The sequence below is a fragment of the Oceanobacillus polygoni genome (assembly GCF_008304605.1).
GTDB lineage: Bacteria > Bacillota > Bacilli > Bacillales > Amphibacillaceae > Oceanobacillus > Oceanobacillus polygoni.
Map to the genome: position 1 here is coordinate 1 of NZ_PIJY01000005.1, position 55,645 is coordinate 55,645.

Genomic DNA, 55,645 nt, shown 5'->3' on the forward strand with positions numbered 1-55,645 from the left:
CAACGAAAAATGGTTCCAATCATCAAAAACCGATGATTGGAACCATTTTTCAGTTCATTTGGCTAGTTATGTCCCAGCCCCTCCTTCATTTTATTTATTAGGATGAAAAAAGGAACATTCTTTTATTAGAGAATCTATGTCAGGAAATTGGACACTGGAAATGATGAACTTCTTGACATAGATTCCAATTTAATCAGATAAATCCACTATACGATTAATTTCAGGCATTATAGCTTCCAGTTCCAGTTCAAATAGTTCAATTTTGTTTTCTTTAATCATAAAAAATCCTCCTTTTACTAAATTAATTCTTTACATGTACATATAAAAGTTTTGCTTACAAAGAGATAAAACTCCGAATCGTATGATAAAAAATATATATGTTCTCTATCCACAAAAACCCCAATCGTCATCCTATTTTCCTACTAAAAATATTCCCTACCAAAATTCAACGAAAAAACAAAATTCCCTACCAAAAATTTTTCTTGGTAGGGTTTTTGGTAGGGAACTATATTATTTTATATGGTTTTCATCCATTTTTAGCAAGGTTAAATCCTTATAAATCGGTGTTCTCTCTTCAAGTTAAGTTGTATTCTTATTCCCACTCAATCGTAGCAGGTGGCTTACTCGTAACATCATACACAACACGATTAATATGCTGCACATCATTCACAATACGTGTTGAGATTTTCTCCAGCACATCCCATGGGATACGTGCCCAGTCAGATGTCATTCCATCAATCGATGTAACGGCACGAATTCCGATTGTGTAGTCATATGTCCGTGCGTCACCCATGACACCGACACTTCTGATGTTCGGTAATACTGTGAAATACTGCCAAATATCGCGATCTAATCCTGCATTTGCAATTTCTTCACGTAAAATTGCATCGGATTCGCGAACGATTTCTAGTTTTTCTTCTGTTACTTCACCTAGTACACGAATCGCTAAACCTGGACCTGGGAATGGTTGACGCCATACGATATGCTCAGGGATACCAAGCTGTGTTCCTAATTCACGTACTTCATCTTTGAATAATGTGTTTAGTGGTTCAATTAATTCAAATTGCATGTCCTCAGGCAGTCCGCCAACATTATGGTGTGACTTAATAGTTTGTGCTGTTTCAGTACCACTTTCAATCACGTCCGTATAGAGGGTACCTTGTGCAAGGAAATCCATATCCTTTAATTTTGCCGCTTCATCGTCGAATACATAGATAAATTCATTTCCAATGATTTTACGTTTTTTCTCTGGATCATCAACACCAGCTAGCTTTGATAGGAAACGATCTTTTGCATCTACTTTAATGATGTTCATATGGAAATCGTCAGCAAAGACTTTCATCACATCGTCTGCCTCATTTTTCCGTAATAGACCATGGTCAACAAAGATACAAGTCAGTTGGTCTCCAATTGCTTTATGAATCAATGCTGCAACAACAGAGGAATCGACCCCACCACTTAATGCACATAGTACGTTACGGTCGCCAACTTTTTTCTGGATTGCTTCGACTTCCATATCAATAAAGTTTTCAATCGTCCAATCTCCCGTACAATTACACACGTCAAATACAAATTGATTTAACAGGTCGTTTCCGTACTCTGAATGGCGAACCTCTGGATGGAACTGTACACCATATAATTTATTTTCAGGATCACTCATTGCTGCAATTGGCGTTGACGGGCTTGTTGCATCAATTTGGAATGTAGGAGGAACCTCTGTTACCTTGTCTCCATGACTCATCCATACCGTTTGCTTTGTAGGTGTATCCTTGAAAAGGACTGGATCATGGTTTAAATCAATAAGTGCTTTTCCATATTCACGGTTTTTTGCTTTCTCTACTTTCCCATTATAATGAAGTGCCATAAGCTGCATGCCATAGCAAATTCCTAAAACTGGGATGTCTAAGTCAAATATTGCTTCATCACAACGGAAGCTATTTTCATCATAAACACTGTGTGGTCCACCAGATAAAATGATTCCCTTTGGATTGATTGCTTTAATTTCTTCTGCTGTTAGCTTATGTGAATGTAGTTCACTATACACACCAAACTCCCTGATCCTACGTGTAATCAGCTGATTGTATTGACTGCCAAAGTCAAGCACCAATATCATTTCGTTGTTTTCCATTGATTCCGCTCCTATCTGCTGTAAGGTGTCTCCTTTGAAATGAGGTACAAATAGTTTCTCTAGTAAGTGTTTGCTTAACTTTTGCTAAGGATACATGATAGAAATGGAATACGGCAGGCAACTCACCCTAACACGAGTACATTTCTCCACTTATTATCTCACTAAAAAAACCTGCATTTCTACTTTTCGCACGCTATATAAACACTCATATAGCTACAAAAAGACAGAAATCCAGGTTCATGATATAAACTACATCATCTAGATTCTGCCTTCATAGTCAGAGCATTTACGGTGCTCCGGTAGAAACTTTTGACCCATATTGTCAAGGATATACGAACGCATTTTATTTCAATTTTTAGAGGTTGCACTTTAGGTTGTCCTTTTGAGCCCTCACTTTTGCATGTATTTATTCTACTAATCAACCCACACCAGGTCAACCCATTATACGTTTAATTAAATTTTTCCATAATTGAGTTAGTTCATTTAGTTGTGATTCATTTAGCTCGTTTTTATACAACAACCGCTCATAGTATCTTGTTAGCTGCCCCATCTCATCCGTAGAATAGTGGATATCAATACGGTTAGCAAATTCACGTAATGTCTGATCAGGGTCTTTTGTATACCCATGATGCCGCAATAATTTCATTAAATGATGGTAGGCTTCTTGGAATGACTTAGCATCCTGTCCTTTTTTCATCTTCACTGCCAGTGCCTTTGTTTGCCAACGGAATCTTGTTTTATAGATACCGATTCCGATAATCACGATTAAGGCAACCAAAATTGCTGCATACCACCAGTTAAATGTAAATTGATTTGCATCGGCTTGGACAGATTCTTGCTCCGCAGTTTCATCCGTTGTTACATCTGATTCCGGTTGTTCTGGAAGATCATTCCTTTCTGGCGCTTCCAATGCATCATCCTCTGTTTGCGATAAGTCTGTATTACTAGCATTATCAACATCCACATGAAAATCAGATAAATTAGAGAAACCTTGTGTCGGCTCAAACGGAACCCATCCCGTTTCTGGGAAGTACACTTCTACCCACGAATGGGCATTTCCATTTGTCACTTCGTACAGTTCTGTTGCATTTTCTCCTCCAATTAATTGTCCACTTGTAAATCCCTTCACCCATCTTGTCGGAATATCGATAGCACGCAGCAAAACAACCATCGAAGTTGAGAAGTTATCACAATACCCTATCCTGGAATCAAATAAAAATTGGTCCACATAATCTTGATCTCCTCTTGGCACCGGGACATCTGTTGTACGGTATTCAAAATCATTGCTGGCGAAATATCGCTCCACTGCTTTTACCTTTTCATACCTTGTCTCATGTGGTTCGGTTATTTCTTCGGCTAAATCACTTACCCGTTCAGGTAATGTATCCGGTAATTGCGTATAGCGTTTTAATAGTTCATCACTGTATGGCTCACTGCTTTCGCGCAGCTCATTTAGCTCATAGGACGGATGGTCATACGTTAATTGATAAGAAGTTAAGTTAGCAACTTCTCCACTTCTTCTAGCCTCTATTGCATCTGATTGCTGGTCGAGAAAGACTGCTTCCTCCCCTTCCAGTCCCTCTACTTGACTGATTCCATAAGGATAGACAAGCTTATTAATCGATTCATTTTCTTGAAATTCAACCAAAGCATCTCGACTCTCTGTCTCTACGTCCGAAGAAAATGTCTCTAAACCGATCGAACCATTTGGCTGTAGTTCATACTCTGAGTCAGAAGAAAGCACCCAGCCTTTCCCTGTATATTCATCTTTCGTTTCAATTCGCCAGTAATGTCTTTCTGGTGTCCTTGCATAAAACACAGGTGTATCATCTTGAATAAATGACCCACCTAGTCTAGAGTCATCCTCCCCATAGCCTACCTTCTGTACAGCTCCACCTCCATTACCGCTAACGTTTTCAGCAGCGCTTTGAATAAACGGTACAGGATCTGGCCAAATAGGTTCTGCCTTCGGTGCAGCAAACCCAATTAGGCTGGAGATAAACACAACGACAATTAGTGGCATGAGCCATACCGGTGATTTCTTTATCCATGCAAAATGAATAGACTCTTGACTCAATTCTTTCATTAGGTTAGCTATACCAAGTGCAATAAACGAAATAATAAAGGTTCTTACAATTGAAACAGCACCATCGTATACCGTAAATGTATCAAGAATCGTGATATAAATGAATGTCAGCAAGACAAATAGAAAAATTCGTTTCATCTGGACGAACCAATAGTGCAATAAATAACTCATTAGCCAAATTAATAATAAGAATAGAAAGCTACGGAACAACGGTGTTAAATAATACCATTGCTGTGAGAACAATGCCTGTATGTTGAAGACAAATTCGACTTGTACCTGCTCTATCCACATAGCACTTACGATTGGTACATTAAAATAGAGACCATTTAGAATGAAAAGCAAGCCAAATCCTTTTAATAAAAAACCAAGCCACCATTTCAGTTGCAATGCTGAAATAATAAAACAAAACATCGTATAAATAATAAAAATTAAAATATTATTTGTATCCGATATATCTTTTAATGGATAGAGCCATTCGAGGAACATAAAGAATCCACAAAAATAAAGAATCGTGGCATATAAGATCGCTGCTTTATTTTGCTGTTTGTTCATCTTATATTCACCTCAATCGGATTATGAACCAATTGTTGTTCTGTCATGATTTGCACACCAATATCTGCATAACGAAGCTGCTGAACAGCATGATTTTCCGCTTCTGAAATAAAATCAGATGCTTGAATGAATATTACAGCAACACGCTTCGTTCTCCGCTTCACTTGTAGCATTGATTGTTTAAAAAAGTCATCCATTCTTGTTGTGATAACAATTGCCATTTGTCCTGCCTTAATTTGCTTCATTTCTTCCTTCACACTTATAGAAAACGACCGCTCTCCATTTGGCTGAATTCGTGCTAAAAAGTGATTGATACGCGCTTGAACCCCAGCATTTTGTTCAGATGGGAAATAGACCGCTTCCGCCCCAATGGAGAGTAATCCTGCCTGATTATCCTGTTTTCGAAAAGCATTCATTAAAGAAAGACTAACCTCTACAGCTGCTTCAAAAGCTAATGCATTCATACCTTCATAATGACAGCTATCTAAAATTAGTAGAATATCCGTACTTTTTTCTTGTTCAAACTCCTTTGTCATCACGTTATTTCGTCTAGCAGTTTGTTTCCAATCAATTCGAGAAAATCGATCTCCTGGCACATATTCACGAACGCCGATTGCGACATTGGTATTCATTAAATGATGTGAACTGGAAGAAACAGAGCCCTGTTCAAAATTTTGATATTGCTCTTGCATCGTGATAGGACGAATGGTCGGGTAAGCAATCAGTTCATTCGATACATTGAATAAATGCTCTCGTTTTACAAAGCCAAATATATCACTAAGCTTCACACGAATTCCCCTTAGCTGATGCTCCCCTCGTGGAACTTGTTCAATTGTATAGGGTAATGCTAAGCTTCGTTTAAATCCGGGAAAAACAACCTTTTTAATTTTCCGTTCTACATATCGTTTCTCAGGGTGATCCATATGACGATATTTCTCTGTACGACTGTCAGCTTTCATTAAGCTCACTGGAAAAACTTCCTCAACTATACAATAATAGATCGGAAAGGGGATATTCCGATTTATCCTTAGCATGACATCTATCTTGTCGCCAGCTTGGATAATAGGTCGCGTTACCTCCCTTGTTACATTCCATTTCTTCATCGGATAAAATAAGAACATAAGGAGGTAAACGAAAATTGGAAGAAAACTAAAAAAGAGAAACCAACTGACAAATCCCCCTTGAAACATTGCATAGGAGAATAGTACGACAAAAAGTGTAGCAATTATCGCAGCATTGCCAAATACCCTGAACCGGCCTCTCATTAATGAAATTCCTTTCGAATCGGGATATGCGTGGTTTTTACAATGGCTGTGATCGTATCCTCATTGGTAACCCCTTCATACCTAGCCTCTGATGTTAAAATAATCCGATGCGATAAAACAAATGGTGCAAGGTATTTTACATCATCCGGCAATACATAGTCTCTTCCATATATGTAAGCATAGGCCTTGGCTGCTTTCATTAAGGCAATTGACCCTCTTGGACTTACTCCGAGATAGATAGCATCATTTTCTCTTGTACGTGTTACAAGATTAATAATGTATTGCTGTACATTGCGATCGATATAAACGTCCTTTACCTCTTCTTGAATTTCTACTAACTGATCTCTATCGATTACTGCCTCTATTGACTCAATTGGGTGATTACTAGATGTTCGGTCAAGCATTTCAAGTTCTTCACTAAAGGTAGGGTAACCCATTTTCAATTTCAGGATAAATCGGTCTAGCTGTGCTTCTGGTAATGGATAGGTGCCTTCATATTCAATTGGATTTTGAGTTGCCATAACAAAGAAAGGTTGCTTAAGAGGTTTCGTTTTTCCATCAATGGTCACGTTTTGTTCTTCCATTGCTTCGAGAAGTGATGATTGTGTCTTTGGTGAAGTACGATTTATTTCATCTGCGAGAATAATATTTCCAAAGATTGGTCCATCGCGAAATTCAAATGCTAGTTCTTTCGGATTATAAATTGAAACACCAGTTACATCTGATGGTAATAAATCTGGAGTAAACTGAATTCTTTTGAATTCACAGTCTAGTGACTTAGCAAGTGTACGAACCAGCATTGTTTTTCCAACACCAGGAACGTCCTCCAATAACACATGACCCTGTGCTAACAAAGCAACTAAACTTAGTGTTGCAACATCCTCTTTACCAATCATTACTTTATTTATATTATTGATTACACGTTCAATTCTTTCATTATATATACTCGTTCCATGTATCAAGCTATATTCCCTCCTTTAATAAGACTATTTAAATAATTCATCTACTTCAACTATATCAAGAAAATAAGGTGAAGTAAAAGTAGAAGCTAATCATCTATATGAACAACCTCTATATAACTAACATTACCAGAAAAGGATATATATATACTAGATTTATCGAAAACATATAAAGCACCACTTCGATTAAAATTAAGTGGTGCTTTTGTAGGTGAATTGACAATTGTTACACGATTAAATTTTAAATCTACTTCCTTTTACTCAGGCGCTCTTCGAAATATGGATTTCCCTTCATTCCCACCCATAAGTCCGATTGCTCAAGTTGAACTGCTAATTGTAATAGACGGTGTTCTTCACCTTTTGGCGCCATTACTTGCACCCCTAATGGAAGACCCTCACTTGATAGATATACAGGCACAGACATCGCTGGCTGACCAGTCAAATTAGCTAATTGTGTAAACGGTGTATAGGTTAGGCTAGGTAAAAACATCTCATAGATAAGGTTTTGTTGTTTTTCTTTGTTTGCTTCACTTACTTGTAATCGCAGTTTTTCCTGGCTTGCTTTTGAATGGGTTAGCTCGCCCACCTTTGGCGCAGTACTTGCAGCAGCTGGCGTAATATAAAAATCGTATACTTGATGGAACGATGCCATCTGCGCTGCGGCTACATCCCATGATGCAAGACTTGCAGAAAAATCAGCCGCAGAGAGGGATTTCCCTGCTTCACTGAGCACCCAGGTTTCTATTTCGACGTCATCAGCAGTAATTGCTCGACTAATTGCTTTTTCCAGTTCTTGAACAGTAAGGCTCATTTCACCACTGTTCATCATATAGTAATCCTTCATTAACTGGACACCATCCACACCGTTATCCTTTTCTTCTACATCATGGCCCTGCGCTTCCAGCCACTTTACCGTGTTTTCCACTGCAAACTTTGCATCCGCACTAACAGGGGTGCCAACAGGTGATTTTGTCGTATAGGCGATCCGTAGTGTTCTGCCTGAGTCTTCCAGCATCTTTTGTTGATAGCTTCCAGGATATAGTGGTGTCTGGAATGCTGCCTCTGGCTGTACAACTTGAAGTAAATCCAACATACTAGCACTATCTCGGACACTTCTGCTTAAAACAAAATCAATCGATGCACCATGCCACTGTCTGCCAACTCCAGGTCCAACTGGAGTTCTTCCTCGTGTAGGCTTTAGTCCAAATAGCCCAGAAAACGAAGCTGGAATTCGTATGGAGCCACCACCATCACTCGCCCCTGCAAGTGGTACAACACCTGAAGCAATTGCTGCTGCAGCCCCGCCACTAGAACCGCCGGGCGAATAATTGGTATTCCATGGATTTCTTGTGGGACCGTAAATTTCAGGTTCTGTAATGTTTTTTAATCCGAACTCTGGTGTATTCGTATGGCCCATGAAATGAAAACCAGCATCGCGAAGCTTTTTCACAAAATAAGAATCATGTTTTGAGCGGTTCCCTTTGAGCAGTTTATTACCTGCTGTCATCAGCTCTCCTTCTACACTTTGAGAGATATTTTTCAACAAAATAGGAACACCGTTAAACGGAACATCTTCTATCGATATGCGCTCTGCTTCTTCTAAGGCCTTTTCCATTCTTGAATGTGCGACAATATTCAAGATAGGGTGAACCTCGTTTAATCGTTCGAAGGCAACCGTCATCAATTCTTTTGCGGTAACCTCTTTCTTTTGAATCAACTGCGCCATTTCCACGGCATCTAATTTTAAGTATGTTTCCAAATTCATATATACACTCCTCATAGAAGCATTTTAACCCTAGTCTACCATACCTGTAGATTGGTTCCAGTACTATGATTCGGAAGCATCTTTTTGTTTAATCGTTTTCTTTGTTTGTTCTTTCTCTTGCCATGGTTCAAATGAAAAGGGGATACCTAGCATTTCACTTGTTAATTTATCATAAGAAACAAGGTCTTCTAACGTTACTTCCTCTAGCGAACGCTTTCCCATTGCTCTTAGACCTACCTTCATTTCCTCTATACTTGCTGTTAAAAATTTTGTTGCTGATTGTGCGCCGTCTTCCCTATTAAATTTATTTTTAAATTTCCCTTCATTCCATACGACCTGTGTAGGCGGTTCAAATGGAAGAGCATCGAGCGTTTGACTATGTGCTACTGCAAAAAGAATCGCCGATCCTAAATAAACGGCATCTGCTCCAAGTGCGATCGTTTTTAAAAACTCTGATGGTGTAAATAGACCACCAGATATGATGAGGCTAATCTCCTTTCTTTTGTTACGTTTTTTCAAATGATTGTCCGCGCGTACAACTGCATGCAGGGTCGGTATTCCAAAATCATCTGATAAAACAGGAGGTGCTCCGTGAGTTGCAGCTTGTCCCCCGTCTACTGCGATATAATCAACCCCTATTTCTATTAATTGGTCGATGTCCTGCTCTATTTTCCCACCAGCACCTAACTTGGCACCAATTGGCACTCCACCCGTCAGTTTTCTTAATTCGTCTACTAAATCTTTTATATCCTTTAACGTTTGATTATCAAAAAAATGCTCATAGATTACTGCTACTTCATCTTCCTTTAATCCCATTACGCTCCTTGCGCGTCCTGTTAAATTTTCCGGTGAAATTCTCCCGCCTACTCCGACAAGCGCTCCTTGGCCGAACTTGATTTCAATCATATCGGCACGCTTTAATAGGTTCTCATCCTTTGACCACTCCGTTTTGGAAAACTGTAAAATATACTTATCAGCTGCATCTAACTCCTCTGGTAAAACCCCACCTTCACCAGAATTAATCGCCGTACCTGTCTGCTTTGCTGCATCTGCTAATGCAAGTCGAACTTCTTCACTTAAAGCAATACCGTAAGCCATGCCACTAATTAGTAACGGAATTTCAATTTCGAGTGGCTTTTTAGCGTTTGGACCGATGGTAACTTTTATATCAACATCTTCATCACCATCAATCGGAAATGAAGCCACCTGTGCTGGTATAAATGTTACCGTATCCATATGTGGCCAGCTTTTTGACGACCCTAATGGACGGTGTAAGACATCCCCGGTTTCTGCACGTAAATTGTTCTCAAGGACATTTTGTATTCCCATATGTTTAATACCTGGAATCAATTCGATTAAATTCTCTTGATAGCTATCTGTAAAAATGATCTTCCCCATTTTCTTTGTCATCCGCTTTAGCAGACCTCTCCAGCCAAACAGAAACACTAATAAGATACCAAGCAGTAAAACAAGTAATATAAGATTAATTACAGAAAGGATCATCATTATCACTCACTACCTTACGTTATACTGTTTTAATACGTGTTCAAAAAGAAGGGGAAAATTGGTACCGGACTTTTTGAACAGCCTCTTTAAAAATCAATAATTGAAATACTACACGATGATAATAAGAATAGATTTAAAACCAATCCACTCATCCTATTTGGAGGTACCCTCTCCTTCGTCCTTCTTCCAGGGTGGATCGGCATATTTATGCAACTTCTGATTAATCTTATAAATGAGATATGGTATTAAAAAAGACAATACAGTACAAAGAAGAATCAACTTTTCAGGTAATCTTCCTATTAGATTTTCCCACATATAATCGTCACTCACTTCCTTGATCCTTGACCCGATCAGTAGCACCTGTTGTTCGAACAATAGCATCTGCTTTTACTTTTATCGTGCTATTTGCAAAAATATTATCACCTTGATCCCAGTTTTCCTTTATTTCATTCCACGTATCATAATGTTTTCTTTTTAAAATTTCACTAAAACCAAAAAAGTCTAATTTTATATCCTCTTGTGCTTTTTGAATGGTATTGTTTGCGATCCGTTCGATTTTTTCATTTATTTTTTGTTCTATTTCCGAAAGATAATCTTTATCTAATAGGCTTCTCTGACCAAACATCTCAGCAATATTGCCTTCTGTATCAATTGTTATATCTATAGTAATATTATCTGGATCTTCTGTATTAATTTCTATATTACTTTTTAACTTTTTCAACTCATATACCATTAACTTATTATCCACTTCAATTTTGATATATCCACCAATACTTTTACCTTTTACAAAGTTTAAACCTGCTGCTTCCTCACCATTGATTAGTCCAACGACTCTATTACTGTCTCCATTAAAGACGGCTCCACCGTTGAAAAATACTTTATCATCAGAAGAAGAAACTTTAGGGATAACATAATTTTGTGACTCCAATAAATACTCATGTATCTCCCCCATTCGGACAGGTTCAATTAATCCTGCTGATTTGGAGGTATTTTCCATCACATTTGTAATATACATGATAGGGAGATTTTCAGTTTCAGGCTTTATCTCAAGTATGCTTTGAGCTTCCTCCTCGGAGATAATTACCCTTATTTCTCTCCGCATTTCCGGATCACGGAGAAATAAGTCCATTATCCCCCCAAATAAGTCAGGCTGGCGCGCAACATCCGCAGAGACGACAATTAATTTTAAATGCTCAAAATAAGGTGCACGACCCACCGTGGTTGACATTGTACGGATGATTTCAAAAAAACTTTCACCTGTTGCGGATAAATTGGTGAACGCTTCTTGTTCACTACCAGCTCCTGTAGGTAGACCTATTCCCGCTGGCACGACGAATTGATTGGTCATTTTCAGCATAGGATTGTCTTTTACGTCTTCATCTTCAGCTAAGTCAATAGCGGTACCAATCACAAAGCCGCGCTCTTCTATATCCGTTTCATCCCAGCACCCTGAAAGCAAAAAAATCATGCAACATAAAAGGATAAGAAGTCGATTATTCATCCCGCTTCACTCCCCTGACTTTTGCGATAACAAACAACAGAACCAGAACAAATACACTATAAAATAACATAGATTTGCTCATCACCGCTCCAAATGAATTTACCTCAACTATCTCTTGAGGAAACATACTGATGATATATACTACTGGAGCTAAAATAAAAAGTATCTTTACCTTCTTCATATTTTTAAAGATAGAGTTAATAGCTAGAACTGCTACATCTAAAGCCATCGATGCAGTATTGAAAATAGCCATAATCCAAATGACAAAAAATATGGATTCGAAACGTTCAAGGAATCCCCCTGGAATATCGACCACTTTCGCCAGTTCAACAGTTGGATAAAGCAGATTCGCTGTTACTTCTCTACCAAACACCCCAATACACAGTATAAACAGCATGATATATAAGACGACTGGTATACACATGCCAAGTGCAGCCATTTTCGGTGCCTTCTCTGGTTTATCTACTAATGCAATATAGAACCATAAAATACTAAACCCGAGGTATGAAGTAACAATTGTATTTAATCCCTTTACGTAATCATTAAAGCCCGTTTTAAATACCGGTAATAAATTCCCGAGATCAAACCAACCTAAATTAAATACAAAAACAGAAAGCGCAATAAAGAGAATAATTGGCAGAAACATCACATTTAGACGAAACAAACCTGCCCTTGACCCTGAAACCGCATAAAGAACGACAAGGAGAAATGCAAGTGAGATGACTTCTAGTGGTGTACGATCAAATAAATATTGCTTAGATATATCTGCAATTTGACGAACTTGAAATGCAGTTATCAATAAGAATAGAACGGCAAATAGAAAAGTCAAAACAATTGCCACAGGTTTAGTTGTTATGCTGGATGCATAGGTAAGAAATGTTTGATTAGCAAAACCCGAAGCAAATTTAGCTACCATCCATGTTATAAGTACTACAATAAGACCACCGATTAATAAAGGAACCCAGCCATCTGCAGCTATTGTAACTGAAGCCAGATCTTTAGGCATAGAAAGAATTCCTACACCTATCACCATGGATGGTACAGCAATCAAGATTTCCTTCTCACTGATTTTTTCATCTGCATATTTGAAACTTTTCACTGTCAGGAGTCTCCTTTATTCACCGACTTTTTATCCTGTGTTTGCATATAAATAGGACGACTTTTTATTGTAGTAATTGGTGCACGTAATATAAGATCCTTCCAGTCACTTAAAAAGTTTGGTGCAAAAGGAGTAGTGTAAGGAACACCAAAGCTTTTCAAATTCACAAGATGGACATTGAGCATAATATAACTAAGGATTATCCCATACAGTCCGAATGTAGCAGCAGCAAACATCATACCAAATAAAAGAATTCGAAACGAAATTGCAACACTGTAGGATGGTAGTGAAAATGATGCAATGGCATTTAGCGCGATAACAATTACCATGGCAGGACTTACTAATCCAGCAGAGACCGCAGCTTCTCCGATTACCAGACCGCCAACAATGCCAATTGTTTGTCCGATTGGTGTTGGTAATCTTGTTCCAGCTTCACGCAAAAGCTCCATTGTTAACCCCATTAACAACGCTTCAACAAAGGCAGGGAAAGGAACACCCTCTCTTGAAGCAGCAATAGAAAAGGCCAAATCTGACGGGATCATTCCTGGATGAAAAGAAACGAGTGCAATATATAATGCAGGCAAAAACATGGCAATAAAAGCAGCAAGATAACGTAAAGCTCGAAGCAAGGTTCCAATTGTCCAGCGTTCATAATAATCCTCAGGAGATTGCAATGTATTTCCCAAGGTTGATGGTGCTATTAATACAAATGGTGTACCATCCAATAGAATCGCAACTTTTCCATCAAAAAGTGCTGAAGAAACTTTATCTGGTCTTTCTGTATTTAATACTTGTGGAAAAGGGGATAAAAAACTATCTTCAATCCATTCTTCGATATAGCCTGATTCTGGTGCATCATCCATATCAATCGTCTCTAACCGCCGATTAACTTCTTTTACTATATCTGGATTTATAATCCCCTCTATATACGATAGAACAAGGTCTTTTTTAGATCGCCTTCCTATCTGATATGTCTTAAAACGCAAATTAGGATCTTTAATATACCGGCGAATCATAACCGTATTTGTACGTAAATCCTCAATAAATCCTTCTCTCGATCCTCTAATAACCGTTTCGGTAGTCGGTTCTTCTATTGATCGGGTTTCCCATCTACCGGTATCCATTATGATTACTTTACTGACACCATTTAAATAAAATATTGTACTGCCGCTTAGAATTCCGTTGGAAATATCGTCTAATGTAGTCCCTTCTTTAATACTTGTCACAGACAGGATTTCCTGATAAATTTCCTCAAACAACTCAGATTCTGCTTCAGGCAACGAATCTCTGCCTGTAATTAGCTGCACATTTTTCATTATATTGTTATGTACTAAATTACTATCGACCATCCCGTCAATATAAGCAATTGCACACTTATGTTTAGAGCCTTTGATTGTAAACTCTCGAATAACAAGGTCGTTTGGTTCGCCCAGTATTTCCTTTAGATTATCCAGATTCTTCTCAATATTTTTTACAATCTTCACAGAAAAGTTTTCTTCTTTATTCTTCGTTTCCTGTTTTTCTTTTTTTCTAAAAAAATACCGACTTACCATTTAATCCCCTCAAGTCATTTAAATAGTCACTCCTTCTCTTTTTCCCAAATCAGTATTTTTCTATACATCTGGGGATATCAGGCAAGAGGATTAGATCCTACTAAAAAAGGGAATAGACACTATACAGCATAAAAAGGGAGTGTTTTTGTGAAAGCAATAATCTTAAATTGTTCTCTAAAATCATCTGATGAAGTTTCCAATACAGATGCATTGTTACAAAAATTCATCGATGTCTTTAACCAAAAGCAAGTAGAAACAGAAACCATTCGAGTGGCTGATTATAACATAGCATTTGGTGTTGAAGGAGACATGGGTGATGGTGATGAATGGCCAGTAATAGCAGATAAAATAAAAGAAGCAGATATTCTGCTCGTCGGTACACCTCTATGGATTGGTGAAAAAAGCAGTGTGGCTAAAATGGTCATGGAACGAATTAGTGGATCGGGTTCAGAAACGAACGATAAAGGCCAACCAATCTACTACAATAAAGTAGCTGGAGCCGTGGTAACAGGAAATGAAGATGGTGCCAAACATGCAGCTAGAGATATTCTCTTTAGCCTAGGGCACTTTGGTTTCTCCTTCCCACCTAATCCCCTTTCTTATTGGGTCGGTGAAGCAGGTCCTGGAGCATCCTATATTGAGGCAGAGGGACAAAAGAATGAATTCACCCAAAAAAATACACAAATTGCGAGCCATAACCTTGTACACCTAGCAAGGATTCTAGCGGATAATCCGATTCCTGCAGAAGGCAATGTTAGTGAGTAAAGGAAGGCAATAAATTCAAGAACAAAAGCGCAAGCTTCCTGTTAGCGACGTACTCTCACTAGTCGCCGGGCGCTGGAACTAGACGTGGCTGTTCATGAACAAAGGCATTCGCCAGAAAAATTGGCGGATGCCTTTGTTACTAATTGGAGGTTATTTTTTCCTTACAACTACATTTTTACTCCCCGAATATAGTCCACTTGCAGAAAGCCCCAATATCAGTCCGATTATTATACCGCTTTTCAGATCGCCAGGGCTCACATAAAAGATACCTCCAGCTAAACCAAATATGAGAGACGCAACAGGCAGCCACCTCTTAGGTAGTCCAGCAGTTTTTAAAATCTCTACTAGACCAACAATAAGAGCGATCAAAGCAACATCATAGACTTCAAACATCGGTAACACCTCCTTACCATAGCTTATGAATGCCTTGTCCTCCCAGTAACGGCAGGATAGCCAATTTTTGAAGAGGTATGTGGAATCTATCGTAAAAAGATAAAAAACCTACCGAATTCGGTAGGTTTTCAATTCTTGTTAAGAATATGGCTTAATGATAAATGCATTTTGTGTCATTTCAGCATACATACAAAGCTCTGTATCTGTATCAATTTCCAGTATTCTTCTAAATTCAGCTGGTATATTAACCATTCCTCTTGAAGATATAAAGCGTTGGTTCTCGTTATTTCCATTCGTTCCATGAAGTATCCATATTTCGTTTTTTCGCATTCGTATTTCTACGCACTCCCCATCCTGAAATCCTAATGCAGCTCGCCACTTTTTTGGTAGATTTATCATTCCTAATTTATTAATAGACTTATAATTCACAAGGAAATACATGTCACTCTCCTCCTACATGTGTATTCCTATTGGGTTCATAGACTAGAATTTGATTTTTTATTAACGCAAGCTTAAGATTTATTTTCCATATTCAAAATCTTAAACAAGTTGAGCTATCGATTATGAAAGACTTTATCCTGTTAGTAGTACTATCTTAACAAATTACCTCTTCTGATTAAACCTGAATGAAGAATCCCTGCCTTCACATAATAAGGATAAAATTATGTTGGGATAGGTGACGAATTTGTATCAAGATATTTTAAAAAACACAAAGCACCGGGAGATCCCGCTCCCAAATGAATTTTGGATTTTGACACAGCAGTGGCATCATTTGCTTTTCATTCACCTGCCATTCCCTAAAGACACAATCAAAGCCCACCTTCCAGAAGGGTTGGAATTAGATACATACAATGGGATGGCATGGATTAGTATTATTCCATTTAAGGTAACTGGAATGCGAATGCGCAATATGCCAGCCGTTCCTTATCTGAGCGCATATTTAGAATTAAATGTTCGGACATATGTAAAGCGAGAAGGAATACCAGGCGTTTACTTTTTTAGCTTGGATGCTGATAAACTTCTCCCTGTTTTTGGTGCTAGAATTATTACATTACCGTATTTTCACGCAAAAATGAACATGAAAAGGAAGAAAGACCTTTTTTATTTTGAATCCAATCGAAGAGATCAACCGGAAGCTATTTTCAAGGGAACATACCAGCCAATTTCCAAGCCCTATTATCCAGAAAAACACAGTCTTAGTAACTGGCTGCTCGAACGCTATGTCTTATGGACTTATAAATATGGGGCGCTTTTTAGGGGGGATATTCATCATACACCATGGGAAGTTCATGACGCAGAAGTGATAATTGAAAAGGATAATATGTTACCCTTCCCTTTTGATAGTATTGGTGAAATTCAACTCTCTCATTATGCTTCGTACAAGCGTGTTTTGATTTGGCCAATTCGGAAGGTTAAATAGATACATACAGGGGAAAAACGATTAGAGAAAACTAAGGAATTCGCAAGCCTCTAGGCGAATTCCTTCAGGGAAGTTTTATACTTTTCTATCTACGAAAAAGCAAGAGAACACTTCCCTTGCTTCTTCATCTTATACTGCTTATATAAACTTATGCCCACAGTTCGGACAGAAGTTGGTTCCGGCTGTTTTTTGTCCGCAATTCGGACAGAAATTAGGCAATTGCTTATTGCTTGAGTCGTGTTGATTAGACGAATTTGATTGGTTATTCTGATTCGAATTATTGCTTTGATTTGACTGTTGTTGATGAGTCTGCTGTTGTTGACCGGACTGCTGCCCTGTATTCTGATTCATGTTTTGCATCATCTGATTTGCCATATTCATTCCCATCATCATTCCAGCCATATCGGAGGCTGTACCTGAACCAGAAACTTTGCCAGAAGCCATTCCATCTGTCATTTTAATTTGCTGATACTTAGCTACATCGCCAACCATACCATGAGATGCACTCTTCGTAATCATGTCCTGCACTTCTTTTGGATAGTTAAAGCTCATTATATTAAAGCCAGTAATTTTCATGCCATTATCCATAATTTGCATGTCTAGATCTTCTTTAATACCTTGAGAAATTTCAAATGCATTAGCCTGAAGGTTGAAGATATCCTTTCCTTCTCGCGTTATCCATTTCATCAGAAGCTGGTCAAGGATTGCCGTAATTCTTATTTTGATATCTTCAACTAGATAGCTTTGCTTCACACCAGCAATTTTATCGATCAAAGCCATATAATCATTTACTTTAAAGTTAAACGTCCCATTTGCTCGAATTGGCAGACCGCCTGGAAGTGTAGGGGTTGGAATATTAATCGCATTCTTCGTTCCCCATTTAACGGTGAATTCCTTCGTATTAACGAATAGCACTTCCACACGCATACCACTATTGAAGCCAAATTTAAACCCCTTTAACGTTGATAGAAAAGGGATAATTTGAGATTCGATATCATAATCCCCATCGTCTTCAAAAATCCCTTCAATTCTACCATTATTTAAAAAGATAGCATCCTGACCAGGGCGAATAATGAGTTTACTGCCCTTTTTTATTTCACGGTTGCTCCATTTCCAAAAAATCATATCATCCCTAAATTCTTCCCATTCCACTACATCTGAAAGTTGACTTCTAAAAAAAGACATTTGATCATTCCTTTCTTTAAACGCTAAAAAAATAACTTAAAAACTGCGGCCACCACCACTAAATGAACTACCACCACCGGTAATTCCTCCGCCACCGCCTCTTCCACCTCTACTTTTATTATTGGAAGGCTTTCGACGTTTCGTAACGGTTTTATTTACAAACATATCCCTTTTACTGTTTACTCTTGTATTGTTCTCGTTAAAATACGTACGGGCAGTAACTGTGACGCGCCCTCCTGAATTATAAACCATGATACCAACAATAATACCACCAACAGCTAGAGCAACCACGAGTTGAAACCATGTTTTTAACAATAAACTCTCTGGATTTACTCCAGGCCTATATTCCATATAATCACTAGACGTACTTATTGCTTGTTGGAATGCCTGATAAAAATTCTTATCTGAAAGATGGGGAGTAACCTTATCAAGTACTAGCTCGATTCTTTCATTATCTAAGTACTCCTCACCCTTCTTGAACCCTGCCAGATAAACTTCTCTTTTGGATGGATCCATGCTTACAGTTAACAAAATCGTATTCCCTTTAGGTTGGTCATAGCCGAAAGCATGTTCATCATAAAAATCACCCATATACGTTTTGATACTTTTTCCACCTGTATCATTCGTAGTATGAATAATAAAATCGGTTTCTTGTTTATCACCAAATTCTTTTATGCTATCTTCCAATTCCATGACTTGTTCTTCTGATAAAAGTTCAGCTGAATCATAAATATATTGTTTTGAACTTGCTTCCACTGCTGGTATTGAAAATATGAAAATAAATAAACTCGTAAATAATATTGATAATGTAAGAAAGCGTCTACTCACCAAAGTACACCTCCAACAGCAAAGGAGATAATCTTCAAGGCTACAAATGTAGCTGCAGCAATTCCACCAAACCAGCTAGCTACTTTCCCCAGACTAATTGGTGGTTTCCCAACTATCTTTCCTGTCTGACCATTCATCGCAAAGGTATGTTCTTGCTTATCAAAATCATAATAAACCATCCAAACAGGTAAAAGAACATAATGTGCTTTTGTTTTTTTCGTACGGATGTTTTTACTTTTATAATTTACCGAAGAATATCCACTAATGGTTGAACGAATATAGGAGTCTATGTAGGGCTGCACTTTTGTTTTTACCCGAGAAAACAATTCTTCATCACTAAAATTATATTTTTCTGCAATGTACCCAGCAAGATATGGGGTCTTGAAATCTTTAAACTTCTGATAATCATATGGTTCTAATTTATCCATTAACGTATCATCCAACTTTTCGGAAGCGTCTACAGGGACTTTTACATAGCTTAAATCAATATCACGGTACACATCATAAAATTTCTTCTCCGTATAGATGTAATTTCCTCGTGTATACGTTCTTACTCTCGTTCCGACGGCTTTTACATCTGCTTTACTATCTAAATCATACAACCAAAATGGGACATATAGTCCGGTAATTCCCTTTACTCGATCCGCAGTCATAAACCCTTTAGGTGTCAAACGACCATTTCGACACCATTTACGGAAGGCTGCCATTGCTTCTTCCTTACTGATTGTGAAGGGAATAACCTTTGCTGGAGCCAAATCACCTGAAAGTCGATCTCCTAGAACGACACCCGCTCCACAGAAACTGCAATTGGTTGCAGTTGTGTCTGCTTCTGTAATGATAACTGCTCCACAGTTATTACAATTGTACTGCTTCGCTTCATCTTCAGAAAATGTTGTGGTGATAAATTCCTCAGAGAAGTCTTCAATATTATCTTTTCTTCCACAGCTTACACAGGATAACATTCCCGATGCAGCATCAAACTCCATATCAGCGCCGCAGTTCGGACATTTATAATGAATAACCAATGCTATCCCCTCCTTCCATGTATAGGAAGGCTACAGTTTGTACTGTAGCCTGCAAATTATTGTTCTTCAGTTTTTACTTGTTCTTTTTCGCTTTGTAGTTGCTCTTCACTTTGGACTGGTTCTTCGTCTTTTAATTGTGCTTTCAGTGCTTCCAGTTCATCATCCACATTCAGCTGTGCCTTTAATGCAGAAAGTTCACTCTCAACTTGTGCATCCGAATCATATTTAGCAGTTAAATCATTGATATCTTCACCAGTTCCTTTATTCAGCTCTGCCATTGCATTTGCTTCATCAAGTGACTGATTGATTTTTGCTTCCATTCGATCAAAGGCTGACATCGAGCGATTTGCCCCACCCATCGAAGTAGCAAATTCATTTACTTTCTTCTGCGATCTCGCAACTGCTGCTTTTCCTTTTAAAATATTCTTTCTTGCTTCAAGTTCGCCAATATCGGAAACAAGCTTGTCATGCATTTGTCTCATCTGCTGTGCATTTGTAGAAGCTAGCTCGTGGGAGGTTCTCAAATCTGCTTCTTTTGCTGTGAGCTCTGCTTTCTTTCCAAGGAATTTCCTTGCATCATCTTCATTTCCTGCTTCTAATGCTTTAACAGCGTATTTCTGCATATTTACGATGTCTGACTGACACTCCTCAAGCTCACGTTGCGCCCGCTTTTCAGCTGCCATGATGGATGCAGTCTCAGATTTTACTTTTCCTAAATCTCGATTCAAATCTCGTAAGTACTGGTCAATCATCTTCTCTGGATTCTCTGCCTTATCCAACAATGCATTGATGTTGCTTGACATAATGTCTCTGAACCTTCTTAAAATCTCCATTCCACATTCTCCTCCATTTTTTATATTAATTTTATTATCTAACAATCTTTCAGACTTATAAAGCGATATCTCGAAAAATAAACGCTTTATTAATATACGAGTGTTTTGGATAAAAGTTTCATGTTTAGGGGAAATTTCGAGAAAAACGATTGAGGGAATTTTGATGGAGATGATTCTGAAGTTAAAAATTGAGCTAGTTACGAATCTTGAACTAGCTCAATATACAATGTAAAAGAGAAAGTTTACTATTCCTTTGAAAACAGGGTCTCCAAGCCAAGGTAAAAAGCTTATTACTGAAACATTGGAAGTGTTATTACCATGACTAACAAGAAGATAATCATTAAATAGTTAACCGAATAGAGAAAATTCCAATGTGCCCATTTCAAATCATCTTTCACAAAAAATCCAGCGATGGCCAGTACTAACCAACCGATATTAAGAAGCATTGCAATCACAACAAATACCGTTCCTAAAGTTGTTAAAAAAAGCGGAAGCGGTAATAATGCAGCAATATAAATGAACATCTGTCTTTTTGTCATCGTAAAACCATAAACAACTGGCAGCATAGGAACTCCAGCTGCCCGATATTCTTCACATTTTTTCATGGCGATCGCAAATGTATGCGGTATTTGCCAAATGAATAGTAAAAGAAACAACGTTAATGGAACGATATGTATTGCATTATCGACTGCAGCCCAGCCAATTAATGGTGTAACCGCCCCTGAAACACTGCCGATTACCGTGTTTAAGGTGTACCTGCGTTTAGACCACATCGTATATAGGTATACATACGTAAACCAACCAATAAAGGCATACAGCGTTGTCTCCAGATTGATAAACACGAGCATGATAAATCCGAATACGGTCGTTACACTCCCAATCGTTAACACTTGTTTTAATGTAAAACTTCCCGTAACAGTCGGTCGTTTTTTTGTACGATCCATAACAGAATCAATATCCGCGTCATACCAATTATTTAATATTAATGCGCCCGCCATAACAAGTGTGGAACCGAAGCTCACAAGCACGAAATCCAGCCCCTGAAAACCTCTACCTGTAAAATGTAATGCTAAAACATATCCTGCAAGAACAGGCAAAAAGTTTGCAACTAATACATTAAATTTAACCAATAATTTCAGATCCTCAAAAAGAGAATTTTTAACAGCATGCGACTCTAACTTTTCCTTCATCAAATCACCTCTTACCATATTGCCACTTTTTAGGTTTTGCCGTCCGTCCATTGAATTTACTGGATACTTCCTTTAAACTGATTACAGCGGAAGACTTATTAGATTGATATCACTATCTATCATATAACAACTAATTTCATGTGAACAGCGTTAAAAATATCCTAAAGTCAGGTGACTAAAATGACAAACTTTACACATTTTAATGAACATGGACGAGCAAAAATGGTAGATATCTCTGCCAAAAACGAATCTGCTCGTAAAGCAATTGCACGATCCAGTGTGCAGATGAAACAAGAAGTTTATGAGAATATTACCGAACAAAAGAATAAAAAAGGGGATGTCCTATCGGTTGCACAAGTCGCTGGCATCATGGCTGCCAAACAAACCTCAGCCCTCATACCAATGTGCCATCCAATTCCAATCAGTGGCGTTGATTTATCCTTTGAATGGAATGCACTTGAGGACAATATGTATGAACTTATTATTGATGCAGAAGTAAAAACAGTTGGCGCCACAGGAGTAGAGATGGAGGCATTAACTGCAGCATCCGTAACTGCACTAACTGTCTATGATATGTGTAAAGCAGTCGATAAAGGCATGATTATTGGACAAACCTATTTACTCGAAAAAAGTGGTGGAAAAAGCGGTGATTTTAAAAGGGCTGAGTCTTAGAATCGGCGGTCCTGCCGCTTTTAAGATTCCACTCATTATTATAGTTATTCCTAATCCCCTATTTATAACCTAATAAGGAACGCTCCCTTCAAATGGTTTCATATTTAACATTTCCTGTTAGCTCAAGATCATATCCGTTTAATTGTTCTAGCTGGGAGCGATATTCTTGAGAAGTAACGGCTTCTTTAATTACATTAATCAGGTTTACGTTTTCGTTTGTTTTTAAAATGACAATATCGTATTGTTCCTTAATGAGTGAGATAAAATCCACATTGACCATTTTAGCAACGTTTTCGATGCCTATTCCTGCATCAGCCTGTCCACTAGCCACAGCAGAAGCTACGGAAAAATGGCTTGTCAGTTCATCTTCATACCCCTTTAGTGAATTGGTAGGGATACCATTTATTCTTAGTTGTTCATCTAGTAAAGTCCTTGCTCCAGAACCCTTTTCACGGTTGATAATCTTCACCTTAGACTGAGCTAAATCATTCCATCCTTTTAAGTTCAAAGGGTTTCCTTGTTTCACATAAATTCCTGCCGTTCTGCACACTAAATTCATCAATATAAATGGCTGGCTCACCAATATGCGTTTTACATAAGGAAGATTATATTCTTCTGTATCCCCATCATAAAGGTGAACACTAACAATATCACATTCCCCATTATACATGGCTACAAGACTGTTTAAGCTGCCATTATAGGATCTTAAAGGAGTATGCGATGTATGTTTTTCAATATATTTACTTAACATATCCAAAACGACATCCTGACCACTGATCACTACTTGTCTACTATGTTGTGTCTCCTTATTCTCACCTGACAAATGGTTATCTTCTTTTTGAACGGTGCCTATTCTATTTTTGGATTTATAGATTTCCAGATCCTGTTGGTCTACTCTCATTTGCCTGCCAACTCTATAAGCGACAAGCTCCTCTTTTTTGATTAAGTCATAAACTGTCAATTTCGATATCTTTAGTAATTGGGAAACCTCTTCAATCGTATAGGATGAGTTGTTGTACATTCGATCACTCCTCGTTTATTACCCTATAATGACATTGTATTATAATTAGAGAAATTTAACAGCTACCTATTTATTGCAGATATTTTTAATAGATGTGAATAATGTCACTTATAATTATAATAAGTTATAGTAAGATATAATTAGTTATAATTAATGATATTTGAAAGGATGAGGTAGAAACATGAAAAAACGTTTTAAGTTCATCAGTATTCTCTTATTTTTACTTCTTATTGTAGCGGCATGTTCTAATAATCAGGACACTGAGCAGAGTTCAGAATCCTCAACCGAAAACAAGGAAAATGTGGAATTAACCATTTCAGCAGCGGCCAGTTTGAGCGATGCCATGGATGTTATCAAAGAGTCTTATCTTGAAGAACATCCTGAAGTAACATTGACATTTAATTTTGGAGCTTCTGGTTCTTTGCAGCAACAAATCTCTCAAGGAGCACCTGCTGATCTATTTTTCTCAGCTGCAGAAGATAAGTTTGATTTATTGGTTGAGGATGGAACGATTGGAGAGGAGGACGGATTGGATCTTCTTGGGAATGAACTCGTCTTAGTTGTGCCAAAAGAGGATCAATCGATTACCAATTTCGAAAATCTAGTAGACAATGAATTAGATAAAATTTCAATCGGAACGCCTGAAACAGTTCCAGCGGGAAAATATGCAAAGGAATCACTTGAAAATATGGGCATTTGGAATGATGTTGAGTCAAAAATAGTTTATGCAAAGGATGTCCGTCAAGTATTATCTTATGTAGAAACAGGCAATGTTGAAGCAGGAATTGTCTACAAAACAGATGCCATGGTTTCAGATCAAGTAGAAATTGTTGCATCCGCTGATCCTAGCACACATACTCCTATTATTTATCCTGTCGGAATTATTCAGGAATCTAAACAATACGAGGCAGCAAAAGGATTTTATGATTTTTTACAAAACGAAGCGTCATTAAAGGTATTTGAGGAATATGGATTTACTATTCGATAATGATTTCATGCAAGAATTTATGAGTCCAATCTGGCTATCATTGAAAATAGCAACAGTAGCTAGTGTAATCGTAATTATTGCTGGAACATTAATAGGTGGACTGTTGGCTAGAAAGTCTTTTAAAGGCAAAGCTATTTTGGAGACAATTCTCATGCTTCCAATGGTTCTCCCTCCTACAGTTGTTGGATTCTTTCTCATTGTTTTCTTTGGGAAAAATAGTATAGTTGGACAAGCAATTGAATGGCTCTTTAAACAGCCCATTATTTTTACTTGGTGGGCTGCAGTTATTGCCGCAGTAGTTGTAGCATTTCCGTTAATGTATCAGTCTGCAAAGTCAGGTTTTCAAGATGTAAACCTTGACGTTGAAAATGCAGCAAGGGTAGATGGAGCAAATGAATGGAAAACGTTCTTATTTATTTCTGTTCCTCTAGCTTCAAAGGCCCTTGTTTCTGGCAGTATTTTAAGCTTTGCACGAGCATTAGGGGAATTTGGGGCTACCTTAATGTTCGCTGGTAACATTCCTGGAGTAACACAGACTATTCCTACAGCGATTTATATTGCGCTTGATTCTGGCAATATGTTAATGGCATGGCTATGGGTAATATCAATCGTCATTATTTCATTTATCATGCTTCTAACCGTTAGGACAAAGCAGGCTTAAGAGCAAAGAAGGGGGAAGCGCAAATCCCCTGCACTTTGTGATCGTTCAAAGACCTAATATTCATGCGTAGGAGAAAAAACGATGAGGTGTATGAGCCGGGAACAAATTGGTGGAAAAAGTGGTAGATTACAAGAGATAAATCTTAGAATTAGCCAATTTTCCACCTTTAACATGTTTATATTGAATGCTTACCCTAAATCCTTCTTAATTTCTTTCACCATATGCCCTATTTCAGGCAAAATTAGCCGCTCCATTGCCAATGTTACAGCTCCTGTTGAACCAGGAATGGAAAAAATTAAGCAATGATTGGCAACTCCACAAGTAGCCCGCGATAAAATGCTCGCAGTACCAATATCATATTGATAGCTGAAATAGCGAAAAAGCTCTCCAAAACCTGGGAGATGCTTGGCAAATAAAGGTTCAATCGATTCAATCGTTACATCTCGATAGGAAATGCCAGTCCCGCCATTTACAATTACCGCATCAATTTCATTACTATGGATAGCCCTTTCAACAGTCATACGAATTTGCTCCCCCTCATCTGGGATGATTCTATACAAAGCAACTTGATGGTTCGCTTCCTTTAACAGTTCCATAATCTTTTTGCCGCTTTTATCCGTATCCTTTGTTCGTGTATCACTGACTGTAACAACTGCAATCGAAATATTTCGTGCAGCATCTTTTCTATGATTTGTTAGCAACGTGCTCACTCCCCCATTCAGTTATCCTCTTGCTTTTTTATCCATTTTTCATAGTCTGCTTGGCTATTAATATTTATAAAAGACTGTTCTTCTTCAATGTCTACATACTTTACATTACATTTGTCCAAAAGCTTTCTTAATGAACGATGCTGATGATCTAATTGATGCTTGATTAGTCCCTTGACTGAATCACGATAAATTGCAATCAGTGGCTGGAGCTTCCCCTCAGCGATTGGGATAATAGCGTCAACGTCTCGATCGATATGCTTCATTAGTGTTCTAAAAATAGATGGATTCATAAACGGAACATCAATCGGAATAACAAGATACCACTCGGCTTCCATTTGTTCCATCGCAGTCAAAATACCTGCTAATGGCCCATGCCCTTGATATTCCCCCCTATCCTGAATGATCGTCATTTTTGTTTCGATGGGTTGGAAGCGATGTTTTAGTTCTGGACTTGTCACCATAACGATTTTTTCCACTATTTGGGTTAAAGCATCCAAGGCATGTTGATAGAATGCTTTACCATCCTTCGTTGCAAAGGCTTTTGGCTCACCAAACCTTATTGACTTACCACCAGCTAAAATAATGCCTGCTATTTTTTCATTCACCTTGAAAACTCCCTTGCAGTAGAGTTTGTACAAATTTCACAATGTTGTAACCACGCTTCAACATATCTAATGGTAAAATAGATATGATAGGGTTTGCATTCCATAAGGAGGCTACCGATATGCGAACAAGCTTATTATTAAATGCACGTCAGAATGAAGATACGATTTCTCCTGAACTAAGAACACTGATGGATTCAATTAGTACGCTTAAAGAAATAAACCAAGACACCTTTCTATTCCACGAAGGTGCAGATGCATATGATATTTTCATCATAAAATCTGGACTTGTACAAGTTTCTAAATTAACAGCAGATGGAAAAGAAATGATTTTAAGAATTTGTAAAGATAACGATATCATTGGTGAATTAACACTGTTTAGTGATCATCCTAAATATTTACTTAGCGCAAAAGTATTACAAGCTGGAGAAGTATTTGTTATTAATAAGGATAAATTGGAAAAAGCTTTAATGACGAATAGCCAACTAACCTTTGAATTTATGAAGTGGACGAGCAACCACATGCGTAAATTCCAGTCTAAAATAAGAGATCTATTATTAAATGGCAAAAAAGGTGCACTATATTCGACACTCATTCGTTTATCCAATAGCTACGGAACCAGACAAGATGATGGCATTCTAATTAATCTGACTTTAACCAATCAGGAATTGGCTAAGTTTATTGCCGCCACCAGAGAAAGTGTCAATCGTATGCTTGTCGAACTTAGAAAGCTCAACGTAATTTCCATTGATAAGTCTGGTAAAATACTCATTAAGGATATCGCGTATTTACGTGAACAAATTGGATGTGAAAATTGTCTGGTTGATATATGCAATATTAATTAGGAGACGATTCGGCAGTCTCCTAATTTGTCTTTTATGAAGCACTTTTCAAAAAATTACGCATTATCCACATGCATAATGCTTCTATCTCCGTAATATTGAAAACAGGGCAACTAACATCCTTTAGAGCTAATGGTGTTAGTACTGCCTTCACGTTTTCAATCTGTTCCAACAGTACAACTTCTTCTTTACGTTGAATAAGTACTACTTTCGGAAAAGGTTCTTTTTTAAAGCCCTCGATAACGAGTACTTCAACACCCATTAATTGATAAATAGCTAGCATTTGTTCTACATCCCAAGATGCAGCTGATAGTTGTAAGATTCCATCCCCCTCAACACCCGAAATGACTGCACCTGCTTGCTTATGTTTTTCGCTATCTGTATTCTCTAGTCCGATTGGAGCACCACCATGCCCGTGATGTTTAAGAGATGCCACGGTGTGCCCCGATTCACTTAACATCGCTATCAATTTGGAAGCAAGTGTCGTTTTTCCACTATTTTTAAAGCCAACAATTTGAATGATTTCCATTCATGCTTCTCCTTCGTCATTTATGCTGTATTCTCTATTACCCACCACTTACTGGTGGAATAAAAGCAACCGTATCACCAGCTTTAACGATTTCATCATCCATTACATATTCTTCATTCAATGCTGTCATTACTTGATCTAATTCAATAAGCTGATATGTTTCTTTAAGGTTATTTTTCAAATCACGAATCGTTGTTTGCACCTGATCTATCATTAATTGATCGCTTCCTGCCTTTTCTTGTAAATGGGCAAATAATAGAATCTTAATCATGCTTCTCATCCTTTACATCTGGTTTTCCATTGGGATAAGGAACCTTTTCCAATTGGTCACCAATCCAGGTCTCGCCATCTTCCCAATGTTCTTTTTTCCAAATTGGAACGATCTGTTTAATTCTTTCAATTGCATATTCATTCGCTTCATAAGCAGCTTTGCGATGTGGTGAGGAAACGGCGATAACAACGGCTATATCCGAAATGTCTAGATGCCCAATTCGGTGTGAAATAGCTACTTTTGTATCTGGCCACTTTTCATTTATTTCATCTCCAATTTTAGCAAGCATTTTTACCGCCATCGGAACGTAAGCTTGATATTTTAAATAAACCGTTCTTCTACCTTTTGTCCATTCTCTGACAGCTCCGATAAACGTTGTGATAGCACCCGCTTCTCTTCGCTCTACTTTTTTTATTACAGATTCTACTTGAATAGGTTCTTCCACAATCTCAAATAATTCATTCATAGGTGCGCTGTCTCCTTCTTGAATTCACATCAGCAGTCGTAAAATTTTCAAACGTTGTACCTTCTTGATCTTCTAGGAGAATAACAGAAACCTCCATGCCCATTTCATACCCTCTTGTGCCTCCAGGCAATACAATAAGAATATTTGCTTCAGCTAAGGAAGTAACGACATTTGATTTATCTAAGCCAACCGGGGTCGCTACTAATCTTCCAGTTTCATAAGATAAGTGTCCACGAACAAAGCGGTCAAACGGATTCGGCTTTGGAAAGTCTGCGCCAAGGATAGCAACTTCTTTCTTTAAAAAAGCTGCATTCGCATGTAAAAATGTACGAATAATAGGCCTTGTGTAAAGCTCAAACCCAACATAGCATGCAGAAGGATTTCCGGATAAACCAAACAATAATTTCCCGTCAATCTCGGCAACTGTTGTCACACTTCCTGGTCTCATACCAATCTTATTAAATAAAACAGAAGCACCTAACTTTTCGTAAATCGCTGGCAAGAAATCAAAGTCTCCAACAGATACCCCGCCTGTTGTAATAAGGAAATCCACCTTTTCCAAGCTATCCTTCACTTTATGATAGCAGGTTTCAAATTCATCATTAAATTGGCCGAAATAAATTGGCTCGCCACCTGCTCTGATTACCTGAGCGTATACCATATAAGCATTACTATTTCTGATTTTTCCAGGCTTTAACGGTTCATCAACATCTAGTAATTCACTGCCTGTAGCAATAATACCGATTTTAGGTTTTACACTAACCGGAACCTTCTTATAGCCAAATGTCGCTAGGACGGCAACAATTCCCGGGGTAATATAGGTGCCTTTGAAGACAAGCACTGTTCCTTTTGTTGTATCCTCACCAGCAAAGGATATATTATCTCCAGGCTGCAATTTTCGCTTTAACTGAAAATAATCCTTTCCATCCTGTACATATTCTTTCACGGACTCGAACATGATTACGGCATCACAATCGTTTGGAATTTGGGCACCTGTCATGATTCGAACCGCTTCATTGTCACCAACCGGCTCGTTAAATACACTACCTGCTCCTATTTCACCAATTACTTCAAATGATAGAGCATTTTTACTAGAAGCCATTTTCGTGTCCGCTGATTTTAAGGCAAACCCATCATATGGAGACCTGTCAAATGGCGGAACATGATGATCAGCCAGAATCGCTTCACCTAGAAAACGACCGTAGCTTTCTTCTATCGGTACGTATTCGACCATGCCGCTTTTTGCAAAATTCATTACCTTTGTAATGGCTTCATTTACTTTAATTGGTTTCCGTCTTTCTACCATGTGTCATCACCTTCATCCTGCTAGTTGATTATAAATTGTTTTCGCTTTTTCAATCGAATCAGTACCATGTATTAATGTTCTGCCATCCTGAAAGAAAACGAGACGATATGATTCGTATTCCAATGACAATAAAAATTGATTATGTCTGACTGGGGCAATTTTTTGCAATCGATGCGCTAGTTCTTCGAGATTTAATTTTTGAGGTGTTCGTATTTGCACCGTATTTCTTCCACAGAGCACTTCTGATTTTGTACGTGATTCATAGTTTAAATGCGGATAACTTGGATTTTCACCGCATGTCGGGCAATCTGATTTTTTAGCACGGTCCACTTTCATCATATGATAATGATTATTCCATAAATCAAATGTCACGAGCTTTGTTCGGCAGGCTTTGTTGTCACCGACGATTAGTTTTAAGGCTTCTGCCGTTTGATGGGCAACAACCATTTGAACTGCTGGTGAAATAATCCCAACCGAGTCGCAAGTCGCTCCTGAGACTGGCATTGTATCCATTAAGCAACCGAGACAAGGAGTCTCATCTGGTAAAACCGTAAAACTCATGCCTGTACTTCCAACACAAGACCCATAAATCCATGGTATTCGCGCTTTATGTGCTAAGTCGTTCAGGATAAATCGTGTTTCAAAATTATCAGTAGCATCTATTATGACATCAACATTTTTTAATAAGGGAAGAAGTGTCACTGGTGTGGCGTCCATAACATAAGCGTCGATAACAACCGAGGAATTAATTTGCTGCAGACGCTGTTTAGCTGCCATTGCTTTTGGAATTTGCTCTGTGACCTCTTTTTCGGTATACAATTGCTGCCTTTGTAAATTACTTAATTCGACATAATCTCGATCAATAATCGTCAGCTTTCCTATTCCAGCACGGACTAGATTTTCCGCATTAGCAGATCCCAATGCGCCACAGCCTAAAATAAGGACATGCTTATTTTGTATCTTTTCTTGCCCAGCTTCACCAATCGGTTTAAAAAGCATTTGTCGTGAATATCGATTTCCCATCACTTATTCTCCTATCCACCTATATAAGACATCTCGATTTTCTTCTTATGTTTAGCTGATTCTGCTGTCCGCTCATCTGAATATCGATCGGTCCGGCTACTCCATATGTTCCTGATTTCTCCTTTTATTTCTTCATCTGTTTTCTCAGAGCGTAAAAGTTCACGGAAATCAAAACCATTCCCTGCAAACAGACAGGTGTACATTTTTCCATCTGCAGCAATCCTTGCTCTTGTGCAACTGGAACAGAATGATTCGGATACCGATGTGATAAACCCAACTTCTGTGTTTGTACCACTATATCGATAACGCTTTGCTACCTCACCTACGTATGCAGGATCAACAGCCTCCATTTCGAAATGTTTCGAAAGCTCCTTAAAAATTTCCTTTTTCGTTATCACTTTACTGAAGTTCCAGCCATTTGACTGTCCAACATCCATAAATTCAATATATCTTAACTGAATTCCTTGTTCCTTAAAATATGCTGCCATTGGGACAATTTCTCCATCATTCATTCCTTTTTTTACGACCATGTTGACTTTTACTTCCAAGCCTACTTCTTTCGCTTTTTGGATGCCCTTCAACACACGGTCTGGGCTCACACCACTGTCGTTAATTGATTTAAATAATGCCTCATCCAGTGCATCTAAACTTACATTGACACGTTTTAGACCTGCATCCTTTAGTTTTTGTGCCATGTGAGAAAGCAAGGACCCATTTGTTGTCAGCCCAATATCTTCTAACCCTTCGATGCGCGTCAGCTTTTCAATTAATACAGGCAAGTCTCTCCTCAGTAAAGGTTCCCCACCAGTTAATCTGATTTTTTTTACGCCTAGTGCTACAAATAGCGTTGCAATACGTTCTATTTCTTCAAAGCTTAATAGTTGCTCTCTAGGCATGAACGCAAAGTCTCTGCCAAAGATTTCTTTTGGCATACAATACGTACATCTAAAGTTACAACGATCGATGACAGAGATTCGAAGATCCTTCATTGGCCGGCCAAATTTATCTGTTAATACTATCACTCGAATCAACTCTCCTTCTAAGACCATTATATCTACTATTTATAGTTCAAGTCTGTAACAAATATCACTTTCTTTGAAAAGAACTTACTGAGGTTGAAATGTCACTTTCTTCGTTTGCAATTTCACGAATTTATCCTCATAAATCCTTCGTTTGTGCGGATTATGATTCCTTGTAAAAAAGTCTATGATACCTGCCAAAGCTTCTTCGACTAACGCTGGCTGATGGACTTTTTCAATGATTTTAAACCCTTTCTCATAACAGCTTTCTGCTTTTCTTACATCTTTCTCTTCTCTATTTTCATAACAATATGCTAAGCGAATCAGGGTGAGCCCCTTTTCTTCCTTGCAGTTTGGCAGCGTTTCATAGATTGCTAGTGCTTCCTTATAATAAGAATAAGCATCTTCTATTTTTTCTTGCTGCAAATAATTAAAAGCAATTGCCTGTAATGTATTTCCATAAGCGAGGGATTTTTTCTGTCCCTCTTGTTCCAGTCGTTCGATAAACTCCTTGAACATAGTGAATGCTTTGTCATAGTTTTTCTCATCGGAATAAATCTTCCCAAGTGCATACAAATATTGCTGCCTGATCTTTGGAAATGGAGTCGCTAATTCCAAGCCCTTCTCTAAATATTCCTTCGCATCGTTTAATTTATAGATTTTCATCGAAATCGTGCCTATTTTAGAGTAGACATAAACAATCATAAAATGAGTATCATCATAGAAAAACGTTAGCTGTGCCAACGCTTGTTTATAATAATTGATAGCACGAGGGAAGTTACCCATATTTTCATCTATTTCTGCAAGCATCAGAACAGCTTTGGCAATGTCTAAATGATTTCCCTGAAACAATTCATCCATATGCTTTATTGCCTGTGTAAGGGTTTTTCGAGCTTCTTTTAAATCAATGTAAAATTGGATTTCACCAATCTTTAGTAATGTTCGTGCTGCTGCTTCTTTATCTTTTTCCTCTTGGTATGCTTTTAACAATTGTTGGTGATATTCCAGCGCTTTCGTGTAATTTTCCACCTTGATATATGCATCGGACAATGTATCGACAGTTTTAGCAATAATGGGGTGTGTAAATGGAACAGCCTTCTGGAAATAGTTTAATGCCTTCTCAAGCTGAGTTAAGCCACTTTCCATATTTTCTTCAGCAAGAGCAACTTTGCCTAAACGGCTAAAAATAACACCATATGCATAGGCATCCTGATACTTCTTCGTATCTAAGAGTGCCAATAATTTGGCTAACTCTATTCGAGCGTTGGATAGTTGTCCATAATCACTCTCTAATGCAGCATAATCAAGGTACGTGTCAATCACCATTTCAATATAATCATTATCAATATCCTGAGCTAAACGAATGGCTTGCCGGCTATAATTACCAGCTTTATCGTAGTTTCTTTTTTTTCTGTAATACTTTGCCACGGTGCTTAACATAAAAAAACGCTCATTGGTGCTATATTCGCCTTTTGAAGCCAAGAATCCTTCCATTTCCTTAATTTCTTTTACTTCATTCGTTGATTCCTTTATAATTTGCTCTCTCACTTTCATACAGAGCGAAAGTATTCCATCTGTTTGTTGTCTATTCAAATCTAGATTCGTTATCAAATCCTCCACATCCTTTCTGTTGGGCACGAACTATAAAAGTAAATGTAATCCAATCAAGAAAAACAATGCTATTCCCAATCGCAAATGTGTTCTTCTCAATTTTCCTGTTGGTTTTATCAATCTCCACCACCCTGTTATCACCATGAGGATTAAATTAAGGAGGGCAAGCAAGCCTACTACCATCTTGCTGTTTTGAAAGGAGAATCCATACCAATAAAAAATCGATATAGCATGCAATAAAATAAAAACCAGCGCTAAGGTACCTGTCCAGCGATGGAAGGGCATTACTTTTTTCGATATGTTCACGAATTTAATTTTCGTTTTTCGATCAGGAGTGTTGCGAATTGTAGAAAATACAGCGTTCCTTGTCCAATTAAACAAAAATAATAAAAAGCCAATAAATCCAAATAAAATAGGGATACTTAAAATTGGAAAAGAAAAGTGATTCACAACTTGCCAAATTGAAAGCAATAATAGGATGATATTGAAATAAAACCATTTACTCATAATGACTCTCCTCATATAGAAGAAGAGAGCCAATGGTTAAAAGCTGCTCTCTTCTGTTGGTTACCTTGCAACCCTACGTTTATAGATCACATAGCTCCTGCTAAGGTATCTAATTGGGAAACTAAACGCATGGACCAATCTTGTGAATGGCCAAACGATATATAAAGAGAATGTGCAATAAATATGGATTTTAAACCAAATTGGAACGCTTGCCATTAACTCTGGTTGGACATTAAAAATAAATAATCCTCGAAGCCATGGTGCGATTGTTGTCCGGTAATCGAAACCCTGTGCATCCACATTGAAAGAAGTCGCAAGTAATCCTGAACCAATGGCAAGGATGATAAAAACTAAGGATATCCAGTCACTTGTAGACGTTGTAGCCAAAATCCGTTTAACACTTATTCTGCGGTAGGTTAATAAGATAATCCCAATAAATGCAGCAATCCCTGCCGGCAGTCCAAAAGCAATTGCTACGATGTGATACGTATGCTCGGTTACTCCGAGTGCATTATAAAGTTCAACAGGAATAATCAAGCCCAATACATGACCACCAAATACAAATAGAATTCCCCAATGGAATAACAGTGAACCGATTCTTAATTGTTTTTTCTCAAGAAATTCACTGGATTTAGTTGTCCAGCCAAATTGGTCTTTTTGATAACGATAAATAAGACCGCCAATAAATATAGTTAACACGATATAAGGGAAGATCCCCCACAGTAATAAATCCATTTTAGCTCCCTCCTAGGCTTCATCTAGAGCCGCAGCTGTTACTCCGTTTTCTTCCATGCAGAGAAAAAGTGCTTCAAATAATAAACGGTAATAGCTATTGTTTTCGACTAATTTTCCGTGGATTTCGCCGATTGCCTGATGATGCATCGCGAGTAATTCATTACTTACTTCAACTGGAACATTGGCAGCGAACTCTAAAATAACTGGAAGGTAGTCTGGTAATTCTTTGTCTGTTACTTCAAAGCCATGTGCTTCATAATACTTTTTTAATTTCAGTAATTCCAAGCCGCGTTCGCGCTGTTCTCCTAGTTTTAAATAGGTTACATAGAGATTGGTTAATTTTCCAAAGTCAAAATGCTCGATATAGTGCATGATCCAATCGTCTAGTGACATTTCTTTTGATTGTTGAATAAACTGCTTGATATTTCCTTTGATTTGACTGTTTGACTGTCCTTCTACTTCCATTTCTATTTCTGGTAAGATGTCTATCATTTCTTCCGTTGGATAGTTAAGGAGAAAGGATATTAACTGATAGATACGTTGATTCATTATCAGAGCCTCCTATAATCAATTTATAAAATATTGGTCAATTACTTTTATCTACCTGTGACTGAATGGCTCTCGGTTGATTCTTTTTGCTTTTTTTGTTTTTCTACCGAGATAGGCTGGTTCTCGGTTGATTCTGCTTATTTTCTGTGTTTACCTACCGAGACAGGCTGACTCTCGGTAGGTTCTTCTTGCTTTCTGTGTTTTTCTACCGAGATAGGTTGACTCTCGGTTGATTCTTCTTGCTTTTCTTGTTTATCTACCGAGATAAGCTGACTCTCGGTTGATTCTGCTTGCTTTTCTTGTTTTTCTACCGAGGCAGGCTGGCCCTCGTTTGATTCTGCTTGCTTTCTGTGTTTATCTACCGAGACAGGCTGGCTTTCGCCCTTAGGAAAGAACGCCGCAGCTTCCTGGGCCGCCGGCAAAGTCTAGGCCGCATGCTCCTTGTTCTTCATACAGATCAGCAACTTCTTCTTTGTGGCTATGTGGTATAACGAATCTGTCTTCATACTTAGCAATAGCTAATAGACGGTACATTTCTTTTACTGCTTTTTCGGTTAAACCGAGATCGGAAAGAATATCAGAATCGAATTCTTTTCCAGTTTGTTCAGCTCGCATAAAGTTACGCATTACTGCCATTTTCTTTAGAACCGTACGGATATGCCCGGTATCTCCAGCAGTTAATAGATTTGCAAGGTATTCAATTGGAATACGCATGTTATCAATTGCTGGGAAAATATCCTCTGTATCTGCTGTGCTTCCTTTTCCTTCAATCATGTTCATAACCGGGCTTAGTGGCGGAATGTACCATACCATTGGCATTGTTCTGTATTCCGGATGTAATGGCAGGGCAATCTTCCAATCTATAATCATTTTATAAAGTGGTGATTGTTGAGCTGCTTCAATCCAGTCCATTGGAATTCCATCTTTTTTGGCTTGTTTAATTACTTCAGGATCATTCGGATCAAGGAAAATACCAAGCTGTGCATGATATAATTCCTTTTCATCTTCTACAGATGCTGCTTCCAGCACACGGTCTGCATCATATAGCATGATACCGATATAGCGAATCCGTCCAACACATGTTTCTGCACAAATCGTTGGTTGGCCATTCTCGATTCTCGGGAAACACATCGTGCATTTCTCAGCTTTATTTGTTTTCCAGTTGAAGTATACTTTTTTATACGGACAGGAAGTTACACAATGTCTCCATGCGCGACATGCATTTTGATCCACTAGCACGATTCCATCTTCATCACGCTTATACATTGCTCCCGATGGGCAAGAGGATACACATGGTGCGTTAATACAATGCTCACAAATACGCGGCAGATACATCATGAACACATCTTCGAATTCGGTTTTAATGGATTCTTCCATCTGTACGACGTTTGGATCACGAAGTCCTGTAATATGGCCACCAGCTAAGTCATCTTCCCAGTTCGGTCCCCATTCCAAATCCATGAACTCTCCTGTCACCGCAGATTTCGCCCTGGCAACTGGCTGATGCTTTCTTTCTTTACTAGTTGTTAATGTTTCATAATCATAGTTCCATGGTTCAAAATAATCGTCCATTTCTGGCTGGTTCGGGTTGTAAAACAAGTTTAGTAGTCTATTCGTTTTCGAGCCTGATTTTAACCTTAACTCATCATTGTGAAGCTCCCAGCCACCTTTATATTTCTCTTGATCTTCCCACTGTTTTGGATAGCCAATTCCAGGCTTTGTTTCTACATTATTAAAGTACATGTATTCGGCACCTGGGCGGTTTGTCCACGTATTCTTACATGTCACACTACATGTGTGACACCCAATACACTTATCGAGGTTCATCACCATTCCGACCTGTGCTTTAATTCTCAAGCCAATCTACCTCCTTCATTTTCCGAATAACAACATTCAAGTCACGTTGGTTTCCTGTTGGGCCATAGTAATTAAATCCATAGCTTAATTGGGCATATCCACCAATCATATGGGTTGGTTTTACATGGATTCTCGTTGGGCTATTATGCGTGCCACCGCGATTTTTCGTTAGGCTTGTTCCAGGTGTATGGATATGACGATCTTGAGCGTGATGCATAAACGCCATTGTTCGAGGAATTCTATGCGACACAACCGCTCTAGCTACAACAACCCCATTACGGTTAAAGCATTCAATCCAATCATTATCCTCTACATCAATTTCCGCTGCATCATCTTTATTAAGCCAAACCGTTGGGCCGCCTCGGAATAGAGTTAACATTGGCTGCGCATCAAAGTACATGCTATGAATCGACCATTTATTATGTGGTGTTAGATAGTTCAACGTGATTTCTTTTCCTTCCACTTCCGGCCGTTTGGAACGGAATGGCTTATGGTTCAAAATTGGTTTGAATACGGCAAATGATTCTCCGAATTCCTTCATCATTTCATGATCCAGGAAGTAGGATTGCCTTCCTGTAATGGTTCGAAATGGAATCAAACGTTCAATATTTGTTGTAAAAGGGGAATACCTTCTGCCGCCTTTTTCTGAGCCGCTAAAAGCTGGTGACGTGATAACTGTCATTGGTTGGGCCGTTATTTTTTCGAATGTGAATAGCTCTTCTTCTCTTTCCTCCGCTAAATCTCTTAACTCGAGGTCTGTTACTTCTTCTAAAGCTTCCCATGCTTTTACAGCTACTTTCCCATTCGTTGTGGATGAAAGCATTAAGATTGCTTCACATGCATCTTTGGCATGGGTAATATCTGGACAGTCATCAGCAATCGTGCCATTATCAACCGTTCCAAGTGTATGTTTCACTTGTTCGTATTCTTTTTCCATATTCCAGTTGATACCTTTTCCACCATAAGGCTGTGTTGCAACATTTGGTCCAAGTGCGGTCATTTTGTTATAAATTTGTTTGTAATCACGTTCTACTACATGAATTTGTGGCATCGTTTTACCTGGAATCGGTTCACATTCACCTTTGGACCAGTCTTTAATCTTCCCTAATGGCTGGGCCATTTCTGCTTTTGTATCATGAAGCAGTGGTGTTGCAACGATTTCCTTGATTGTCTCCATATCAATTTCTTCAGCTAAATCCGAAACACCCTTTGCCAAGGCTTTAAAGATATCCCAGTCTGACTTCGCTTCCCATGGTGACGTAATTGCTGGATTAAATGGATGTACGAACGGATGCATATCCGTACTGGATAAGTCGTGCTTTTCATACCAACTCGATGCGGGTAGGATGACATCTGAGTAAAGTGCCGTTCCAGCCATCCGGAAATCAAGATTAATTAATAAATCAAGTTTCCCTTCTGGTGCTTCTTCTCTCCATTTAATTTCCTCGGGGCGAATACTCTCTTCATCATCGTTTAAAAGTCCATGGGATGTTCCTAGTAGATGTTTAAGGAAGTACTCATGCCCTTTTCCTGAACTGGAGATTAAGTTTGCACGCCACACAAATAAGTTTCTAGGGAAATTGACCGGATTATCTGGATCTTCAATTGCAAATTGCAGCTCTTTTTCTTTTAATTGCTTCGCCACATATTTTCCGATATCTTCCGTTGTTTCATAGCCATTTGCTACTGCTTCCTTATAGAGATCAATTCCATTTTTATTGAATGTTGGATAAGATGGAAGCCAGCCAAGGCGGGCAGCCAACACATTGTAATCCCCGTGATGCTCGTATCTTGCTTTTTCATTTGCAGCAGTAAGGTCACTAACAGGTGTTTCCTCAAAACGCCATTGGTCGGTTGCAAAGTAGAAAAAGGATGTACCATTTTGTAGCTTAGCTGGGCCACCCCAGTCTTTCGCTGTTGCAATCGTGCTCCAGCCTTCTGCTGGACGTAATTTTTCTTGCCCAACATAATGGGCCCAACCTCCGCCATTTACACCTTGTGCGCCTACCATTAGGACAAGGTTGACAACAGCACGATAAATTGTGTCTGAGTTAAACCAATGGTTAATTCCAGCGCCAACGATAATCATTGAACGACCTTTTGTATCCACCGCATTTTGTGCAAACTCACGAGCGATTTTAATGACGAGGTTGCGATCAACACCTGTAATTTCTTCTTGCCATGCTGGTGAGAATGGTGCGATATCATCATAAGAACTTGCCACTTCTCCGCCAAGACCACGGTCAATACCATAGTTAGCAAGCATTAAATCATAAACCGTTGCAATGTATTCTATCTTGCCATTCAGTTCCACTTTTTTCACCGGAACCGCACGTGGCAGTACTTTTCTAGTTTTCGCATCAAAATATGGCATATTGACATGTACCACTTCATCTTCCATTCCAAGAAAACTTAGTACAGGTTCAATTTTTTCATTGGTATTCTCGTCAACAAGCTTCAAGTTCCAGTTTCCTTTATCATCCCAGCGGGAACCCATCGTTCCGTGCGGGATTGAAAAACTATTTGTTGCTTGGTTATACATTGCAGGTTTCCATTCATTATTTTCTGCTGTAATGCCAAGGTCAGCTCCATTTAGGAATCTGTCTGCCACAAACATTCCATTATCTTCTTTTAAGCGAACAGAGAATGGAAAATCGGTGTATTGCTTTGCATAGTCCTCAAAGTATGGTGTCATATTTTTATCATAAAATTCATTTAAGATGACATGTCCCATCGCCATTGCAACTGCACCATCTGTTCCCTGTCTCACGGATAGCCAGTCATCGGAGAAAGTCGTTGATTCTGCGTAGTCCGGGCTAACCGAAACAACTTTCGTTCCTTTATAACGAGCCTCTATTAGGAAATGAGCATCTGGTGTACGTGTCATCGGAACATTCGAACCCCATGTGATAATGTAGCTTGAGTTAAACCAATCCGAGCTTTCTGGTACATCTGTTTGATCACCCCAAATTTGTGGAGACGCTGGTGGCAAGTCGGCATACCAATCATAGAAGCTGAGCATTGGGCCGCCCATTAATTGCATAAAACGGCTTCCTGCCGCATGGCTGATCATGGACATGGCTGGAATTGGAGAAAAACCAACATTTCGATCTGGTCCATATTTCACAATCGTATATAAAGTAGATGCAGCTATTAGCTTTGCTACTTCTTCCCAGTCTGCTCGAACAAGTCCACCCTTTCCTCTTGCTCGTTTATAGGAATTTGCTTTTTCTTTGTCCTCTACAATGCTCTTCCACGCTTCCAATGGATTATCATAAATAGCTAATGCTTCTTTCCATAAAACTAGTAATTTTTTACGTATATATGGATATTTCACACGTAGTGGGCTATAAACATACCAGGAAAAACTAGCTCCTCTTGGACAGCCGCGCGGTTCAAACTCTGGCATGTCTGGACCTGTTGTTGGATAGTCCAATTGTTGTCCTTCCCATGTAACAATCCCGTCTTTCACATAAATATTCCAGCTGCATGATCCGGTACAGTTGACTCCATGTGTGGAGCGAATAACCTTATCATGCTGCCATCTTCTTCGGTATACATTTTCCCAGTCACGGTTACCTTCTAGTAATTGACTATGCTTATTAGAATACGTTTCTTTTGGTTTTAAATAGTTCAATCGTTGCCAAAGTGGAGATGGTTTCTTCTTCATCATTGTCCCTCCATGTAAATTGCTTTGTTCTACCATCCATATTAAACATCTCAGCTACAGACAAGTTGTGAAATACATCACACCTATTTAAGATGTCAAACTTTAGACAAAAATTATCAATTGAATCGTTGGATAGGACTTGATTCAAAAATCGGTCACAGGTTATGTGATGTTTTTCACTACTAATTTTAGAAAGCATCGTTAAACTTATAACCAATTAAATACAAAACTAAATTTTTATAAAGAAAGGTACGATTTATTATGAAGAAACCGGGTTTACAGCTATCCTTACAAACATCGAGTTTAGTCGTTGGATTTATGGTATGGGTGCTCATTTCATCGCTAATGCCATATATCACAGTAGATATTCCACTGACTTCTGGGCAAGCTTCGATCGTAACTGCTATTCCAGTTATTTTGGGCTCACTCATGCGTATACCAATTGGTTTTTATGCAGATCGATTTGGCGCAAGAATTATTTTCTTCATTAGCTTTCTCATTCTTTTATTTCCGGTATTTTACCTAAGTGTAGCGAGTTCCTTTGCCGATCTAGTCATTGGCGGACTGATACTAGGTATTGGGGGAGCAACCTTTTCCATTGGAGTTACATCACTGCCTAAATATTATCCAAAGGAAAAACACGGCTTTATTAATGGGGTGTACGGTGTTGGTAATATCGGAACCGCCATTACAACGTTTGGAGCTCCAATCATTGCCGAATCTATTGGTTGGCAAGGAACTGTTCGCGTATTTTTGATTATTGTCGTAGTGTACTCCGCATTGATTTTTATCTTTGGAGATCGTAAAGAAGCAAAAGTAAAGAAATCTATGGTTGAACAAATTCGAGGTGTCTATAAAAATTCGACATTGTGGTTTCTTAGCTTATTTTATTTCATTACATTCGGCGCTTTTGTTGCCTTCACGATGTTCCTACCAAGTTTCCTAGTTGATAATTTTGGTTTAGCGCCTGTGGATGCAGGAATTAGGACAGCAATATTCATTTTAATTGCAACCTTGCTGCGACCAGTTGGAGGATTGCTTGCAGATAAGTTTAATCCATTTATTATTTTAATGTTTGTTTTCATCGGGGTTGCCTTTTCAGGTATCTTACTATCATTTTCACCTGATATTATTTGGTATACCGTTGGTGCATTAGCCGTAGGAATTACCGTTGGGGTTGGAAATGGTACAGTCTTTAAATTAGTGCCGTTGTATTTTTCCAAACAAGCAGGGATTGTGAATGGAATTGTATCCGCTATGGGTGGACTAGGTGGTTTCTTTCCACCATTGCTGTTGACTGCTGTTGCAAATATTACTGGACACCATGCGATTGCTTTCATGTTAATGTCAGAATTCGCCTTCGTAAGTTTCGTTATTGTTATTTTTATGTATTACCAGGAACGAGTAAGTGTCGAAGGTAAAATTATCGAAAGTGCTGCAGAAGGAATCATGGTAACGAATAAAAAACGTATCATCCAAAATGTTAATCCAGCTTTTGAACGAATTACCGGTTATACAAAAGAGGAAGTACTTGGAAAGACTCCAGCAATTCTAAAATCTGGTAAACAAGACAAAGCATTTTATGATGGAATGTGGAATTCAATTAATGAAAAAGGCTTCTGGGAAGGTGAAATTTGGAACAAACGAAAAAATGGAGAACTGTATCCGGAGTTGCTTACCATAAGTCCAGTTAAGAATAATGTTGGCGAGATTAATTACTATGTTGGTGTTTTCAATGATATAACACATTAACAAAAGCGGAAGCGCCCGGTTAGCGACGTACGGACTGGACTGAACCGAAGGAGATAAAGGAAACACGGCGACCGTAGGGAGTCGATGTTGACTTATCGTACGGAGGTGAGGGAAGTCTCGCTAGTCGTTGGGCGCTGGAGCTGGACATGGCTACTTAGGTAACTAAGTTATATACATCATTCAAAATTTTATAGTTTTCTAGTTGAAAAAATCCTGAGTTGATATTACTCAGGATTTTTTACTCTTTTTACGCATTGCTCTTGGAATATAAACACAATACGGTTCACTTTCCATATAATCTCCGGTTACATTATATGCGCGTGATCTTGAGCCACCGCAAACATGGCGAAATTCACATACACCGCATTTCCCTTTGTACATGTCCGGATTACGCAAATTTTGAAAGACCTCTGATTCTCTGTAGATTTCCGCAAGCGGCGTGCGCCTGATATTTCCAGCACGAATTGGCAGTAATCCACTCGGGTACACATCTCCTGTATGGGAAATGAATACAAAGCCATTTCCATCATTAACCCCTTTTGGTGCACGTCCCAGTCCATCAATCTGTCCTGTTTTCCCTTGGTTCATCGCATCCTCATAGAAAATTTGATCTTTGTCGCTCATCCCTCTATGTTCTCGCATTTTTTGCTGAATAACAACACGCCGATAGTGCTGGCCAGCGGTTGTTTTAATATCAAATGGAACACGTTTGGATAATTGATACAACCAGCGGAATACCTTTTCATGCTCGGCAGGTGTAATCATGTCCGATTCTTTCCCTCGACCTGTTGGTACAAGGAAAAACACACTCCATAATACACAGTTCAGGTTTTCAACCAGCTCTGCCATTTCATCTAAGTACTCATAATTATATCGAGAGATTACGGTATTGATTTGCAGCGGCATATCCAGTTCATGTAAATACGTAATCGCATTCATCGTTAAGTCAAACGATCCTTCTGTTCCTCGAAAATGATCATGTACTTCCTTACAATGTCCATCAATACTAAATGCCCATCTCGCAAGTCCAATATCCTTCGCTTTTTGCATTGCCTCTTTTGTTACATTTGGTGTGGCAGATGGAGTCATGGACACACGCACACCTTTTTGAATAGCGTATTCAGCAATATCAAAAACATCTGGTCGTTCTAATGGATCTCCACCTGTAAACACAAGCATGGGATTATCCATCTCATATATGGCATCGATTAATTTCTTTCCTTCATCAAACGTTATTTCTAATGGATGTCTATGATACTGAGCTTCTGCACGGCAATGCAGACAATGCAGCTGACAAGCACGGGTTAGTTCCCATATAACAATAAACGGGTTTTCGTTATAATCTCGATTAAACATCGCTTTCGTCCCTTTCAGGTAGTTTAGCTTCAGTGTAGACTAATTCGGAAAATATTTATGTGAGGTTTATCACTTATCCTCATAAGTAAGAAACCCCTGATCACAATGAACAGGGGCTACGATAAATTATTATCTCTTTTCAATCTCTACTCTCCAAAGCTCTGGACCTTCTTCTACGTATTCCCAATGAAAAGAACCTTCCCTTTCAATTAAAAATTGATAGTATAAAAGTTTTGGATCATGCGTATTCGAAAGATGCATCACTTCTCCAGATTTTAAACGATCAAATGTTTCTAAAATCCTTACATGACGAATCTTTGGTCTAATATCTGGTGCATGTAAGGTTACAGCATATTGTTTCTCGTTCATTTAATGACCCCCGAAAACCTTATAAGACAACTAATGTTGCAACCATTTCTGCGTGATCTTCCCCACAGAAAATATTACAGTATATTTCATATTCACCTGGCTCCTCCGGAATGATAACTGCTTCTCCATCCCCCTCAATTTTAACGCCAAGTTCATTAATCGCAATTCCATGGTGTCCTTCTTCATTTGTTAATGTAATCGTTACTTCCTCTCCGGATTGAACGACAAATTTATCCTGGTTAAAGTCAAAGTCCGTTGCAACAATATTGACTTCATTTGTTACTTCCTCCGATTCATCAGAAGCACTAGATTCGTTAGACTGTTCTGTTACCGTTTCTTCCCTATTGTCAGCTTCTTCATTTGCAGAACTACTTTCATCCCCTCCGCAAGCAACGAGTGAAATTAGTAATCCGATAAATAGGATAGCTAATAAACCTTTTTTCATGTTGACGCCTCCTCTATTTTTTATTACATCTATAGTATACTCCCACTTTATTTGCTAGACTGTGAGGTACAGCACTTGTTTTATGTGATTTTAATCACAATCATCGGATAAGGAGTGATATTTCTCACATGAATAATGAAAAAGAATGATATGCTATATATAAGTGAGTTAGAGGAGGTATTGTGATGTATCCAGATTCAGTGAAAAAGCTATTACAACGCTTTCCACTTTTCAAAAGTTTAACGGATTATGAAATTGCTCCGATTTTAAGTATTGCTCAAAATCGAACATATAGGCAGGGAACTCATGTCTTTATGCAAGATGAACCACTGACTAATGTATATTTTATCCATCAAGGAAAAATAAAAATATATCGAACGGATATCCATGGAAAAGAACAAATTATAAATGTTTTGAATGATGGAGATATGTTTCCGCATCAAGGTTTTTTCCGCAACGATAACTACCCAGCACATGCCGAAATAATGGAGGAAGCCGTGCTTACTTATATTCCGACTCCATTGTTTGAGGACTTTTTAATCAACAACCCCGAAGTAAGCATTAAAATTTTCCGGGTTCTAGGAGATAAAATTGTTGACTTGCAAAACCGTCTTGAGGAAAAAATTTTGCGTAACACCTATGAACAGATTATTCTATTATTACTTCGACTTGGAAAAAAATATGGAATTGAAACCGCGGCAGACCAGCTTACACTAACGACACATTTTACCAATAAGGATTTAGCAAACATGATTGGATCAAGCAGAGAAACCGTTAGCAGAACCCTCACCCAATTAAAGAAAAAACAACTCATATCAACAGATAGTAGCGGAAACATGGTATTAGATACAAAACAATTAAAAGAAGAGTTATTTTAGAAAACTATAGTGTCTTCCCCCCTGCCTGTACAGGAAGGGGGGAAGACTGTATTATTATTCTCCAGAAATTTTAATCACGCTAAGCTGACTTTGATTAAGGAAACGGATTGGCGCAACACTTGTCCCAACACCACTATCAATATAAAGAAACTGATTTGTGCCAAATTCATATGTCCCTTTTTCCAGCTTAGGGAAGAATCCTTGGTCTGGAGCAACTAAAGCACCAATTAACGGGACTCGCACTTGTCCTCCATGCGTATGACCGCTCAAAATTAAATCTGCTGGAATACCTTCATACTTATCCAGAATACTAGGCGTATGCGATAGTAAAACCGTATAGCTTTCTGGATTCACATTCATAAACGCCCTATCGAGATCTTCATGATTGGTTGAAGCATCATCAATTCCTGCTAGATTCAGCTTCACATTATTTATTGCAAGCTCAGTATGTTGATTGTTTAAAATGGTTATATCCCTTTTTTCAAGACCATCTAATAGAGACTTTCTATTTGGATTGTCCCATTCATGGTTACCGGAGACAAAATAGACATGCTGATTTAAAGCTTTCAGTCTCTCAACCAATGAAAAGACAGAATCGAAATTATCTGTACGCCTATCTACAAGATCACCAGTCAATACGATAATGTCAGCATCTATTTCTTCCACGGTATCTAGCAACTTTTCATTGTTATCACCAAAAACTTTATTATGTACATCACTAATTTGGAGAATCGTGAAGTCGGTGCCAGGTGGTATTTTATCCGTCTGAAATTGGACGCGGTTCACTTTAAAAATGTTCGTATCCATATATGCTTTTGTTGAAAATAAAAGCATACATAAAGCCCCAATACTGAGCGCTAACCTTTTTCGCTTCTTGCGATTTCTTACTTTAGTAGTTTTCTCTTCCTGTTGAATGATTTGCTTTAACATGTGATCTTTCAATCCCCTCAGGTAATTATCTACCTTTTTAGTTTAATCGAAATGACAAGTAATAACACGAAAAAAGAACGCAATTCTATTTAAAGAATACGCTCTTTTTCATACCATCATGTTTCACCATATTCTTCTTTATCAATAAACAACGTTTGAATAAAATAAATCACAATACATAGTCCGGTTAATAAAAACGTCCAACCTAGTGCCTTTTGTTCTTTTATTAAGTAGCTATTACAAATTTGATTCGGGGATAAGATATAAATACAAGCCATGATTCCAAAAAGGATACTTAGAAGAATAAAGATGCTGTTTTTACCTTTTATTGTTAATTTACTCCAACTATCACGCAGTGGGACTCCAGCTAAGAATGGCAGACTAATAAACTTGAAAATTTCTGCGGCAGAAACGGTTAATGCTTCATCCATCGTACGCGGGATCATCCAGTAGCTTATGATAATCATAAATAACACAATTCCAGGCACACCGTTTTCATTCCATTTTTCAAAAAACGCTGGGAAGGTTTGTTGGAGGAATGGGGTGAACAGCATCCCCACCATCACGAGTAATGGCATTTGCATATGCATATGAACAACCATTATCGATTCCAATAGTGTAACTACAGGTGGAAGCATTAAGAATAGATAGATACCTAATCCATAGATTGGTTGTTTCATGACTTATCCCCCACTTCAGTTCGCAGGATAGCATTAACTTTACTTGCTGCTTGATCAATATTTTCGTAATCCATCACATCTACAAGCTTTCCTTCTGGGTTGACTAAATAAAATGCAGCATTATGAGCGAAGTGACCATTATTATCTGGAATGACGATTACACCAAAACGATCCAATAGTCCATCTAGTTCTTGCTGGTCAGGTATTCTTGCCATCCGCCATGTTTCCCCATCACTATTAAAATAGTTGCGATAATGTTCTAATGTTGCTGGATCATCATTTTCAGGATCAAAACTAATACTCATAAATACAATATCCTCACCGATATATTGTTCTGGAATTTGGTTGTAAACTTGTGCAAGATTCATTTCAAGCAACAAACAAACATCCGTGCATGCTGTATAAATAAAGGTTAACATGACGTATTTCCCTTGAAATTCAGAAAGTGAGTATACCCTTTCCTTGCTATCCTCTAATGTTACCTTAGGAAACTCTGGCTTTTCTTCAACCAGCTTCATTGTTCTTGCCTGTTCAGCTGTATAAGCTGTAAATCCGTCTGTACCAATTAAAAACAGCCCAAAACCAAACACGATAACAATGATGAGTGCGAATGTACTCCGCTTTTTGATCATACAATCACGTCCTACAATGATTTTTTAATCATGAGGCTGGGGCTTGTTTTAATATAGGAAAAATCCGAACGCCCCGCTCCGGAGATATGCTCCGCGCACCTTAGGGCGGCTGGTGAGCCCCCTTGTGCTATCGCACTTCGGTGTCTCACCTATGCCCTCCCTCACGCGGGAGTCTACGTATATTTCCTACGCTACTTTTGTGCATCGTTCGTTTTTCACGCCTAACACTTTAGTTACGTCCCTACCTTTTCGATTTTAAATGAATCACCACGTTATAAATGGCGGAGATCCTGGTACATCGAGTATTTCAATGATTGGAACGACATATCCCATGGCGACAATTGCAATTAGTAATACAATTGTGAGCCCCCATCTTTCCGTCCATTTTGGTGCAGGGTAAGCATCCGCTTCTTGCTCTGCAATTGGAAATTCCGTTTTTCCTTTTGGCGCAAAGAACATCAGATGAACAGCGATATAAACCATGAGCAACACTGCGACAATTAGAAGTGTACCACCAATCGCAAGGAAAATCAGATATGGATCCCAGCTTAATGCTGCCTGATGGTCCCCGTAAGTTGTATAGGAGGTTCTCCGTGGTGAGCCTAAGAGTCCAACTGCATGCATAGATCCAGCCATAAACAACATACCAACTGTCCATAAAATCGTTTGGATAATACCTAATCGATTAATCTGTGGTGTGAATTTACGTTTTGATAAATATGGAATTAACCAATACGAAATCCCGAAAAATGTTAATGCAACGGTAACGCCAACTGTTAAATGGAAATGTCCCACAACCCATAATGAATTATGGACGACTTGGTTTAACTGATTATTTGTTTGCGCAATCCCACCAGCTCCACCAGGGATAAAGGCAGCCATCGCAATAAATGGAGCTAAGAAACGAACGTCTCCCCATGGTAATTTTTTAAACCAACCTAATAGACCTTTTCCGCCTTTTCTTCTGCCAGTACGTTCGAATACAGCAAACATTGCAAATGCTGTCATGAGTGATGGAAAACCAATGGATAAACTCATAAATACGTGGATAAATTTCCAGCTTTCTGTAATTCCTGGGTCAACAATTTGATGGTGGAAGCCTCCTGGAATATTCAGAATAACTAATAGAATAACGACTAAACGTGTTAATGCATCACTAAATCCCTTTCCGCCAATAATTTTCGGCACGGCTACATACCATGCAGAAATTGCTGTTAAATACCAAATGTTTACCAGCGTGTGACCAAAGCTCCAGAACAATGTCCGGCTAAGCATGACATTAATGGTTTCTTTCCAGCCGAAAGCCCATGGAATCAACGTTAATACCTCAACAGCAACCCCAATACTTCCAAATACAAGCATGACGAACACACCGGTTGCAAAGAATGCCAGCAATGGGATATGCTGTCCTTTATGGTTTTTTCTCCAATGCGCCACATTGATAAATGCTCCAAATGCAGCAATCCAGATTCCTACTACTAGAAATACTAATCCGATATAAAACCATGGAGATGCTTGCATTGGGGGATAAAAGGTAAACATAACCGAAGCTTCTCCCGCAATAATAGTTGCTGCAACAAAGACAACACCGATTACCATGCATCCAAAAGCAATCCAGCCCATGTTTCTAACTTTAGGAAGAAGTCCTCCGAGTGTATGAGATAATGCTGCGTAAAAATAACCAACAGCAAATGTTGTCGTAAATACGAGCAGCAATAAAATACCGTGTGCTGTCAGCGTCTGATAATAATCAAACCATGATGGCAATTCGAATAACCCAGCTCGATTTAGACCTTGCAGCAATCCTAAAACTCCACCAATTAATAGTGCTGTAAAAGAAACGACTAAAAAAGTTAATGATAACGTTGCATCTTTCGCATTCACTCCTAATGCTTCCGTGATTTTATGATGAAACACATTTTTTTCAGCTAAATCCATTTTGCTTCCCTCCTTTATTTCACAACAATTGTCATTGCCATCATTTGATGCCCAATACCACAGTACTCATTACAAATGACTAGATATTCACCAGGAGTATCAAACTTTTGCGAAATGCGTTGTACATGTCCAGGTGTTACCATCGCATTGATGTTTGTACCAATTACTTGAATACCGTGCACTACGTCCTTTGATGTCATCGTAAAATGTACTTCTGAACCAGCAGGAATTTCAATCTCATTTGGATTAAACCGAAATGCTTCCAGTGTCATAACAACCTCGTACTCATCCGCTCCAACCTCAAAAATGCCAGGATTATCAAATGGTGCCGTTTCATCCACCTTCTGAGGATCAAGTGTTTCCATCCCACTTGGGGGTGCCATTCCATGCGCAAAAGCCTGGTAACCAGTAAAAACCATAGCTAAAATAATAATTCCAACACCGACAATTAACCAAATCTCTTCAGCACGATGTAATTTCATCCTTATACCTCCCTTGTTAAATTCTGATCATATAAAATACAATGAGTAATAATGTAAAAGCGACGATAGATCCTCCAACAAAAACAACAGAAGAAAATAATGCTCCTTTAAAAGAATGTTCCTCATCCGTAACATTTACTTTTTCTTTCATATCTTTGTTTATTTCCATTCATGACGCCTCCCTTATCCTTCTTAAGTCCATTTTAAAATGGATAAGCAATGAATTAAGTGAAGCACATCACACTTAAGAAGTGATTTAGAGCACAGAAGGATGTCTTCGTGACAGCTTTTTGAACGATGCAGGGAAGTGGCATTATTTGAGCTGTGTAAATTGGTTTCATACAAAGTCAGAAAGCAACCAAGCTTATGAAAACCAACTAGGTACTATAAAATAGAAATAAACATAGTGCAGGAGACGCTTCAAATATTTCTATAAATGTTGTAAATATTGTGTATAATTCAAAAGAGGGGGAATAAATATGGTGTATTTAGAAACGATTACGAAGGACAATTGGCTGAAGGCTATTTCACTGCGTGTTCGGGAAGATCAAGTGGGGTTTGTGGCATCAAATGCGGTTTCACTGGCTCAATTAAATTTTCTTGAAAATTTCCATGCAAAAGGAATTTATCTTGATGAGGAAATGATTGGATTTGCCCTCTATGGAATGGACGAAGAGGATAATGAGTACTGGATTTATCGAATGATGATTGATCAAAAGCATCAAGGAAAAGGTTATGGAGTAAAAGCGATTCAACTTATCATCGATGATATTAAGACGATGAAAGAAGAGCACCATCAAACGATCACCCTGTCTTATGAGCCAGTTAATCAACATGCAAAATATGTTTACGAAAAGTTAGGTTTCCAAGATGTAGAAGGACTAATTAATGAAGGCGAACAAGTTATGCGCTTTACGTTTTAATGAAAAAAAGCTGACGGAGCATTTAGTCAAGTCAGCTTTTTTAGCAGGTTTAACGATTTCTTCTACATTTGTGGGTCGTAAGCGATTTACATTTTATCACTTTCTGAAAAGTATTTTAAGGTTAAATCAAAATGATGCTTTTCATGTACAGCGATAAGATGAATGCTTTGAATTAAGTTCGGATAATGGGCAATAGGATCTGGATAATAAATTTGTCCCGCCACATCCTGCGGAATATGTTTCAGTATATTTTTTAGCTGTTCTGTCTCATATTCCAAAAACCATTCAATTTCAGTAACATTCCATTTATTATCCAGACCAGAAGGCGGCATAATCAGTGAAGGGGCACGCATTGATCTTTTCTTTTTGTCCTTATATTCTTCATAAATATTATGTATTTCTGTTTTATAGGATTGTTGCTTTCGAACATAAGCAAGTGGCAGCATGACGGGAATATAGAAATTCGAAAATCGCCTAAACAACTTTACCATTAAGAATAAATGATATAACGTTTCACCTATTGACCACTTGTCAGGAAAAGGTCTATTCCAACCCCGCTCAAAGTTCAATGTCCTATTATGATAAAAAGCCTCTCGCTGCTTGATTAATCTATTAAAATGCTTTTCCATCTCAGTACTTTTCAATCGGCTCAGCTCCTATTATTAATAATCTTTATAAAATAATTCGACATAAGAACAAGTAAACCTTTGAATTCAGCACTAAATAAACAAAATATTACGTGTTTTAAACATATCCTTGACATACATAAGTTATCAATTTATAGTTACTGTTATAAAGTAACTAAGTGACAAATTATTCAGGAGGTGAAGTTACATGACTAAAAATGAAGTAGGTTCAGTTATCTTAAGAATTGTTTTAGGTATAACTTTTTTCATACACGGTTTGGATAAGTTTCAAGCTGGGATTGGCAATATAGCGGGCTATTTTGATAGTCTCGGAATTCCAGGATTCTTAGCATACATTGTTGCACTTATCGAATTAGTTGGTGGCATTGCTTTAATTCTTGGTATTGGTACGAAAATTATTTCTGCTTTAATCGCTATTATCATGCTAGGAGCTATCTTTACTGCAAAGCTTTCCTTAGGATTCCTCGATGGATATGAATTAGACACAGCACTGCTTGCTATTTCTATTTATCTAATTCTCGCAGACCGTACACCATTTTCGCTGGATCACCAAATAGCAGCAAAAAATAAATAACAAACAACGAGGTTATCTAAGCAAATTTCATGGAAAACCTCGTTGTTATTAACAATATAAATTTGCAATAAGGACGGTGCTGCCGATACCGTTTTCACATCTTACATCTTTTAGGAATAAGATGTGTTAAAAAAGGATGAGAAAAATGCCTATCTCTCTCCCAACAGAGATACAAACACTTCAGATAAGCGATGAAGTGAATAAGACTATTTATTATCCACGAGTTTTCCTTACGCATAATCAAGAGCTTGAGCAAGCAATCAACCGAAGCATTGTTCTAAAAACACAACAGCTAATTGACCAGCAAGTTGGAGATTCACCAACAACACTTGAAGAAATGCTAGGTTATTTTGAAATTAAAAATAATCAACGTGATGTTCTAAGCTTTACCTTTACGAATTATGCTTACCGTTATCACGCTGCCCATGGTATGACCTTTATTAATTCCTTAACCTACGACCTTAAAAAGCAAAAGCCTTGTGAACTGAAAGATTTATTTAAACCTGGCAGCAATTATGTCGAACGCCTCTCCCAATTAATTCAAGAACAGATTAAACAACGTGATATCCAATTAATTAATGAATTTAAGGAAATCGCTCCGAACCAAGACTACTACATTGCAGACAAAACCCTTGTCATATATTTTCAGCTATATGATATTACCCCATATGTATTTGGTTTCCCAATGTTCCCAATCTCTGTTTATGACATTCAGGATATTATTGTTGAAGATGGTCCGCTTGGCAGAATGGCGGAGAATAATTAATAGCAGACTAAAAAATACCAGCTAGAAAAGTATGATACTTTTCTAGCTGGCTCTAACTAAAATTGGGTCTCCATTATTCTTCATTTTCTTGTTTTTTTTCAAATAAAACCTCTGGAATCACTTCAAATCCTTCAATGACCGTGTTTTCTTCTACTTCAATCATTAAGCTGAGCTTGCCGTCGAATTGGATTTGACGGACATACCTTAAATCTTGTGGACTAATCGAAATATCCGCTATTTTCGTCTTAATTTTAATTGACTTTGAATTATACTTCGGCATGATACTGCTCGCTTTTAATTCATAGGATTCATCATCAATCACTCGTTTAAAAGCTGTTTCGACCTTTTCTGTATCAATATCTTCTATCCCACTGTTTTTCAGAACCTTCTCTACATCCTTATAATCTAGTTTTGGCACGTCCTCTTCTTCGTTTTCCTCTACGGCTCTATGGATTTCCTCATATACATTTGAAAGCGTTGCTGTATCGATTTGATCGCCTACAACCTTTTTCACAATTTCCTCAAAGACAATTTTATCCTCCCCGGCAGTCATAGCCTCTTCCGCATTTAATACTTCTTCAATAAAATGATAGTTTAATTCGTTTGCTTTCCCAGCTGAATAGAGAATATAATTTACATCTGCCGCATTGTCCGTAAAACAAGGGAATAAAAATCCGGATATCGGTGCGTTTAAATTAATAATTGGGTCCACAACAAAGTTATATTTAAATTCCTTTTCCACATAATCAAACAGTAATTCCTTTTTCGGATCTAGTGTCTTATTCATACTGCATAGGATAAAGGGATGGGAGTAAACGGTGTTTTTCTCACTTTCTTCGCCTTCTTCACTTTGGCGCTTCATCGGTTTTCTATATTCTCCACGAATAAACGTAACGACAATATCCATTTCATATTGCTTATCCTTTAGCATTTTCTCAACAAGCTTGAGCATTTGTTCCTTCCAGTCCTCTGTATCTGGACTAAGCAGACCTTGATGCAGAATAAGCTGACTGCTATTCTCCACATCTCGCTGGAATTTTAGTTCAAATACTTTCTCATCCAATTGGCCAGATAATACTTTTTTAAAATTAGCCATAAATAATTCCTGCTGTTCAACTTCGAGCATCTCAAATGGTGTACTTTGATGATGGTAAATATCACTCGATTCTTTCATGATATATACATTAAAGATTTCATTAAGTTTTAATAAATCATTATTCACTTTGAATTGCTTTCGAATATTTGCTATATCTTTTTTATTCAATCTCGTTCCACTCCTAAGTTAATGATCGCTATCTTTCATTAGAAATTATGTCAAAATAAAAGTGGAGAGTAAATCCTAAATCTTGATTTACTCTCCATTTTCTTTATTCATTTTAACACATAATTTCTTTATTTTGTCATTAACCAAAATTAGATCTTTCAACAATTAATAGGAGCAGAAATACTTGTTCACTAGGATTAGCCTGAAGCCTGACCTGGTGTAAAAAGCATTTTAAGAAACACTTTTTCGAGATCTGTCAGTTACTGCAAAAAACTCTGTTCTATTCTAAGGTCATTCTCTCACCCCCTTTCTTATCAACTAAAAGGGAGTGAGCCACCACCCACGAAAGCCTTATGCACATAAACTTATTATCTATATAGATGATAAAATAAACACTTATAGTACAAGCCTAAAAGGACTGATACAAATGAATAAACCAACTTTTCCGCTTACAGATGTTTTTACTGCTAGTACAGCTTCAAAGGAATTTGGAATCCCTTATAGCACTATAAAAGATGACTTAAACAGAAACAATAAATTTAATGACCAAATAAAGCGCGGTCTAGTAAAAAAAGAAGGTCGTGTATGGCTTATTACAAGACAAGCTATAAAAGAAGTTTACAAAAAATAAAAGCAGGATATATTTTTCCTACTTAAGCAAAAAGTAATAACTTAAATTGTTGTCAATACTCTTTAAGGGAGTGTAAGTTGGAATTGTAACTCGAGCTTTAATACTAAAACTAGCCTCTTTATCCAAACCTCAAAATCTGACAACTAAGTAGAATTTAAATTGGAGGAAAAAACTTTGGAAGAAGTTAATATTGGTTTACTGACGATCAAAGTCATCGTTGGTTTTGCCACTTTATTTCTTATCATTATCATAACAGGCAGAACATCCATCTATCAGTTAACCCCGT

At 38.1% G+C, this 55,645-nt stretch carries 55 protein-coding genes and 1 riboswitch; of the genes, 12 read left to right on the forward strand and 43 right to left on the reverse strand.

From position 1 onward, the window contains the following. Nucleotides 1-592: 592 nt before the first annotated feature. The 9 genes from guaA to F1560_RS02580 form a co-directional block, all read right to left on the reverse strand. Nucleotides 593-2,128, reverse strand: coding sequence for a glutamine-hydrolyzing GMP synthase (gene guaA / locus F1560_RS02540; protein WP_149473083.1), 1,536 nt, complete (start codon nt 2,126-2,128; stop codon nt 593-595). Nucleotides 2,129-2,382: 254 nt separating this feature from the next. Further along, nucleotides 2,383-2,484, reverse strand: a riboswitch (purine riboswitch). A gap of 77 nt (nt 2,485-2,561) precedes the next feature. Then, a complete protein-coding gene (locus F1560_RS02545) occupies nt 2,562-4,766 on the reverse strand; it encodes a transglutaminase TgpA family protein (RefSeq protein ID WP_149473084.1) in 2,205 nt (734 codons plus the stop codon). Then, on the reverse strand, nt 4,763-6,031 hold the full coding sequence (locus F1560_RS02550) for a DUF58 domain-containing protein (protein WP_149473085.1): 1,269 nt from the start codon (nt 6,029-6,031) through the stop codon (nt 4,763-4,765). Before F1560_RS02550 ends, F1560_RS02545 begins: the two co-directional genes overlap by 4 nt. After that, nucleotides 6,031-6,993 (reverse strand): AAA family ATPase, encoded by a 963-nt coding sequence (locus tag F1560_RS02555; RefSeq protein WP_149473086.1) that lies wholly within the window; start codon nt 6,991-6,993, stop codon nt 6,031-6,033. The genes F1560_RS02550 and F1560_RS02555 overlap by 1 nt, the downstream gene beginning before the upstream one ends. 244 nt (nt 6,994-7,237) lie before the next feature. Next, nucleotides 7,238-8,755, reverse strand: coding sequence for an amidase (locus F1560_RS02560; protein WP_149473087.1), 1,518 nt, complete (start codon nt 8,753-8,755; stop codon nt 7,238-7,240). Nucleotides 8,756-8,818: 63 nt separating this feature from the next. Further along, entirely contained in the window at nt 8,819-10,258 is a 1,440-nt protein-coding gene (locus F1560_RS02565) for an FMN-binding glutamate synthase family protein (RefSeq protein WP_420874460.1), read from the reverse strand. Between the two features lie 325 nt (nt 10,259-10,583). Continuing rightward, entirely contained in the window at nt 10,584-11,762 is a 1,179-nt protein-coding gene (locus tag F1560_RS02570; protein WP_095312418.1) for a Ger(x)C family spore germination protein, read from the reverse strand. Continuing rightward, nucleotides 11,755-12,861 carry a GerAB/ArcD/ProY family transporter gene (locus F1560_RS02575; RefSeq protein ID WP_095312416.1) on the reverse strand — a complete coding sequence of 369 codons (1,107 nt, stop codon included), beginning with the start codon at nt 12,859-12,861 and terminating at the stop codon, nt 11,755-11,757. Before F1560_RS02575 ends, F1560_RS02570 begins: the two co-directional genes overlap by 8 nt. Nucleotides 12,862-12,863: 2 nt before the next feature. Then, nucleotides 12,864-14,414: a spore germination protein gene (locus tag F1560_RS02580; RefSeq protein ID WP_095312413.1), complete on the reverse strand. Its 1,551-nt coding sequence runs from the start codon at nt 14,412-14,414 to the stop codon at nt 12,864-12,866. A gap of 147 nt (nt 14,415-14,561) precedes the next feature. Here F1560_RS02580 and F1560_RS02585 point away from each other — a divergent pair, with 147 nt between their 5' ends. Next, nucleotides 14,562-15,179, forward strand: coding sequence for a flavodoxin family protein (locus tag F1560_RS02585; protein WP_149473088.1), 618 nt, complete (start codon nt 14,562-14,564; stop codon nt 15,177-15,179). 150 nt (nt 15,180-15,329) lie between these two features. On the opposite strand, the gene F1560_RS02590 is transcribed toward F1560_RS02585, so the two are convergent. Together F1560_RS02590 and F1560_RS02595 are read right to left on the reverse strand one after the other, a co-directional pair. Then, a complete protein-coding gene (locus F1560_RS02590) occupies nt 15,330-15,572 on the reverse strand; it encodes a hypothetical protein (RefSeq protein WP_149473089.1) in 243 nt (80 codons plus the stop codon). A gap of 138 nt (nt 15,573-15,710) precedes the next feature. Beyond that, nucleotides 15,711-16,013 carry an AbrB/MazE/SpoVT family DNA-binding domain-containing protein gene (locus F1560_RS02595; protein WP_149473090.1) on the reverse strand — a complete coding sequence of 101 codons (303 nt, stop codon included), beginning with the start codon at nt 16,011-16,013 and terminating at the stop codon, nt 15,711-15,713. Between the two features lie 244 nt (nt 16,014-16,257). On the opposite strand from F1560_RS02595, the gene F1560_RS02600 reads away from it, so the two are divergent. Beyond that, nucleotides 16,258-16,992 carry a YqjF family protein gene (locus tag F1560_RS02600; protein WP_187773608.1) on the forward strand — a complete coding sequence of 245 codons (735 nt, stop codon included), beginning with the start codon at nt 16,258-16,260 and terminating at the stop codon, nt 16,990-16,992. 138 nt (nt 16,993-17,130) lie between these two features. Here the strand turns inward: F1560_RS02600 and F1560_RS02605 are convergent, their stop codons facing one another. The 5 genes from F1560_RS02605 to cyoE all read right to left on the reverse strand — a co-directional run bounded on the left by F1560_RS02605 (nt 17,131) and on the right by cyoE (nt 22,053). Next, entirely contained in the window at nt 17,131-18,177 is a 1,047-nt protein-coding gene (locus tag F1560_RS02605; protein ID WP_149473092.1) for an SPFH domain-containing protein, read from the reverse strand. Between the two features lie 36 nt (nt 18,178-18,213). Further along, complete coding sequence (locus tag F1560_RS02610) at nt 18,214-19,005, reverse strand: TPM domain-containing protein (protein ID WP_149473093.1); 792 nt, start codon at nt 19,003-19,005, stop codon at nt 18,214-18,216. After that, nucleotides 19,002-20,030, reverse strand: coding sequence for a TFIIB-type zinc ribbon-containing protein (locus F1560_RS02615; RefSeq protein WP_149473094.1), 1,029 nt, complete (start codon nt 20,028-20,030; stop codon nt 19,002-19,004). The genes F1560_RS02610 and F1560_RS02615 overlap by 4 nt, the downstream gene beginning before the upstream one ends. Before the next feature lie 56 nt (nt 20,031-20,086). Next, nucleotides 20,087-20,863, reverse strand: a complete 777-nt coding sequence (locus F1560_RS02620; protein ID WP_149473095.1) for a PspA/IM30 family protein — start codon at nt 20,861-20,863, stop codon at nt 20,087-20,089. 290 nt (nt 20,864-21,153) lie between these two features. Beyond that, on the reverse strand, nt 21,154-22,053 hold the full coding sequence (gene cyoE, locus F1560_RS02625) for a heme o synthase (protein ID WP_338112824.1): 900 nt from the start codon (nt 22,051-22,053) through the stop codon (nt 21,154-21,156). A gap of 180 nt (nt 22,054-22,233) precedes the next feature. Here cyoE and moaC point away from each other — a divergent pair, with 180 nt between their 5' ends. Beyond that, nucleotides 22,234-22,725 carry a cyclic pyranopterin monophosphate synthase MoaC gene (gene moaC, locus F1560_RS02630; RefSeq protein ID WP_149473097.1) on the forward strand — a complete coding sequence of 164 codons (492 nt, stop codon included), beginning with the start codon at nt 22,234-22,236 and terminating at the stop codon, nt 22,723-22,725. Between the two features lie 88 nt (nt 22,726-22,813). On the opposite strand, the gene F1560_RS02635 is transcribed toward moaC, so the two are convergent. Continuing rightward, the gene (locus F1560_RS02635) at nt 22,814-23,746 is read right to left on the reverse strand and encodes a substrate-binding domain-containing protein (protein ID WP_149473098.1); all 933 of its coding nucleotides are present in this window, start codon (nt 23,744-23,746) and stop codon (nt 22,814-22,816) included. A gap of 181 nt (nt 23,747-23,927) precedes the next feature. Here F1560_RS02635 and modA point away from each other — a divergent pair, with 181 nt between their 5' ends. Continuing rightward, nucleotides 23,928-24,734, forward strand: coding sequence for a molybdate ABC transporter substrate-binding protein (gene modA, locus F1560_RS02640; protein ID WP_149473099.1), 807 nt, complete (start codon nt 23,928-23,930; stop codon nt 24,732-24,734). Beyond that, the gene (modB, locus tag F1560_RS02645; protein WP_149473100.1) at nt 24,715-25,395 is read left to right on the forward strand and encodes a molybdate ABC transporter permease subunit; all 681 of its coding nucleotides are present in this window, start codon (nt 24,715-24,717) and stop codon (nt 25,393-25,395) included. Before modA ends, modB begins: the two co-directional genes overlap by 20 nt. Nucleotides 25,396-25,583: 188 nt before the next feature. Here modB and F1560_RS02650 read toward each other — a convergent pair whose 3' ends face one another. Continuing rightward, on the reverse strand, nt 25,584-26,096 hold the full coding sequence (locus tag F1560_RS02650; protein WP_149473101.1) for a MogA/MoaB family molybdenum cofactor biosynthesis protein: 513 nt from the start codon (nt 26,094-26,096) through the stop codon (nt 25,584-25,586). 17 nt (nt 26,097-26,113) lie between these two features. After that, nucleotides 26,114-26,710, reverse strand: coding sequence for a molybdenum cofactor guanylyltransferase (gene mobA / locus F1560_RS02655; RefSeq protein WP_187773609.1), 597 nt, complete (start codon nt 26,708-26,710; stop codon nt 26,114-26,116). Nucleotides 26,711-26,829: 119 nt separating this feature from the next. Between mobA and F1560_RS02660 the strand changes: the two genes are divergently transcribed. Beyond that, a complete protein-coding gene (locus F1560_RS02660) occupies nt 26,830-27,552 on the forward strand; it encodes a Crp/Fnr family transcriptional regulator (protein ID WP_149473103.1) in 723 nt (240 codons plus the stop codon). 31 nt (nt 27,553-27,583) lie between these two features. Here F1560_RS02660 and mobB read toward each other — a convergent pair whose 3' ends face one another. The 13 genes from mobB to F1560_RS02725 form a co-directional block, all read right to left on the reverse strand. After that, nucleotides 27,584-28,078: a molybdopterin-guanine dinucleotide biosynthesis protein B gene (mobB, locus tag F1560_RS02665; RefSeq protein ID WP_149473104.1), complete on the reverse strand. Its 495-nt coding sequence runs from the start codon at nt 28,076-28,078 to the stop codon at nt 27,584-27,586. A gap of 37 nt (nt 28,079-28,115) precedes the next feature. Beyond that, on the reverse strand, nt 28,116-28,349 hold the full coding sequence (gene moaD, locus F1560_RS02670; protein ID WP_149473105.1) for a molybdopterin converting factor subunit 1: 234 nt from the start codon (nt 28,347-28,349) through the stop codon (nt 28,116-28,118). After that, nucleotides 28,342-28,815: a molybdenum cofactor biosynthesis protein MoaE gene (locus F1560_RS02675; protein ID WP_149473106.1), complete on the reverse strand. Its 474-nt coding sequence runs from the start codon at nt 28,813-28,815 to the stop codon at nt 28,342-28,344. Before F1560_RS02675 ends, moaD begins: the two co-directional genes overlap by 8 nt. Then, nucleotides 28,808-30,121 (reverse strand): molybdopterin molybdotransferase MoeA, encoded by a 1,314-nt coding sequence (locus F1560_RS02680; protein ID WP_149473107.1) that lies wholly within the window; start codon nt 30,119-30,121, stop codon nt 28,808-28,810. Before F1560_RS02680 ends, F1560_RS02675 begins: the two co-directional genes overlap by 8 nt. A gap of 12 nt (nt 30,122-30,133) precedes the next feature. Then, complete coding sequence (locus tag F1560_RS02685) at nt 30,134-31,144, reverse strand: MoeB/ThiF family adenylyltransferase (protein WP_149473108.1); 1,011 nt, start codon at nt 31,142-31,144, stop codon at nt 30,134-30,136. A gap of 11 nt (nt 31,145-31,155) precedes the next feature. Continuing rightward, nucleotides 31,156-32,193, reverse strand: coding sequence for a GTP 3',8-cyclase MoaA (moaA, locus tag F1560_RS02690; protein ID WP_149473109.1), 1,038 nt, complete (start codon nt 32,191-32,193; stop codon nt 31,156-31,158). A gap of 57 nt (nt 32,194-32,250) precedes the next feature. Continuing rightward, nucleotides 32,251-33,774 carry a tetratricopeptide repeat protein gene (locus F1560_RS02695; protein WP_149473110.1) on the reverse strand — a complete coding sequence of 508 codons (1,524 nt, stop codon included), beginning with the start codon at nt 33,772-33,774 and terminating at the stop codon, nt 32,251-32,253. 30 nt (nt 33,775-33,804) lie between these two features. Beyond that, entirely contained in the window at nt 33,805-34,281 is a 477-nt protein-coding gene (locus tag F1560_RS02700) for a ferric reductase-like transmembrane domain-containing protein (RefSeq protein WP_149473111.1), read from the reverse strand. A gap of 60 nt (nt 34,282-34,341) precedes the next feature. Further along, complete coding sequence (gene narI / locus F1560_RS02705) at nt 34,342-35,016, reverse strand: respiratory nitrate reductase subunit gamma (protein WP_149473112.1); 675 nt, start codon at nt 35,014-35,016, stop codon at nt 34,342-34,344. A 12-nt stretch (nt 35,017-35,028) separates the two neighbouring features. Next, entirely contained in the window at nt 35,029-35,565 is a 537-nt protein-coding gene (gene narJ / locus F1560_RS02710; protein ID WP_149473113.1) for a nitrate reductase molybdenum cofactor assembly chaperone, read from the reverse strand. 137 nt (nt 35,566-35,702) lie between these two features. Next, a complete protein-coding gene (locus F1560_RS02715; RefSeq protein WP_149473114.1) occupies nt 35,703-35,987 on the reverse strand; it encodes a hypothetical protein in 285 nt (94 codons plus the stop codon). Further along, nucleotides 35,950-37,422: a nitrate reductase subunit beta gene (gene narH, locus F1560_RS02720; RefSeq protein WP_149473115.1), complete on the reverse strand. Its 1,473-nt coding sequence runs from the start codon at nt 37,420-37,422 to the stop codon at nt 35,950-35,952. Before narH ends, F1560_RS02715 begins: the two co-directional genes overlap by 38 nt. Continuing rightward, a complete protein-coding gene (locus tag F1560_RS02725; protein ID WP_149473116.1) occupies nt 37,412-41,092 on the reverse strand; it encodes a nitrate reductase subunit alpha in 3,681 nt (1,226 codons plus the stop codon). Before F1560_RS02725 ends, narH begins: the two co-directional genes overlap by 11 nt. Nucleotides 41,093-41,353: 261 nt before the next feature. On the opposite strand from F1560_RS02725, the gene F1560_RS02730 reads away from it, so the two are divergent. Beyond that, the gene (locus tag F1560_RS02730) at nt 41,354-42,844 is read left to right on the forward strand and encodes a nitrate/nitrite transporter (protein ID WP_149473117.1); all 1,491 of its coding nucleotides are present in this window, start codon (nt 41,354-41,356) and stop codon (nt 42,842-42,844) included. Nucleotides 42,845-43,072: 228 nt separating this feature from the next. Here F1560_RS02730 and F1560_RS02735 read toward each other — a convergent pair whose 3' ends face one another. The 3 genes from F1560_RS02735 to F1560_RS02745 form a co-directional block, all read right to left on the reverse strand. Further along, nucleotides 43,073-44,200: a TIGR04053 family radical SAM/SPASM domain-containing protein gene (locus tag F1560_RS02735; protein WP_149473118.1), complete on the reverse strand. Its 1,128-nt coding sequence runs from the start codon at nt 44,198-44,200 to the stop codon at nt 43,073-43,075. 129 nt (nt 44,201-44,329) lie between these two features. Beyond that, on the reverse strand, nt 44,330-44,569 hold the full coding sequence (locus F1560_RS02740) for a DUF2249 domain-containing protein (RefSeq protein WP_149473119.1): 240 nt from the start codon (nt 44,567-44,569) through the stop codon (nt 44,330-44,332). Between the two features lie 19 nt (nt 44,570-44,588). Continuing rightward, a complete protein-coding gene (locus tag F1560_RS02745; RefSeq protein WP_149473120.1) occupies nt 44,589-45,014 on the reverse strand; it encodes a cupredoxin domain-containing protein in 426 nt (141 codons plus the stop codon). A 185-nt stretch (nt 45,015-45,199) separates the two neighbouring features. On the opposite strand from F1560_RS02745, the gene F1560_RS02750 reads away from it, so the two are divergent. Continuing rightward, nucleotides 45,200-45,892: a Crp/Fnr family transcriptional regulator gene (locus F1560_RS02750; protein WP_149473121.1), complete on the forward strand. Its 693-nt coding sequence runs from the start codon at nt 45,200-45,202 to the stop codon at nt 45,890-45,892. 54 nt (nt 45,893-45,946) lie between these two features. Here F1560_RS02750 and F1560_RS02755 read toward each other — a convergent pair whose 3' ends face one another. The 6 genes from F1560_RS02755 to F1560_RS22000 all read right to left on the reverse strand — a co-directional run bounded on the left by F1560_RS02755 (nt 45,947) and on the right by F1560_RS22000 (nt 50,723). Then, entirely contained in the window at nt 45,947-46,822 is an 876-nt protein-coding gene (locus F1560_RS02755; protein WP_149473122.1) for a metallophosphoesterase, read from the reverse strand. Between the two features lie 116 nt (nt 46,823-46,938). Further along, nucleotides 46,939-47,502 carry a hypothetical protein gene (locus tag F1560_RS02760; protein WP_149473123.1) on the reverse strand — a complete coding sequence of 188 codons (564 nt, stop codon included), beginning with the start codon at nt 47,500-47,502 and terminating at the stop codon, nt 46,939-46,941. Further along, on the reverse strand, nt 47,499-48,134 hold the full coding sequence (locus tag F1560_RS02765) for an SCO family protein (protein WP_149473124.1): 636 nt from the start codon (nt 48,132-48,134) through the stop codon (nt 47,499-47,501). The genes F1560_RS02760 and F1560_RS02765 overlap by 4 nt, the downstream gene beginning before the upstream one ends. A 264-nt stretch (nt 48,135-48,398) precedes the next feature. Then, complete coding sequence (locus F1560_RS02770) at nt 48,399-50,072, reverse strand: cbb3-type cytochrome c oxidase subunit I (protein WP_149473125.1); 1,674 nt, start codon at nt 50,070-50,072, stop codon at nt 48,399-48,401. 14 nt (nt 50,073-50,086) lie between these two features. Then, nucleotides 50,087-50,554, reverse strand: coding sequence for a cytochrome c oxidase subunit II (locus F1560_RS02775; protein ID WP_149473126.1), 468 nt, complete (start codon nt 50,552-50,554; stop codon nt 50,087-50,089). Between the two features lie 16 nt (nt 50,555-50,570). Continuing rightward, the gene (locus tag F1560_RS22000) at nt 50,571-50,723 is read right to left on the reverse strand and encodes a hypothetical protein (RefSeq protein WP_158586280.1); all 153 of its coding nucleotides are present in this window, start codon (nt 50,721-50,723) and stop codon (nt 50,571-50,573) included. Between the two features lie 310 nt (nt 50,724-51,033). Between F1560_RS22000 and F1560_RS02780 the strand changes: the two genes are divergently transcribed. Continuing rightward, nucleotides 51,034-51,477, forward strand: a complete 444-nt coding sequence (locus tag F1560_RS02780) for a GNAT family N-acetyltransferase (protein ID WP_149473127.1) — start codon at nt 51,034-51,036, stop codon at nt 51,475-51,477. A gap of 86 nt (nt 51,478-51,563) precedes the next feature. On the opposite strand, the gene F1560_RS02785 is transcribed toward F1560_RS02780, so the two are convergent. Next, nucleotides 51,564-52,121 carry a DinB family protein gene (locus F1560_RS02785; RefSeq protein WP_149473128.1) on the reverse strand — a complete coding sequence of 186 codons (558 nt, stop codon included), beginning with the start codon at nt 52,119-52,121 and terminating at the stop codon, nt 51,564-51,566. 190 nt (nt 52,122-52,311) lie between these two features. On the opposite strand from F1560_RS02785, the gene F1560_RS02790 reads away from it, so the two are divergent. Together F1560_RS02790 and F1560_RS02795 are read left to right on the forward strand one after the other, a co-directional pair. After that, entirely contained in the window at nt 52,312-52,698 is a 387-nt protein-coding gene (locus F1560_RS02790; protein ID WP_149473129.1) for a DoxX family protein, read from the forward strand. A 145-nt stretch (nt 52,699-52,843) separates the two neighbouring features. Then, nucleotides 52,844-53,464 carry a DUF3298 and DUF4163 domain-containing protein gene (locus F1560_RS02795; protein ID WP_095314327.1) on the forward strand — a complete coding sequence of 207 codons (621 nt, stop codon included), beginning with the start codon at nt 52,844-52,846 and terminating at the stop codon, nt 53,462-53,464. 73 nt (nt 53,465-53,537) lie between these two features. Here F1560_RS02795 and F1560_RS02800 read toward each other — a convergent pair whose 3' ends face one another. Continuing rightward, a complete protein-coding gene (locus tag F1560_RS02800) occupies nt 53,538-54,728 on the reverse strand; it encodes a DUF4317 domain-containing protein (protein WP_149473130.1) in 1,191 nt (396 codons plus the stop codon). A gap of 427 nt (nt 54,729-55,155) precedes the next feature. Here F1560_RS02800 and F1560_RS02805 point away from each other — a divergent pair, with 427 nt between their 5' ends. Further along, the gene (locus F1560_RS02805) at nt 55,156-55,359 is read left to right on the forward strand and encodes a helix-turn-helix domain-containing protein (RefSeq protein WP_149473131.1); all 204 of its coding nucleotides are present in this window, start codon (nt 55,156-55,158) and stop codon (nt 55,357-55,359) included. The last annotated feature ends 286 nt before the right edge of the window (nt 55,360-55,645 follow it).

Bases quoted from the DNA above. Each gene is read 5' to 3' on its own strand.
- guaA (WP_149473083.1), bottom strand. From the start codon at position 2,128: ATGGAAAACAACGAAATGATATTGGTGCTTGACTTTGGCAGTCAATAC.
- F1560_RS02545 (WP_149473084.1), bottom strand. From the start codon at position 4,766: ATGAACAAACAGCAAAATAAAGCAGCGATCTTATATGCCACGATTCTT.
- F1560_RS02550 (WP_149473085.1), bottom strand. From the start codon at position 6,031: ATGAGAGGCCGGTTCAGGGTATTTGGCAATGCTGCGATAATTGCTACA.
- F1560_RS02560 (WP_149473087.1), bottom strand. From the start codon at position 8,755: ATGAATTTGGAAACATACTTAAAATTAGATGCCGTGGAAATGGCGCAG.
- F1560_RS02565 (WP_420874460.1), bottom strand. From the start codon at position 10,258: ATGATCCTTTCTGTAATTAATCTTATATTACTTGTTTTACTGCTTGGT.
- F1560_RS02570 (WP_095312418.1), bottom strand. From the start codon at position 11,762: ATGAATAATCGACTTCTTATCCTTTTATGTTGCATGATTTTTTTGCTT.
- F1560_RS02580 (WP_095312413.1), bottom strand. From the start codon at position 14,414: ATGGTAAGTCGGTATTTTTTTAGAAAAAAAGAAAAACAGGAAACGAAG.
- F1560_RS02590 (WP_149473089.1), bottom strand. From the start codon at position 15,572: ATGTTTGAAGTCTATGATGTTGCTTTGATCGCTCTTATTGTTGGTCTA.
- F1560_RS02595 (WP_149473090.1), bottom strand. From the start codon at position 16,013: ATGTATTTCCTTGTGAATTATAAGTCTATTAATAAATTAGGAATGATA.
- F1560_RS02605 (WP_149473092.1), bottom strand. From the start codon at position 18,177: ATGTCTTTTTTTAGAAGTCAACTTTCAGATGTAGTGGAATGGGAAGAA.
- F1560_RS02620 (WP_149473095.1), bottom strand. From the start codon at position 20,863: ATGGAGATTTTAAGAAGGTTCAGAGACATTATGTCAAGCAACATCAAT.
- cyoE (WP_338112824.1), bottom strand. From the start codon at position 22,053: ATGAAGGAAAAGTTAGAGTCGCATGCTGTTAAAAATTCTCTTTTTGAG.
- moaC (WP_149473097.1), top strand. From the start codon at position 22,234: ATGACAAACTTTACACATTTTAATGAACATGGACGAGCAAAAATGGTA.
- F1560_RS02635 (WP_149473098.1), bottom strand. From the start codon at position 23,746: ATGTACAACAACTCATCCTATACGATTGAAGAGGTTTCCCAATTACTA.
- modA (WP_149473099.1), top strand. From the start codon at position 23,928: ATGAAAAAACGTTTTAAGTTCATCAGTATTCTCTTATTTTTACTTCTT.
- modB (WP_149473100.1), top strand. From the start codon at position 24,715: ATGGATTTACTATTCGATAATGATTTCATGCAAGAATTTATGAGTCCA.
- F1560_RS02660 (WP_149473103.1), top strand. From the start codon at position 26,830: ATGCGAACAAGCTTATTATTAAATGCACGTCAGAATGAAGATACGATT.
- mobB (WP_149473104.1), bottom strand. From the start codon at position 28,078: ATGGAAATCATTCAAATTGTTGGCTTTAAAAATAGTGGAAAAACGACA.
- moaD (WP_149473105.1), bottom strand. From the start codon at position 28,349: ATGATTAAGATTCTATTATTTGCCCATTTACAAGAAAAGGCAGGAAGC.
- F1560_RS02675 (WP_149473106.1), bottom strand. From the start codon at position 28,815: ATGAATGAATTATTTGAGATTGTGGAAGAACCTATTCAAGTAGAATCT.
- F1560_RS02680 (WP_149473107.1), bottom strand. From the start codon at position 30,121: ATGGTAGAAAGACGGAAACCAATTAAAGTAAATGAAGCCATTACAAAG.
- F1560_RS02685 (WP_149473108.1), bottom strand. From the start codon at position 31,144: ATGGGAAATCGATATTCACGACAAATGCTTTTTAAACCGATTGGTGAA.
- moaA (WP_149473109.1), bottom strand. From the start codon at position 32,193: ATGGTCTTAGAAGGAGAGTTGATTCGAGTGATAGTATTAACAGATAAA.
- F1560_RS02700 (WP_149473111.1), bottom strand. From the start codon at position 34,281: ATGAGTAAATGGTTTTATTTCAATATCATCCTATTATTGCTTTCAATT.
- narI (WP_149473112.1), bottom strand. From the start codon at position 35,016: ATGGATTTATTACTGTGGGGGATCTTCCCTTATATCGTGTTAACTATA.
- narJ (WP_149473113.1), bottom strand. From the start codon at position 35,565: ATGAATCAACGTATCTATCAGTTAATATCCTTTCTCCTTAACTATCCA.
- F1560_RS02725 (WP_149473116.1), bottom strand. From the start codon at position 41,092: ATGAAGAAGAAACCATCTCCACTTTGGCAACGATTGAACTATTTAAAA.
- F1560_RS02730 (WP_149473117.1), top strand. From the start codon at position 41,354: ATGAAGAAACCGGGTTTACAGCTATCCTTACAAACATCGAGTTTAGTC.
- F1560_RS02735 (WP_149473118.1), bottom strand. From the start codon at position 44,200: ATGTTTAATCGAGATTATAACGAAAACCCGTTTATTGTTATATGGGAA.
- F1560_RS02740 (WP_149473119.1), bottom strand. From the start codon at position 44,569: ATGAACGAGAAACAATATGCTGTAACCTTACATGCACCAGATATTAGA.
- F1560_RS02745 (WP_149473120.1), bottom strand. From the start codon at position 45,014: ATGAAAAAAGGTTTATTAGCTATCCTATTTATCGGATTACTAATTTCA.
- F1560_RS02750 (WP_149473121.1), top strand. From the start codon at position 45,200: ATGTATCCAGATTCAGTGAAAAAGCTATTACAACGCTTTCCACTTTTC.
- F1560_RS02755 (WP_149473122.1), bottom strand. From the start codon at position 46,822: ATGTTAAAGCAAATCATTCAACAGGAAGAGAAAACTACTAAAGTAAGA.
- F1560_RS02760 (WP_149473123.1), bottom strand. From the start codon at position 47,502: ATGAAACAACCAATCTATGGATTAGGTATCTATCTATTCTTAATGCTT.
- F1560_RS02765 (WP_149473124.1), bottom strand. From the start codon at position 48,134: ATGATCAAAAAGCGGAGTACATTCGCACTCATCATTGTTATCGTGTTT.
- F1560_RS02770 (WP_149473125.1), bottom strand. From the start codon at position 50,072: ATGGATTTAGCTGAAAAAAATGTGTTTCATCATAAAATCACGGAAGCA.
- F1560_RS02775 (WP_149473126.1), bottom strand. From the start codon at position 50,554: ATGAAATTACATCGTGCTGAAGAGATTTGGTTAATTGTCGGTGTTGGA.
- F1560_RS22000 (WP_158586280.1), bottom strand. From the start codon at position 50,723: ATGGAAATAAACAAAGATATGAAAGAAAAAGTAAATGTTACGGATGAG.
- F1560_RS02780 (WP_149473127.1), top strand. From the start codon at position 51,034: ATGGTGTATTTAGAAACGATTACGAAGGACAATTGGCTGAAGGCTATT.
- F1560_RS02790 (WP_149473129.1), top strand. From the start codon at position 52,312: ATGACTAAAAATGAAGTAGGTTCAGTTATCTTAAGAATTGTTTTAGGT.
- F1560_RS02795 (WP_095314327.1), top strand. From the start codon at position 52,844: ATGCCTATCTCTCTCCCAACAGAGATACAAACACTTCAGATAAGCGAT.
- F1560_RS02805 (WP_149473131.1), top strand. From the start codon at position 55,156: ATGAATAAACCAACTTTTCCGCTTACAGATGTTTTTACTGCTAGTACA.